The sequence below is a fragment of the Pseudomonas flexibilis genome, assembly GCF_000802425.1.
GTDB lineage: Bacteria > Pseudomonadota > Gammaproteobacteria > Pseudomonadales > Pseudomonadaceae > Serpens > Serpens flexibilis.
In genome coordinates, this window is sequence record NZ_JRUD01000024.1 from 169269 (window position 1) to 211374 (window position 42106).

Annotated in this window: 35 protein-coding genes (1 of these 35 running past the window's edge); 14 read left to right on the forward strand and 21 right to left on the reverse strand. The window is 67.0% G+C overall.

The window, feature by feature from the left end:
- Positions 1-896 carry the 3' portion of a GGDEF domain-containing protein gene (locus SF06_RS14970; RefSeq protein ID WP_052199839.1) on the forward strand. Its footprint begins 715 nt before the window's first position, so the window shows 896 of its 1611 coding nt (coding positions 716-1611); the start codon falls outside the window, past its left edge; its stop codon occupies positions 894-896.
- Between the two features lie 3 nt (positions 897-899).
- On the opposite strand, the gene SF06_RS14975 is transcribed toward SF06_RS14970, so the two are convergent.
- From SF06_RS14975 to SF06_RS15010, 8 genes are all read right to left on the reverse strand, one after another.
- Positions 900-1397 (reverse strand): acyl-CoA thioesterase, encoded by a 498-nt coding sequence (locus tag SF06_RS14975; RefSeq protein WP_037008239.1) that lies wholly within the window; start codon positions 1395-1397, stop codon positions 900-902.
- A gap of 112 nt (positions 1398-1509) precedes the next feature.
- Positions 1510-2877, reverse strand: coding sequence for a glutamine synthetase family protein (locus SF06_RS14980; protein WP_039562362.1), 1368 nt, complete (start codon positions 2875-2877; stop codon positions 1510-1512).
- A 22-nt stretch (positions 2878-2899) separates the two neighbouring features.
- Positions 2900-4306 (reverse strand): aspartate aminotransferase family protein, encoded by a 1407-nt coding sequence (locus SF06_RS14985; RefSeq protein WP_039562365.1) that lies wholly within the window; start codon positions 4304-4306, stop codon positions 2900-2902.
- A 102-nt stretch (positions 4307-4408) separates the two neighbouring features.
- Entirely contained in the window at positions 4409-6208 is a 1800-nt protein-coding gene (locus SF06_RS14990) for a Na/Pi cotransporter family protein (protein ID WP_139326703.1), read from the reverse strand.
- 183 nt (positions 6209-6391) lie between these two features.
- Positions 6392-6715, reverse strand: a complete 324-nt coding sequence (locus SF06_RS14995) for a hypothetical protein (protein WP_027588721.1) — start codon at positions 6713-6715, stop codon at positions 6392-6394.
- 71 nt (positions 6716-6786) lie between these two features.
- On the reverse strand, positions 6787-7365 hold the full coding sequence (locus SF06_RS15000) for a lysophospholipid acyltransferase family protein (RefSeq protein ID WP_027588722.1): 579 nt from the start codon (positions 7363-7365) through the stop codon (positions 6787-6789).
- A gap of 47 nt (positions 7366-7412) precedes the next feature.
- A complete protein-coding gene (gene mutM, locus SF06_RS15005) occupies positions 7413-8225 on the reverse strand; it encodes a bifunctional DNA-formamidopyrimidine glycosylase/DNA-(apurinic or apyrimidinic site) lyase (RefSeq protein ID WP_039562366.1) in 813 nt (270 codons plus the stop codon).
- A gap of 50 nt (positions 8226-8275) precedes the next feature.
- Positions 8276-9154, reverse strand: a complete 879-nt coding sequence (locus SF06_RS15010; RefSeq protein WP_027588724.1) for an HDOD domain-containing protein — start codon at positions 9152-9154, stop codon at positions 8276-8278.
- 167 nt (positions 9155-9321) lie between these two features.
- Between SF06_RS15010 and SF06_RS15015 the strand changes: the two genes are divergently transcribed.
- The 7 genes from SF06_RS15015 (at position 9322) to SF06_RS15045 (ending at position 21284) form a co-directional block, all read left to right on the forward strand.
- On the forward strand, positions 9322-10518 hold the full coding sequence (locus SF06_RS15015) for a class I SAM-dependent rRNA methyltransferase (protein ID WP_039562367.1): 1197 nt from the start codon (positions 9322-9324) through the stop codon (positions 10516-10518).
- Positions 10519-10639: 121 nt separating this feature from the next.
- Positions 10640-11758: an ABC transporter ATP-binding protein gene (locus SF06_RS15020; protein ID WP_027588726.1), complete on the forward strand. Its 1119-nt coding sequence runs from the start codon at positions 10640-10642 to the stop codon at positions 11756-11758.
- 39 nt (positions 11759-11797) lie between these two features.
- Positions 11798-12868 (forward strand): ABC transporter substrate-binding protein, encoded by a 1071-nt coding sequence (locus tag SF06_RS15025; RefSeq protein ID WP_027588727.1) that lies wholly within the window; start codon positions 11798-11800, stop codon positions 12866-12868.
- 43 nt (positions 12869-12911) lie between these two features.
- The gene (locus SF06_RS15030; RefSeq protein ID WP_234702714.1) at positions 12912-14165 is read left to right on the forward strand and encodes an ABC transporter permease; all 1254 of its coding nucleotides are present in this window, start codon (positions 12912-12914) and stop codon (positions 14163-14165) included.
- A 3-nt stretch (positions 14166-14168) separates the two neighbouring features.
- Positions 14169-15023 (forward strand): ABC transporter permease, encoded by an 855-nt coding sequence (locus SF06_RS15035; protein WP_027588729.1) that lies wholly within the window; start codon positions 14169-14171, stop codon positions 15021-15023.
- A gap of 244 nt (positions 15024-15267) precedes the next feature.
- A complete protein-coding gene (gene ilvD / locus SF06_RS15040; RefSeq protein ID WP_039562370.1) occupies positions 15268-17106 on the forward strand; it encodes a dihydroxy-acid dehydratase in 1839 nt (612 codons plus the stop codon).
- 104 nt (positions 17107-17210) lie between these two features.
- Positions 17211-21284: a DEAD/DEAH box helicase gene (locus tag SF06_RS15045; protein WP_039562373.1), complete on the forward strand. Its 4074-nt coding sequence runs from the start codon at positions 17211-17213 to the stop codon at positions 21282-21284.
- A gap of 70 nt (positions 21285-21354) precedes the next feature.
- Here SF06_RS15045 and SF06_RS15050 read toward each other — a convergent pair whose 3' ends face one another.
- From SF06_RS15050 to SF06_RS15070, 5 genes are all read right to left on the reverse strand, one after another.
- Positions 21355-21606 (reverse strand): YfhL family 4Fe-4S dicluster ferredoxin, encoded by a 252-nt coding sequence (locus SF06_RS15050; RefSeq protein WP_008568547.1) that lies wholly within the window; start codon positions 21604-21606, stop codon positions 21355-21357.
- A gap of 98 nt (positions 21607-21704) precedes the next feature.
- A complete protein-coding gene (coaD, locus tag SF06_RS15055) occupies positions 21705-22184 on the reverse strand; it encodes a pantetheine-phosphate adenylyltransferase (protein ID WP_027588732.1) in 480 nt (159 codons plus the stop codon).
- Between the two features lie 164 nt (positions 22185-22348).
- Complete coding sequence (locus tag SF06_RS15060) at positions 22349-23941, reverse strand: GMC family oxidoreductase (protein ID WP_039562380.1); 1593 nt, start codon at positions 23939-23941, stop codon at positions 22349-22351.
- Positions 23942-23978: 37 nt separating this feature from the next.
- The gene (locus tag SF06_RS15065) at positions 23979-24524 is read right to left on the reverse strand and encodes a hypothetical protein (protein WP_039562382.1); all 546 of its coding nucleotides are present in this window, start codon (positions 24522-24524) and stop codon (positions 23979-23981) included.
- Positions 24525-24533: 9 nt separating this feature from the next.
- On the reverse strand, positions 24534-25967 hold the full coding sequence (locus SF06_RS15070) for a coniferyl aldehyde dehydrogenase (RefSeq protein WP_039562383.1): 1434 nt from the start codon (positions 25965-25967) through the stop codon (positions 24534-24536).
- A gap of 209 nt (positions 25968-26176) precedes the next feature.
- Here SF06_RS15070 and SF06_RS15075 point away from each other — a divergent pair, with 209 nt between their 5' ends.
- Entirely contained in the window at positions 26177-26818 is a 642-nt protein-coding gene (locus tag SF06_RS15075) for a TetR/AcrR family transcriptional regulator (RefSeq protein WP_039562384.1), read from the forward strand.
- 7 nt (positions 26819-26825) lie between these two features.
- Here the strand turns inward: SF06_RS15075 and SF06_RS15080 are convergent, their stop codons facing one another.
- The gene (locus tag SF06_RS15080) at positions 26826-27857 is read right to left on the reverse strand and encodes a hydrolase (protein ID WP_051587291.1); all 1032 of its coding nucleotides are present in this window, start codon (positions 27855-27857) and stop codon (positions 26826-26828) included.
- A gap of 163 nt (positions 27858-28020) precedes the next feature.
- On the opposite strand from SF06_RS15080, the gene SF06_RS15085 reads away from it, so the two are divergent.
- On the forward strand, positions 28021-28425 hold the full coding sequence (locus tag SF06_RS15085; RefSeq protein WP_027588737.1) for a hypothetical protein: 405 nt from the start codon (positions 28021-28023) through the stop codon (positions 28423-28425).
- Between the two features lie 29 nt (positions 28426-28454).
- On the opposite strand, the gene SF06_RS15090 is transcribed toward SF06_RS15085, so the two are convergent.
- The 7 genes from SF06_RS15090 to SF06_RS15120 all read right to left on the reverse strand — a co-directional run bounded on the left by SF06_RS15090 (position 28455) and on the right by SF06_RS15120 (position 37935).
- The gene (locus tag SF06_RS15090; RefSeq protein WP_175610501.1) at positions 28455-30590 is read right to left on the reverse strand and encodes a lipase family protein; all 2136 of its coding nucleotides are present in this window, start codon (positions 30588-30590) and stop codon (positions 28455-28457) included.
- A gap of 6 nt (positions 30591-30596) precedes the next feature.
- On the reverse strand, positions 30597-31334 hold the full coding sequence (locus SF06_RS15095; RefSeq protein WP_027588739.1) for a hypothetical protein: 738 nt from the start codon (positions 31332-31334) through the stop codon (positions 30597-30599).
- Entirely contained in the window at positions 31331-32158 is an 828-nt protein-coding gene (locus SF06_RS15100; protein ID WP_039562387.1) for a DUF4123 domain-containing protein, read from the reverse strand. Before SF06_RS15100 ends, SF06_RS15095 begins: the two co-directional genes overlap by 4 nt.
- Positions 32155-34224 carry a type VI secretion system tip protein TssI/VgrG gene (gene tssI / locus SF06_RS15105; RefSeq protein ID WP_039562388.1) on the reverse strand — a complete coding sequence of 690 codons (2070 nt, stop codon included), beginning with the start codon at positions 34222-34224 and terminating at the stop codon, positions 32155-32157. The genes SF06_RS15100 and tssI overlap by 4 nt, the downstream gene beginning before the upstream one ends.
- Before the next feature lie 335 nt (positions 34225-34559).
- Entirely contained in the window at positions 34560-35156 is a 597-nt protein-coding gene (gene rsmD, locus SF06_RS15110) for a 16S rRNA (guanine(966)-N(2))-methyltransferase RsmD (protein WP_027588742.1), read from the reverse strand.
- Positions 35156-36586, reverse strand: a complete 1431-nt coding sequence (locus SF06_RS15115; RefSeq protein ID WP_039562391.1) for a M16 family metallopeptidase — start codon at positions 36584-36586, stop codon at positions 35156-35158. The genes rsmD and SF06_RS15115 overlap by 1 nt, the downstream gene beginning before the upstream one ends.
- A complete protein-coding gene (locus SF06_RS15120; RefSeq protein ID WP_039562392.1) occupies positions 36583-37935 on the reverse strand; it encodes a M16 family metallopeptidase in 1353 nt (450 codons plus the stop codon). Before SF06_RS15120 ends, SF06_RS15115 begins: the two co-directional genes overlap by 4 nt.
- A gap of 133 nt (positions 37936-38068) precedes the next feature.
- On the opposite strand from SF06_RS15120, the gene ftsY reads away from it, so the two are divergent.
- From ftsY to rpoH, 4 genes are all read left to right on the forward strand, one after another.
- On the forward strand, positions 38069-39265 hold the full coding sequence (ftsY, locus tag SF06_RS15125) for a signal recognition particle-docking protein FtsY (protein WP_027588745.1): 1197 nt from the start codon (positions 38069-38071) through the stop codon (positions 39263-39265).
- On the forward strand, positions 39262-39930 hold the full coding sequence (gene ftsE / locus SF06_RS15130) for a cell division ATP-binding protein FtsE (protein ID WP_027588746.1): 669 nt from the start codon (positions 39262-39264) through the stop codon (positions 39928-39930). The genes ftsY and ftsE overlap by 4 nt, the downstream gene beginning before the upstream one ends.
- Entirely contained in the window at positions 39927-40946 is a 1020-nt protein-coding gene (gene ftsX / locus SF06_RS15135; protein WP_039562393.1) for a permease-like cell division protein FtsX, read from the forward strand. Before ftsE ends, ftsX begins: the two co-directional genes overlap by 4 nt.
- Before the next feature lie 115 nt (positions 40947-41061).
- Positions 41062-41916 carry an RNA polymerase sigma factor RpoH gene (gene rpoH / locus SF06_RS15140; RefSeq protein ID WP_027588748.1) on the forward strand — a complete coding sequence of 285 codons (855 nt, stop codon included), beginning with the start codon at positions 41062-41064 and terminating at the stop codon, positions 41914-41916.
- Positions 41917-42106: the final 190 nt, after the last annotated feature.

The following is a 42106-nucleotide window of genomic DNA, read 5'->3' on the forward strand; positions in this document are numbered from 1 at the left end:
AGGCGGGCGAAGATCAGCTGCAGTTGCTGGATTTCCTGACCGGACTCAACGAACGCCTGGCTCAGTTGCAGACCGGCCTGGAAAGCCTTGGCGCCGAGAGGGCGGAGGGCTCCGCGTTGGCCGAGGATCTCGACCAGTCGCTGCGGCGCCAGGTGGACGACATGCAGGCGGCCGTGAGCGGTGCGACGGACCTGGAGGCCCTCAAGCAGAGCATCTCCTGTCGGCTGGAGGCGCTGCTGGATGGGCTTGCCGAGCAGCGTTCGCAGCGCGAGGTGCGCGACCTGGCCCTGACGGCATCGTTGCAGCAACTGTCGACGCGCATCATGGAGCTCGAGCGCGAGGCGGAGGTCTGTCGCGACCAGCTCAACGAGCAGCGGCGCGAGGCGCTGCGTGACCCGCTCACCGGGCTGGCCAACCGCACGGCCTGGAACGCCGAGGTACAGCAGGCGCTGGAGCGCCGGCGCAAACAGGGCGGCGAGCTGGCACTGGCGGTCCTGGACGTGGATCACTTCAAGCAGGTCAATGACCGCTTTGGCCACCTGGCCGGTGACAAGGTGCTCAAGCTGATCGCGGAAATCATCAAGCGGCGCATGCCGACGGGTGGATTCCTTGCACGGTACGGTGGCGAGGAATTCGTGCTGCTGCTGCCCAGCTACGATCTGCCTGCCGGCCGCCTGCTGCTGGAGGACCTGCTGTCGAGCATCCAGACCTGTCCCTTCCACTTCAAGGGTGAGCGGTTGCCAGTCACCCTGTCCGCCGGTCTGGCCTGCTTTGGCCCCGATGAAGAGGCGGCCGACGAGGTTTTCCAGCGTGCCGACCTGGCCCTGTATCGGGCCAAGCAGCTGGGGCGCAACCGCCTGGTGGTGGATGGTCTGGCGGAGTCGCCCGACCCCTGAGGCTCAGAGGTCCGGCTGGCCTTCGCGCAGCGCCTTGTAGCGCTGCTCCAGCTCGGCGCGGATGCGCCTGCGCTGTTCGGCCTGGGCAAACCGGCGGCGTTGTTCGCGGGTCTTGAGTTCCAGCGGCGGCACGGCGGTGGGCTTGCCGCTGCTGTCGAGCGCCACCATGGTGAAGAAGCAGCTATTGGTGTGGCGTACCGAACGCTGGCGAATGTCCTCGGTGATGACCTTGATGCCGATCTCCATGGAGGTGCGGCCGGTGTAGTTCACCGAGGCCATGAAGGTCACCAGTTCACCGACATGCACGGGCTGGCGGAACATCACCTGATCGACCGACAGGGTCACCACGTAACGGCCGGCGTAGCGGCTGGCGCACGCGTAGGCCACTTCGTCCAGGTACTTGAGCAGCACGCCACCGTGCACATTGCCCGAGAAATTGGCCTTGTCGGGGGTCATCAGCACCGACATCGAGAGTTCGGAGACTCCGGCGGGGTAGTCCATCGTGGTACACCAGCTCTATTGCGGAAAACGGGCGGAACAATACCTGAGGTGCGGCATTCTGTCGCCTGTCAATTGCCTATCAGTCTTATAGGGCTGTCATGCCGGCCAGCCGTCACGCCTGCCCGAGGTACCAGCGCCAGTCCTGTTCGCCCACTTCGGCCATGAACTGCCGGTACTCCTCGCGCTTGATGGCCAGGTAGACACGCAGATAATCGGCTCCGAGCGCCTGCCGCGCCCAGGCGGAGGCCTCCAGGCTGTCCAGTGCGCTGAGCCAGTCGCAGGGCAAGGCGGGCTGGTCCTGGGCATAGCCGTTACCGGTCACTGGCTCGCCGGGATCCAGGCGTTCGCGGAGGCCGAGATGCGCGCCGGCCAGCACCGCCGCGGCCGCCAGATAGGGATTGGCGTCGGCGCCGCAGATGCGGTGTTCGACATGCCGGCTGGCGGGCGGGCCGCCGGGGATGCGCAGGCTGACGGTGCGGTTGTTGACGCCCCAGCTGCAGTTCAGCGGCGCGTAGCTGTGGGCCTGGAAGCGTCGGAACGAGTTCGCGTGCGGGCAGAACAGCGCCAGGGACTCCAGTAATGTGGCCTGCATGCCGGCCAGCGCCTGGCGCAGCAGCGGCGTGCCGGCCGGATGCTCGCTGGCAAACAGGTTGCGTCCTGCGGCGTCGGCCAGGCTGACATGCAGGTGCAGACCGTTGCCGGCACGTGCGGCGAACGGCTTGGCCATGAAGCAGGCCTGCTTGCCGTGCCGATGCGCCACGCCCTTGACCAAGCGCTTGTAGCGCACGGCTTCGTCCATCGCCTGCAACGCATCGAAGCGATGCTCCAGGGTCAGCTCCAGCTGGCCCGGTGCGTACTCGGAGATCGCCGTGCGCAGCGGCAGGCCCTGTGCCTCGCAGGCGGCGTACAGGTCATCGAGAAACGCCTGTTGCTGCTCCAGCTCGTAGACCCCATAGACCTGCACGCTCTGCGGGCGCAGGCCGTTGTCCTGGCGGGCCGGCTGCGGCTCGGCCTGCGAATCCTCGCGCCGATCCAGCAGGTAGAACTCCAGCTCGGCCGCCATCACTGGCTGATAGCCGTCAGCCTGCAGCGCCTCGACGACCCGAGCCAGCACGTGGCGCGGGTCGGCGTGGCTGGCCGGGCGGCCCTGGTCGGGATGCATGCTGACCTGCACTTGGCCGGTGGGCTGAGTGCGCCAGGGCTGCAGGCAGAGGCTGCCCGCCAGCGGATAACTCCAGCAGTCGGCATCGCCGACTTCCCAGACCAGCCCGGTCTCCTCGACATCCTCACCGTTGATGGTCAGGCCGAGGATGGTGCTGGGCAGCGGCCGACCGTCGCGGTAGATCGCCAGCAGCTCGTCGCGGTGCAGCAGCTTGCCGCGGGGCACGCCGTTGCTGTCGATGAGGAACAGTTCGATCAGGCGCACCTCGGGATGCGTGGCAAGGAAGGCTTCGGCCTCCGCGGGATCGGCAAAACGCATGGGACCTCCTGTCCGCTCCGGTTCAGCCTCGGGCGCCGGGGAGTGCCAGCAGCTCACCAAGGCCCTCGTCGAGCGCGCCCAGCAGGCGCTGCACCTCGTCGGGTCCGGTTTCCGGGCTGCACAGCAGCATGTTGTGGAAGGGAGTGATCAGCACGCCCCGGTTGATCAGGTAGAGATGCAGCGCCTGCTGCAGCGCGTCGTGGAAGGCGGCTTCGGCCTCGGCCCCATTGCGCGGCGGGTGGGCACGGAACTGGAACTCGCAGCGTGCGCCGAGCTCGCTGGTCGTCCAGTCCAGCCGGTGGGCGGCAAACAGATCGCGCAGTCCCTCGGCCAGCTGCGCGGCACTGCCCAGCATCCGCTGGTAGGCGGTGTCGGTCATCACCTCCTCCAGGTTGACCCGCAGGCAGTGCATGGCCAGCGCATTGGCCGCCAGGGTAGTGCCCATGCCGCTGTGACCGTGGCCATTGATCTCCGGAGCGGCCAGCGGCTCGCGGGCATGCTGCTGGGCCAGCTGCATGGCCTGGGCCATGGCGCGGCTGAAACCGTACACGGCGCAGGACACACCGCCGGCAATCGCCTTGCCGAGGGTGAGGAAGTCCGGCTTCAGGCCCCAGGCACGGGTGCAGCCACCCGGGCCGGCCGACAGGCTGTGGGTTTCATCGAGGATCAGCAGGCTGCCATAACGGCTTGTCAGCTCGCGGGCCTGCTGCAGGAAGCCCGCCTCGGGCAGCACCAGGCCGATGTTGGTCATCGCGGGTTCGCAGAGCAGCGCGGCGATGTCGCCCTGGCTCAAAGCGGCTTCCAGGGCGGCCGGGTCGTTGAACGGCACCACGCGGGTGTGCTGGGTCAGGTTGCGTGCCTGGCCGATCAGCCCGGGGCGATGTACCGTGCGGCCTTCGCGGCCGCGCACCAGGGTTTCGTCGACGCTGCCGTGGTAGCAGCCGTCGAACACCAGAATCACCTTGCGGCCGGTGATGGCTCGCGCCCAGCGCAACACGAAGCGGTTGGCGTCGCTGGCCGACCCGGCTACCTGCCAGCAGGGCAGGCCGAAGCGCCCGGCCAGTAGTTCGCCGGCGCGCACGGCGTCCTCGCCGGGCAGCATGGTGGCCAGTCCCCGGGCACCCTGCTCGGCCAGCGCGCGGGCGATGGGCGCCGGCGAATGGCCGAACATGCTGGCGGTGTCGCCCAGGCAGAAATCCAGGTATTCATGGCCGTCCACGTCGAGCAGGCGAGCTCCGCGCGCCTCGGCCACGAACAGCGGCGCCGGGGTGGACCAGTCGCTCATCCAGTGCATGGGCACGCCGCCATACAGGCTGTGGCGCGCGCGCTCGGCCAGCCGAACGCTGGCGGGATGGCTATCGAGAAAACGCTGCCGCTCGCGGGCGGCAAAGCGTTCAACGGCGGAGTCGGCAATCCCACTGGCAGTCATTTTGAACGCCTCGTGCGTTTTTTTGCACATGCTGGGAGCGCCACCGGGAGCTGTCAAGCGCTCGCTTCCGGCCGGGCGTCGCGGCGACGCCCGGCCCGGCGATCAGGATAGCTGGATCAGGGGTTCCTGCTGCTGGCCGAACAGGGCGCGCAACTGGCGGGACAGCTCGTGACCCTCGCTGATCAGCAGGACGTTGCGCAGGCTCTGGATGATGCGGCTGGTGTAGCCGAGGTCGTTCATCAGCGAACTGGTCTGCAGGCCGTCCAGCTCCCCGGAACGGATGCCGGCGAACAGCCGCTGACGGAAGCGGGCGTCGAAGTTCGCCGCGGTGTCGTCGAGCAGACGCAGCCGGGCGTTCCACTGTGCCTCCGGCAGGTTGGAGCGGTTCAGCTCATTCACCTCGCGCAGCGCGTTGAGCAGATGCCGGCGCAGTTCCACATAGGCGCGGCGCATGGCCGAGTCCTCGCGACCCAGGTGACGACCGAGGTTCTTCTGCAGGTGCTTGGCATCCTTGACCGCATCCACCAGCTGCAGGGCGGCGACCTGGCCGGAGATCCAGAAGGCCTGGTGAGGTTCGTCCAGGGGCAGGTCGAGGCGGCCCATGAAGCTCAGCAGGTCGGCATGCACGCCCTTGATGTGCCGTTGGTAGAGGCCGTCGGCATCCAGTCCGTGCAGGTCCGGGCGCGCGGCGACCAGTGCTTCGTCTATCTGCGGTCCATAGAGCTGATCGACCGGCAGGTACAGGGCGTGACAGATCACCTCCAGACTCAGGCGTTCGAGGTGCTGCAGCTCCTGAGCCACGGCACTGGCGGCGGCATCCGCGGAGTTCAGCGCGCCCTCCACCAGGTAGCGGGCACGGGTGCGCTCCGGTTCCGCCTGGGCGGACGCCATCTCGGTGATCAACACGCGCGGTTCGGGTAACTCGGGCAGCAGGCGCGCCAGCAGCTCGGCGAACGCCTTTTGCCACGGCCAGAACAGCAGCACGCCCAGCACGTTGAACAGCGTGTGGAACAGCGCCAGCTGGATCAGGCTGTTATTGCCGAGGCCGAGCAGGCCGGTGCCCCAGAGCACCAGCCAGGTCAGCGGCACGAACAGCGTCAGGCTGACCAGGGCGCTGCTGACGTTGAAGATGACGTGGGCCAGGGCCAGGCGCTGACCGCTGCGGTTGCCGCCCAGCATGCCCATGGCGCCGGTGGTCACCGCGCTGCCGACGTTGGAGCCGATGGCGATCGCCAGGCTCTGTTCCAGGCCGACCTGGCCGCCGGCCAGGGCCGCCAGGGTCAGCATCAGGGTGGCGTGGCTGGACTGCAGCACCACGGTGATGGCAATGCCGATGCCGGTGAACAGCAGCGTGCCGAGCAAGCCGCCGCCGCTGTAGGCGGTCAGGTCCATGGCATCGCCGAAGCTGGCGAAGCCGCCCTTGATCTGGTCGATGGCCAGGAAGATGAAGGCGATGCCCAGCAGGATGCGGCCACCGCCCTTGCCGGCCGGGCCGGTGAAGCTGGCCAGCACGCCGAACACCAGCAGCGGCAGGGCCAGCGGCGACAGACTGAGGTTCTGGCCGGCCATGGCCAGCAACCAGATGCCGCTGGTGGCGCCCAGGTTGGCCCCGAAGATCACCGCGATGCCGCCGGCCAGCTGGATCAGGCCGGTACTCAGGAAAGCGATGGTCAGCAGCGACACCAGGGTGCTGGACTGCAGCAGGAAGGTGGCGCCGGTACCGAACAACAGGGCTCGGAAGGGCGTCGAGGTGCTGCGCCCGAGCAGCTGTTCCAGCTTGCCGCCGGCCAGCTCCTGCAGCCCTTCCTCCAGGCACTGCATGCCGAACAGAAACAGGGCCAGGCCAGCGCACAGCTGCAGCCAGCCCGAACTGGACCAGAACGACCAGCCAAGGGCCGCCATGCCCGCCAGGATGAGAAGGGATTTCGAATACTGCTTCACGTCGCCAATCCGCCGAAAAAGGAACGCCCACGAAACGGGCGACGCACAGCCTAGCCGGGAAGTGTCGGGGCGGGAAGCGCCCGGCCAGAGCGGGCGCGTAGGCTTTGGGCTAAGTGCGCTGGGCGGCGGAACGTGCGTGGCGGATCAGTCGCGCTTGTAGCCGCTCTCGGTGCAGCCCAGGCAGCGCACGAAGGCGGCCTTGGCCGGCTCGACCACCAGCGCCTGGCCTGCGTCGCCGACATTGCCGCCGAGCAGGGTGAACGGCAGGCTGACGATGAACACCCCGGTGCCGATGACGGTGCCGGCGATCAGCAGCGGCCGGGCGATCAGCAGGTCGCCGATCATCGCGTAGGCCGGTGGGGCATCGGCGTTGTAGAGGGGGTCGCCGCTGGGGTTGGCCTGGGCCGGCAGGCTCAGCAGCCCGGTGGTCAGCGCCAGGGCGGCGGCCAGGGAGCGAAACGGGGTCATGGGGCGGTCCTTCGGCGGGTGATGGGTGCCGCGACTATAGCTCGCTCACCCGTGCGCCAGCGTGACGCCCTTCAATCGCCGTGGAACGCGTACTCGGGTTTTTTCGGCACGTAGGGTTTGAAGAACGCCAGCAGGCTGCGCAGGTCGGCCTTTTCGTCACCGGTAGGCCAGAACGGCGCGCCGATGACGATGCGCTTGTTCACGTAGTCCAGTGCGCCGGGCACCACCGGCACCCCGGCGCCGCGGGCGATATGGTAGAAGCCCGTCTTCCAGCGCTCCACCCGCTTGCGGGTGCCTTCCGGAGACAGGATCAGGATGAACTGGGCGTGCTCGCGAAAGCTCTGCACGGCCTGCTCAACCACGTTGGCCGCCTGGTCGCGGCGGATGGGAATGCCGCCCCAGCGCCGCAGGATGCCGCGGAACGGCCAGCGGAAGATGCTGTGCTTGCCGAACCAGCGCGCGTTGACGCGCAGCACGAACTTGGCGGCGATGAACACCACGAAGTCCCAATTGGAGGTGTGGTGGGCGCCGATCATCACGAACTTGTCGAGCGCCGGTAGTTGGCCTTCGACCCGCCAGCCCATCAGTTTCAGCACGCAGCGGCCCAGTGTTTCGGCGAACGGATTGGGCGGCAGGAAATTACCGGACATCCAACGACCTCGGTTCTTCTTGTCAGGTGGCCATCATAATGCGCGGCTCAGCGCTGGCAACGCCCGCAGTACACGCTGGAACGCTGGCCGAGACGCACCTCGCGCAACGTGCCGCCGCAGACCTTGCAGAACTCTCCGGCACGTCCGTAGACGAACAGCTCCTGCTGGAAGTAGCCGGGTTTGCCGTCGCCGCCGACGAAGTCGCGTAGCGTAGTGCCGCCGCACTCGATGGCGATGGCCAGGATGCGCTTGATCTCGGCGGCCAGGCGCTCGTAGCGGGGCCGGGAAATCGTGCCGGCCGGCTTGCGCGGGTCGATGCCGGCGGCGAACAGCGCCTCGCTGGCGTAGATGTTGCCGACGCCGACCACCACCGCGTTGTCCATGATGAACGGCTTCACCGCAATGGTCTTGCCGCGTGACAGCTCGAACAGCCGGGCGCCGTCGAAGGCCTCGGTCAGCGGTTCCGGGCCGAGCTTCTGCAGCAGCACATGCTGCAGCGGTTCAGGACTCCACAGCAGGGCGCCGAAGCGGCGCGGGTCGGTGTAGCGCAGCGCCAGTCCGGACTCCAGCTCGATGTCCACATGCTCGTGGCGACCGGCGGGCAGGCCCTGCTCCACCAGGCGCAAGCTGCCGGACATGCCCAGGTGGACGATCAGCGTGCCGGCCTCGGCCTCGATCAGCAGGTACTTGGCGCGCCGGCCGACCCGCAGGATGCGCTGGCCGGACAGGCGCACGTCGAGATCCTCGGGAATCGGCCAGCGCAGTCGGCGCTCGCGCACCAGCACGCGGCTGACACGCTGACCGAGCAGGTGCGCCTCGATGCCGCGGCGGGTGGTTTCGACTTCGGGTAGTTCGGGCATGGCGATACGACTGTGAAATGCGGGCCGGCAGTGTACCGAGGGTGTACGGCTCAGTAGTAACTGCCGCCGATGCCCGCCTCTTTCACAGCCTCGCGCAGGTTGTCGAAGTCGTACTCGCTCAGGCCGACATAGTCGAGCACCAGCGCACTCAGGCTTTCCCACTCGTGATCCACCTCCTGGCGGCCCAGGATGCGGTAGCAGCCACAGATGTGCTCGGCCATCTTGAGGATCGCCAGCAGGTTCTTCAGCTGGGTGTGCCGGGTGGAGTCGTCGGTAAAGATCGAACGGGCGTTGTGATGGTTGGCAATCGCCTCGCAGACTCGCTCCGGCAGCCGCCAGGAACGGGCGATGAAATAGCCGACCACCGAATGGTTGGTGTTGAGCAGGCGGTTCTCGGTGTCTACCACGCGGTTGTCCCCTGACGCGCGGAAATACGCCTCCTCCTGGACCTCGAAGTAATTGGGGAAGCGCTGAAGCATCAGCGGAATGCCGCAGTTGTGGAACAGCCCGAGGGCATAGGCCTCGTCCGACGACTGGAAGCCGATGCGCTTGGCCAGCATCAGGCAGGTCTGCGCGATATCCTGGGCGCTGTCCCAGAAGCCGTTGAGGGCAACGATCTCGTCGTCGTCCAGGGCGCCCTTGATGGCCTGGGCGTTGATCAGGTTGATCACCGTGTTGGTGCCCAGCAGGTTGATGGCGCGCTGGATCGAGCTGATGCGGTTGGACAGGCCGTAGAATGGCGAATTGACCAGCTTCAGCAGGGCGCCGGACAGGCCCGGGTCCTGGCTGATCAGGCGCGCGATGTTGTTGACGTCCGGGTAGGGCTGCATCTGCTCCATCTGCAGATCGACCATGATCTGCGGCTGGGGCGGAACACTGATGCCCTGCAGGATGCCCCGAAGCTGTTCGGTGGAGATTTCAGGCGACATGGCGGCTAGTCCGAAGAGAGATGCGCGGCATTTTATCCTGCCTCGGCGGGGCTGGCGCTCTGATGTTATGTCACTGAATGTCCGGGCATACGGGCCTACGGCACACCGGCGCGCGGCCCGGCATGCAGGGCCTGTATAATGCCCGCCCCCCACTCGGAGCCGCGCCCATGTCCCTGCCCAGCCTACGCCTCAAAGCCAATGCCGAACGCCGTCTGCGCGCCGGCCACCTGTGGGTCTACAGCAACGAGGTGGACGTGTCGGCCACGCCGCTGAACGGCTTCCAGCCCGGCGACCAGGCGATCCTGGAAATGGCCAACGGCAAGCCGCTGGGCATCGTCGGCGTCAGCCCGAACAACCTGATCTGCGCGCGCCTGCTGTCGCGCGACACCGGCCACACGCTGGACAAGTCCCTGCTGGTGCACCGCATCCAGGTGGCCCTGAGCCTGCGCGAGCGGCTGTTCGAGCAGCCCTGCTACCGCCTGGTGTACGGCGACTCCGACTTCCTGCCCGGCCTGGTGGTGGATCGCTTCGGCGACCACCTGGTGGTGCAGCTGGCCAGTGCCACCATGGAACGCAACAAGGACGCGGTGATCGAGGCGCTGGTGCAGGTGCTCAAGCCACGCGGCATCCTGTTCAAGAACGACTCCGCCGCCCGTGACGCCGAAGGCCTGGAGCGCTACGTGGACACCGCCTTCGGCGTGGTGCCCGAGTGGGTCGACCTGGAAGAGAACGGCGTGAAGTTCCAGGCGCCGGTACTGGCCGGGCAGAAGACCGGCTGGTTCTACGATCACCGCCTGAACCGTGCCCGCCTGGCCGGCTACGTGAAGGGCAAGCGCGTGCTCGACCTGTTCAGCTACATCGGCGGCTGGGGCGTGCAGGCCGCCGCCTTCGGCGCCAGCGAGGTGTTCTGCGTGGACGCCTCGGCCTTCGCCCTGGACGGCGTGGAACGCAACGCCGCGCTGAACGGCGTGGCCGAAAAGGTCACCTGCGTGGAAGGCGACGTGTTCGCCGCCCTCAAGGAGCTCAAGGCCGCCGAGGAGCGCTTCGACGTGGTGGTCGCCGACCCGCCGGCGTTCATCAAGCGCAAGAAGGACCTGAAGAACGGCGAGGCTGCCTACCGCCGCCTCAACGAGATGGCCATGCGCATGCTCAACAAGGACGGCATCCTGGTCAGCGCCAGCTGCTCCATGCACCTGCCCGAGGACGATCTGCAGAACATCCTGCTGCAGAGCGCCCGCCACCTGGACCGCAACATCCAACTGCTCGAGCGCGGTGCCCAGGGCCCGGACCATCCGGTGCATCCGGCCATCCCGGAAACCCGCTACATCAAGAGCCTGACCTGCCGGATCCTGCCCAACGCCTGATCCACCCTGTCGCTGCGCCTCGGAGCGAGCCCGAGGCGCGCCGGCGTCGCTGGTCTAGTCTTAGCCGGAAACGGACCGCTGCCGGCACGGCTTGCCGGCAGCCTGAGGGCGATGACGGATCATGGCGAGCCACGGCGCGGATACGGCGTTCCTGACCTTCTCCAACGTGAAGAAGACTTACGACCAGCAGACGCTGGTGGTGAAGGACTTCAGCCTGGAGGTGGCGCGCGGCGAATTCATCACCCTGCTCGGCCCTTCCGGCTCCGGCAAGACCACCTGCCTGATGATGCTTGCCGGCTTCGAGGACGTGACCAGCGGCGAGATCCTCATCAACGGCCGCAACATCACCAGCATCCCGCCCTACCGTCGCAATATCGGCATGGTCTTCCAGCAGTACGCGCTGTTCCCGCACATGACCCTCCGCGAGAACCTCGCCTACCCGCTCAAGTTGCGCAAACGGCCGGCCGCCGAGATCCGCGCGCGGGTCGACGAATACCTGGCGCTGGTCGAGCTGCAGGGATTCGCCGGGCGCTATCCGGCGCAGCTCTCCGGGGGACAGCGGCAGCGCGTGGCGCTGGCGCGTGCGCTGATCTTCGCCCCGGACATCGTCCTGATGGACGAACCGCTGGGCGCCCTGGACAAGAAGCTGCGCGAGCAGATGCAGTTCGAGATCAAGCGTCTACACGCGCAGCTGGAGTTCACGGTGATCTACGTGACCCACGACCAGACCGAGGCGCTGACCATGAGCGACCGCATCGCCGTGTTCAACGAGGGCGTGGTACAGCAGTGCGCGCCCCCCAACGTCCTCTACGAGCGGCCGGCCAACCTGTTCGTCGCCGACTTCATCGGCGAGAGCAACAAGCTTGGCGGGGTCATCGAGGCGGTCGAAGCCGACAGCGTCAGCGTGCGCCTGGACGACGGCACGCGGGTGCGCACCCTGAAGGCCAATCGCACCACGCCGGGAGCCGCCACCACCGTTTCGGTACGCCCCGAGAAGCTCACCTTCACTGACCGCCTGGGCGCCGTCGGCAACCGCATCCAGGCCCGCTTCGTCGATCGCCATTACGTAGGCGAATTCATCCGCTACCACTTCACCACCGCCGGCGGCACGCCGCTGGTGGTCAAGAGCCTGAACGACGGCTCGGCACCGCACCTGCGCGCACGGGAAGAGGTCACCCTGGCCTGGCTGCCGGAAGACAGCCAGGCGCTGGACCGACCGGCAGTCGCCACGACGCCCTGACTACCCCCCACACGGCCTCCCGGCCAAGGAGTCACCGCAATGGCTAGACCACCGAAACACCTGCCCCATCTGCTCCTGGCCGTGGCGCTCGCCGCCGGCAGCGGCGCCGCACTCGCCCAGGAATCGCTCACCGTGGTGTCCTGGGGCGGCGCCTACGGCGCGGCGCAGAAGAAGCACGTCATCGACCCGTACCAGAAGGAGACCGGCGTGCGCGTGCTGTTCGAGGACTACACGGGCGGCGTGGCCGAGATCAAGGCGCAGGTCGAGTCCGGCAACATCCAGTGGGATGTGGTCGACTTCGAGGTCATCGACCTGGAGCGCGCCTGCTCCGAGGGCCTGCTGGAGGACATTCCGCGCGACATCCTGCCGCCCGGCGTCGATGGCACGCCGGCCGCCCAGGATTTCATCCCCGAGGCTTTGGCCAGCGAATGCGCGGTCGGCAACATTGTCTGGTCGGTGGTGTTCGCCTACAACGAGCGCACCATCGGCGGCGCCAAGCCGGCCAGCCTGGAGGATTTCTTCGACACCGCGAAGATTCCCGGCAAGCGCGCGCTGCGCAAGCGCCCGCAGGTCAACCTGGAGTGGGCGCTGATGGCCGACGGCGTGGCGCCCGAGGATGTTTACGAGGTGCTGGCGACCGCCGAGGGCCAGCAGCGCGCCTTCGACAAGCTGAACAGCATCCGCAACGATCTGGTGTGGTTCGACTCCTGGTCGCAGGCGCCGCAACTGCTCAACGACGGCGGCGCGGTGCTGGTGCAGTCGGCCAACGGGCGCTTCTACGACGCCATCCGCCAGGAGAACAAGCCGTTCGTGATCGTCTGGGACGGCCATGTCTACGACCTGGACGCCTGGGCCATCGTCAAAGGCTCGCCGAAGAAGGAACTGGCGCTGAAGTTCATCGCCTATGCCACCGGCTCCAAGCCGCTGGCCGGCATGCCCGACGTGGCGTACGGCCCGACCCGCAAATCCTCCATGCCACTGGCCGACCAGAGCGCCACCCCGCACCTGCCGACCGCGCACCTGGACCAGGGCATCCAGGCCGGCTCCGAGTTCTGGGCCGACTACGGCGAATCGCTGGGCGAGAAGTTCAACGAGTGGTTGTTGCGCTGAACCGTGCCGGCCTCGCCGCCTGCGGCGGGGCCAGGGAGACGCCATGCCCAGTCGTAGCGCGCTACTGCATGCCCTGACCGCCGGCGAAGCCCGCCAGGCCGCCGTCGTGCGCCGCCGCAAGCGGCTGCTGGCGCTGGCCTTCGTGCTGCCGCTGCTGCTGTTCATCCTGCTCAGCTTCGTGGTGCCCATCGGCAGCATGCTGTGGCGCAGCCTGTACCACCCGGCGGTGGCGGAGATGATTCCGCACACCCTGGTCGAACTGCGCCAGTGGGATGGCCAGGGCCTGCCCGGCGAGCCGGCGTTGCAACGGTTCGTCGAGGAGTTGTACGCGCTGAACCGCGAGCGCCAGTCCGGGCGCCTGGCCGAGGAGTTCAACCGCGCCTATGCCGGCATGTCCAGCGTGGTGAAGAGCACCGCGCGGCGCCTCGGCCGGCTGGATGAGCCGGCGCTGGCCACGGAGGGCGTGGCCACGCTGCTGGACAGCCACGCCAACTGGCGCAAGCCGGAACTGTGGCGGGCCATCGAGCGGGCCGGCCGCGTCTACACCTATGACTACTACCTGACCGCGCTGGACCTGGAAGTGGACGCCGAACAGGGCCTGCGGGTCCGTCAGGACACGCAGATCTACCTGCAGCTGTACGCCAAGACCCTCAAGCTGGCGCTGGTCATCACCCTGCTCTGCGCGCTGCTCGGCTACCCGCTGGCCTACTACCTGGCGAGCCTGCCCGAGCACCGCGCCAACCTGCTGCTGGTCCTGGTGCTGCTGCCGTTCTGGACCTCGCTGCTGGTGCGCACCACCGCCTGGATCGCGTTGCTGCAGACCAATGGGGTGATCAACACGCTGCTGACCGGCAGCGGGCTGCTCGACCAGCCTCTGGAAATGCTCTACACCTCGTTCGCCACCGTGGTGGCCATGACCCACATCCTGCTGCCGTTCATGATCCTGCCGCTGTACAGCGTGATGCGCGGCATCGACCCCAGCTACCTGCGCGCCGCCCTGTCGCTGGGCGCCCGGCCGTTGCCGGCGTTCGCACGCATCTACTTCCCGATGACCCTGCCGGGGCTGAGCGCCGGCACGCTGCTGGTGTTCATCATCTCGGTGGGCTACTACATCACCCCGGCACTGGTCGGTGGCACCGACGGGCAGATGATCAGCAACATCATCGCCTTCCACATGCAGCGCTCGAACAACTGGGAGCTGGCCGCCGCGCTGGGCTCGCTGCTGCTGGCGCTGATCCTGCTGCTCTACTGGCTGTACGACCGCCTGGTCGGCGCCGGCAACATACGACTGGGGTAGCGCATGGCGAGCACACCCGCGTACTACGGTTTCTGGCATCACCTGGGGCGTCTGCTGCTGAGACTCGGCGCCTGGCTGGTGCTGCTGTTCCTGATCCTGCCGATCCTGGTGATCGTGCCGCTGTCGTTCAACGTCGAGCCGTTCTTCAGCTTCACCGAAGGCATGCTCACCCTGCAGCCGGAGGCCTACTCGCTGCGCTGGTACGAGCAGGTGTTCAGCGATCCGCGCTGGCGCCTGGCGATCAGGAACAGCTTCATCATCGGCCTCTTCGCCACGGCGTTGGCCACCGTGCTGGGCACCTGTGCGGCGCTCGGCTTGGCGCGCGCCGACATGCCGATGCGCCGGCTGATCACTGCCCTGCTGCTCTCGCCGATGATAGTGCCGCTGATCATCACCGCCGCCGGCATGTTCTTCTTCTATTCCAGCCTGGGCCTGGCCGGCACCCACCTGGGGGTGATCCTTGCGCATGCCGCGCTGGGCACGCCGTTCGTGGTGATCACCGTGACCGCCGCGCTGACCGGCTTCGACTACAGCCTGGCGCGCGCCGCGCTGGGCCTGGGCGCCACGCCGTGGCGCATGTTCTTCGACATCATCGTGCCGCTGATCCGGCCCGGAGTGATCAGCGGCGCGCTGTTCGCCTTCATCACCTCGTTCGATGAGGTGGTGGTCATCCTGTTCCTCGCCGGGCCGCAGCAGCGCACCATTCCGCGGCAGATGTTCTCGGGGCTGCGCGAGCAGATCAATCCGAGCATTCTGGCCATCGCCACCCTGCTGATCCTGTTCTCCATCGCCCTGCTGGTGACCATAGAGCTGCTGCGCCGGCGCGCCGCGCGCCTGCGCCTGGCCCCCGCCGACTGACCGGGCGGCGCTCAGTGGCTTCCGCCCGCGCGGTGCATGGGCTTAGAATCCCGGGCATCCTGTCCATCCAGGCGGACCCGTGAGCCCGCGTGGCCCGGTCGGCGGCGATCCCGCTCGACCACCAGGCCCCCCGTCCTCGGCAACTCGTCACCGTTGATTGCCCTTCGGCGCCTGTCGCGCTCACCCTACGCAGAACAATGCGGCCAGCCGTGCCGCGCCGATTAGCCTTCAGCAGGACCCCGTCATGCCCGATTACCGCTCGAAAACCTCCACCCACGGCCGCAACATGGCCGGCGCCCGCGCCCTGTGGCGCGCCACCGGGATGAAGGACGAAGACTTCAAGAAGCCGATCATCGCCATCGCCAACTCCTTCACCCAGTTCGTGCCCGGCCACGTGCACCTGAAGGACCTGGGCCAGCTGGTCGCCCGCGAGATCGAGAAGGCCGGCGGCGTGGCCAAGGAATTCAACACCATTGCCGTGGACGACGGCATCGCCATGGGCCACGACGGCATGCTGTATTCGCTGCCCAGCCGCGAAATCATCGCCGACTCCGTGGAATACATGGTCAACGCCCACTGCGCCGACGCGCTGGTGTGCATCTCCAACTGCGACAAGATCACCCCCGGCATGCTGATGGCCGCCCTGCGCCTGAACATTCCGGTGGTGTTTGTCTCCGGCGGCCCGATGGAAGCCGGCAAGACCAAGCTGTCCGCCCACGGCCTGGACCTGGTGGACGCCATGGTGGTCGCCGCCGACAGCTCCTGCTCCGACGAGAAGGTCGCCGAGTACGAGCGCAGCGCCTGCCCCACCTGCGGCAGTTGCTCGGGCATGTTCACCGCCAACTCCATGAACTGCCTGGCCGAAGCCCTGGGCCTGGCCCTGCCGGGCAACGGCTCCACCCTGGCCACCCACGCCGACCGCGAGCAGCTGTTCCTGCGCGCCGGCCGCCTGATCGTCGAGCTGTGCCAGCGCTACTACGGCGAGGGCGACGAATCGGCCCTGCCGCGCTCGATCGCCAACTTCAAGGCCTTCGAGAACGCCATGACCCTGGACATCGCCATGGGCGGTTCCACCAACACCATCCTGCACCTGCTGGCCGCCGCCCAGGAGGCGGATGTAGCGTTCGACCTGCGCGACATCGACCGTCTGTCCCGCCGTGTGCCGCAGCTGTGCAAGGTGGCGCCGAACATCCAGAAGTACCACATGGAAGACGTGCACCGCGCCGGCGGCATCTTCTCCATCCTCGGCGAGCTGGCCCGTGGCGGCCTGCTGCACACCCACGTGCCGACCGTGCACAGCAAGACCATGGCCGAGGGCATCGCCCAGTGGGACATCACCCAGACCAGTGACCCGGCCGTGCACGAGTTCTTCAAGGCCGGTCCGGCCGGCATCCCGACCCAGACCGCGTTCAGCCAGAACACCCGCTGGCCGAGCCTCGACCTGGACCGCGCCGAAGGCTGCATCCGCTCCGTGGCGCACGCCTATTCCACCGAAGGTGGCCTGGCCGTGCTGTACGGCAACATCGCCCTGGACGGCTGCGTGGTGAAAACCGCCGGCGTGGACGAATCCATCCACGTGTTCGAAGGCACCGCCAAGGTGTTCGAAAGCCAGGATGCCGCCGTGAAGGGCATCCTCGGCGACGAAGTGAAGGCCGGCGACGTGGTGATCATCCGCTACGAAGGCCCGAAGGGCGGCCCGGGCATGCAGGAAATGCTCTACCCGACCAGCTACCTGAAATCCAAGGGCCTGGGCAAGGACTGCGCCCTGCTCACCGACGGCCGCTTCTCCGGCGGCACCTCGGGCCTGTCCATCGGCCACGCCTCGCCGGAAGCCGCGTCCGGCGGCGCCATCGGCCTGATTAAGGACGGCGACAAGATCCTCATCGACATCCCGCAGCGCAGCATCAACCTGCTGGTGTCCGATGACGAGCTGGCTGCCCGCCGCGCCGAGCAGGACAAGAAGGGCTGGAAGCCCGCCCAGCCGCGTGCCCGCAAGGTATCCACCGCCCTCAAGGCCTATGCCCTGCTGGCCACCAGCGCCGACAAGGGCGCGGTGCGCAACAAGGCCATGCTGGAAGGCTGATCGCCCCGCGTGAATCAACGAGCCCGGCCCATGATGCCGGGCTCGTCGTTTAGACCTACCCCAACCCTTGTCCCTGCCATGGTTTCCAGAGGATGCAACCGCGCATGAAGGCCTCGCCCGTTGATTTCAGTGCTCTGCCGTATGCCCTGCAGACTATGCTGTTCGTCCTGGCGCCTTCTGTGCCGGGTCAGACCAAGACAGCCCTGATCAGGCAGTTGCGCGCCCTGGATATTCGCGTCACGGGCACGCGCCTGGTGGACAGCGGCAACTTCGAGGAACTGGCCCATGAGTTGCAGGCCACCGGCTGGATAACCCGCGAGCAGCACAACAGGCAGTCGTTGCTCTGCCTGGCGCCCCAGCAGCGGCATCTGGTGTTCCTGCACCTGCTTGAGTCGCCGGATCGTTTCAGGGTCCTCGCCTCGCACCTGGATCAGTTGGGCGAACTCGACCCCTGGGTAAGGCCCGGCCGAGGCCGGCTCTTGCAGGAGACCTGGCTGGCCATCGCCGCCGATGATGGCGAGTACCTGGAACAGGCCCTTGATCGACTTAATGAGTTCGTGCCGCTTCCGTCCCTTCTGCCGCAGCACCCGCTGGAGCACATGCTTCACGACGAGGCGGGGCGCATCCTGTTCGAGCGCCTGTCGCTGCCGGTTCGCCAATTGCTGTTGGCGGATCACCTGCTGACGACTTCCCTGCTTTCGGCGCCGGCCGGACCGAGCTATCCACTGGCGCGGCAGGCCCTGCAACAGCACACCTCGCCGATGCTTGCCCTGCAGGTGCTGCTCCAGGCTTTGTGGCGCGGTGACCGCCAGGCCATCACCGATCTGGCGCAAGACAGCCAGGGATTGATGCCGCGCGTCGTCAGCCTGTTCGCCGACGGGCAACTGAGCGAGATGCTCGGCGTTCTCCGCGCCTGGATCGCCGAGACGCGCAAACAAAGCAAGAAGCGCAAGATTGAGCTGCCCTCGACCCTCAATGCGTTCTACTGCCTGGCACTGATCGGCGAAAACGATCCGGCCCAGTATCCGGCGCTCAGGCAGGCGCTGCAGGTGGGTGAAAAACACGGCTACGGGATGGCCTATGGCCCGCTGCTGGGCGTTCTCGATCGGCTGCAAGGCATGCGCCAGGTGCGGCGGGTGGTTCTCCCCCGCCTGTCCCCGGGCCTGGATGGCCTGATGCTGGGGTTGGCGCTGTACTGGCTGGATGAGCCGGACGCCGGGCAGGAGGCCTGGAAAACCACCCTGCAACAGCACGCCCGGCAGTTGGAACAGAACGGCTACCACTGGCTGGCGGGCGAATTCGATGCCTTGATCAGCAGGCAATTCGGGGGCGCGGCTCCGCAAGGTACCGGTGACGCCACGCCCCTGGTGGATCTGTTCCAGCGCCAGGAGCGCTGGCAACTGGCGCTCAACGCCCTGAGCAAAATTCGCGCTTCGAACGCCGCGCCCGTCCAAGCGGCCAGCAAGAGTTCGCGCCTGGCCTGGCTGATCGGCATGGATCGTTACATGGGCCCGCACCTGGAGCCTCGCGAGCAGAAGCTCGGCGCCAAGGGGCAGTGGAGCAAGGGGCGTCCAATCGCCCTCAAGCGCTTGCTCGAAGACGGCGACAGCCTGGACTTTCTCTGCGACCAGGATCGCCAGGCCAGTCGGCTGATCCAGGTGGAGAGTTACTACGGCGGCAAGGAATACGTCCTGCCCGCCGCCGCCGCTCTGCAACGCCTGGTCGGCCACCCGGCGCTGTTCTGGAGCGATGCCCCGGATGTGCGCGTCGATGTCAGCCTCGGCGAGCCCGGCTTGCGCCTGCAGGCGGAAGATGACCGGATCACCCTCACGCTGCAGCCCCGGGGCATTGGCAACGGCGAGCTGTGGCTGGAAAAGGAAACCCCCACCCGGCTGAAGATCTACCCCGTCACCAAGGAGCTGCGACAGATCGCGGAAATTCTCGGTGAGGGCCTGAGCGTGCCGCGGACGGCCAAGGCGCAACTGGTCGAGGCCGTCGCCGGCATCGCCCCTTTGCTGCCGATTCATTCGGACCTTCCCGAGCTGGCCGGGCATGTCGAACAGATCCCCGCCGACGAACGCCTCTACGCGCACCTGCTGCCTCTGGCCGAAGGCCTGCGCCTGCAACTGCTGCTGCGCCCGCTGCCCGAGGGCGGCTGGCTGCGCCCCGGCCAGGGCAGCCAGCGGCTGCTTGGCGAGCGTGACGGCAAAGCCGTGCAGGTGAGCCGTGACCTGCGGGCCGAACAGCGCCGCCTCAAACAGGTGCTCGACGCCTGCCCGAGCCTGGCCGAAGCCGACCACGACGGCCAGGAGTGGCAACTGCAACACCCCCAGCATGCGCTGCAGCTACTGAGCGAATTGCAGACCATCGACGAGCAACTGTTGCAGTGCGTCTGGCCCGAAGGCGAGCGCATGCGCATCAAGGGCAACCGCGATATCCGGCAGCTCAGGCTGGGCCTCAAACAGCAGGGCGACTGGTTTCAGCTACAGGGCGGCATCACCCTGGACGACGGCACGGTGCTACAACTGCGCCAGTTGCTGGAACTGCTGCAAGCCAGCCCCGGACGCTTCATCAAGCTCGGCGACAACGACTGGCTGGCCATTGGCAACAGCCTGCGCAGGCGCCTCGACGAACTCGCCCACCTGGCCGAGCGCATCAACGACGATGGCTTGCGCCTGAGCCCGCTGAGCACACCGCTGCTTGCCGAGCTGGCCGATGAGGCCGGCGAGTTCAAGGCCGGCGCGCAGTGGCGGGCACAATTGCAGCGCCTGCGCTCGCTGCGTGACTACCAGCCGGAGCCGCCCGGGACCCTGCAGGCCGAGCTGCGCGACTACCAGCAGGACGGTTTCACCTGGCTGGCGCGCCTGGCGCACTGGGGGGTGGGTGCCTGCCTGGCCGACGACATGGGCCTGGGCAAGACCGTGCAGACCCTGGCGCTGCTGCTGTTACGCGCCAGCGAAGGCCCGCAACTGGTCGTGGCGCCGACCTCGGTGGCGCTCAACTGGCTTAACGAGGCGCGTCGTTTCGCGCCGACCCTGAACCTGCGCAACTATCACCAGCAGCGCAGCCTCGAGGGTCTTGGCCCCCGCGACCTGCTGATCGCCAGCTATGGGCTGTTGCAGCAGGACGCCGAGGCCTTCGCCGCCGTGCCGTGGACCACCTTGGTGCTCGACGAAGCCCAGGCCATCAAGAATGCCCAGACCAAGCGTTCCCAGGCGGCCATGGCCCTGCGGGCGGGTTTTCGCATCGCCGTCACCGGCACGCCGCTGGAGAATCACCTGGGTGAGCTGTGGAACCTGTTCCGCTTCCTCAACCCTGGCCTTCTCGGCAGCCAGGAGAGTTTCACCCGGCGCTTCGCCAATCCCATCGAGGGCGGCGACGCCGGTGCGCGCCGCGCGCTGAAACAGTTGATCCAGCCCTTCATCCTGCGTCGCCTGAAGAGCCAGGTCCTGGACGAATTACCAGCACGCACCGAGATCACCTATCGCGTGCCGTTGTCCGACGCCGAGACCCACCAGTACGAGGCGCTGCGTCAGCAGGCGCTGGAAAACCTCGACATCGCCGGGGGAGACGGCCAGCGCCCGCTGCGGGTGCTGGCGGAAATCACCCGGCTGCGGCGTTTCTGCTGTCATCCCTCGCTGGTGCTGCCCGGCTCGCCCCTGGCCGGCGCAAAGCTGCTGGCGTTCCAGCGGATACTCGGGGAACTGCTGGAGAACCGCCACAAGGCGCTGGTGTTCAGCCAGTTTGTCGATCACCTGGCCATCGTCCGGCGCTGGCTCGAACAGCAGGGTATCGCCTACCAGTATCTTGACGGCTCCACACCGGGAAAGGCCCGCCAGGCGGCTGTCGACGCCTTCCAGTCGGGCAGCGGCGAAGTGTTCCTGATCAGCCTCAAGGCCGGCGGCAGCGGACTCAACCTGACCGCCGCCGACTATGTCATCCACCTCGATCCCTGGTGGAACCCGGCGGTGGAGGATCAGGCCAGCGACCGGGCCCACCGCATTGGCCAGCAACGGCCGGTAACCGTGTACCGGCTGGTGGCCGAGAACACCATTGAGGAGCGCATCGTCAGTCTGCACGCCCGCAAGCGTGATCTCGCCGACAGCCTGCTCGAAGGCGGCGAGCAGAGCGGCAAGCTGGACGCCGATGCGTTGTTGGCGCTGCTGCGGGGCGATTGAGTACGGCGCGTCGGCGCCGGGCCAACAAAAAAGCCCGCTATCAGGCGGGCTTTGGTGTCCCGGGCCGGGCTCAGGCCTTGCCGGTGATGATCAGGTACTTCTGCATCAGCTCGTCCTTGCTCTCGACGTTGTTTTCGTCGAGCGGGATGCAGTCCACCGGGCACACCTGCTGACACTGGGGTTCGTCGTAGTGGCCGACGCATTCGGTGCACAGGTTGGGGTCGATGACGTAGATCTCCTCGCCCTGGGAGATGGCGCCGTTGGGGCATTCGGGTTCGCAGACGTCGCAGTTGATGCAGTCGTCGGTGATTTTCAGGGACATGCTACAGCTCCCGTCACGGCGCCCAGCCGTGACTACGTGACCAGTTTGCGGCGAATTGTGCCGGATTGGCGCGCGGTGCGCAGCACCGGCGCCGGGTATCAGCCCTTGAAGCGCTGGGCCAGCGCCTCGGCCACCGCCGGGTGGACGAAATTGCTGATGTCGCCGCCAAGGCAGGCGATCTCGCGCACCAGGGTCGAGGAAATATAGGAGTACTTCTCCGACGGGGTGAGGAACATGCTCTCCACGTCGGGCACCAGCTGGCGATTCATGTTGGCCAGCTGGAATTCGTACTCGAAGTCGGACACCGCGCGCAGGCCGCGCAGCAGCACGTTGGCCTGCTGTTCGCGGACGAAGTGCGCCAGCAGGGTGGAGAAGCCCACCACCTGCACGTTCGGCAGGTGCTTGGTGACTTCCTTGGCCAGCTCTACCCGTTGCTCCAGGGAGAACAGCGGGTTCTTCTTCGGGCTGGCGGCGACCGCGACGATCACCTGTTCGAACAGCCGCGAGGCGCGCTCGATGAGATCGCCATGGCCTCGAGTAATGGGGTCGAAAGTGCCCGGGTAAAGCACACGGTTCATCGCGACGTCCTGCTGGGTTGAGAAGCGCGGATGGTAACGCAGGGGATTTGTCCCGCAAAGCGCCGGATGCGCCGCGTTGCCGTGAGTCTGTGTGCGAGAAAAGCGGGGTTTTCGGTGCGCCGCGCGGCCCCACAGGGGAAGTCGAGCCGAGCGGCGTTCCGTAATCAGGCGCCCAGCCGTTCCACCAGCGCGGCGCTGAGCTTGGCGGTCAGGGCGTAGATGGACAGCTGCGGGTTGGCGCCGATGCTGGTGGGGAACAGCGAGCCGTCGTGAATCGACAGGTTTTCCAGCTGATGGTGGCGACCGAGGCTGTCCACCACCGCCTGGCGGGGGTCCTCGCCCATGGCGCAGCCGCCCATGACGTGGGCGCAGCCCAGGCGGGTGCGGTATTTCTCCAGGCGCAGTCCATCGATCAGCGTGCGCGCCTCGCCGAGGCTGCTGACGTAACCGGCGTCGGCATGTAGCGGCAACACCGCCTTGGCGCCGGCGGCGAACTGGATCTCCGCCATGTGATGGAAGGCGCGGCGCAGACCATCCCACGTGTAATCGGTGATGCGGTAGTCGAGTACCGGCGTGTCGTCGCCGCGCAGCTCGACGGTGCCTTCGGCGCTGTTCGGGTGGAAGCCGTCGCGCATCAGCGCCAGCATCATGTTGGTGTGTGGCAGCTGCTCCATGCGCAGAGCGTTGTCCACGCCGAAGCGGCCGAGCAGTGTGCTGGCCAGCGCCGGGTGCAGCGGCGGCACTTCCAGCTTGTAGGACATGCGGCCGCTGACGCCGTCCTGCCACTGGAAGTGATCCGAATACACCGATTGCGGCGCGCCGTAGAAGGGGTTGATGACCTGCTCGAACTGCGCCGCCGAGAAGTTCACCAGATGCAGGAAGGTGCGCTTGCCGGTGCGCTGGTACGGATCCGGCGCGGCGGAGCGCATGAGCAGCCCGGGGGTGTTGATGCCGCCGCCGGCCAGCAGGTAATGACGCGCCTTGATCAGGACGCGCCGGCCGCGGGGTTCGACGCAGCGTGCGTCCATGCCTTGGCATTCCAGGCCGACCACCCGGTCGCCGCCGATCAGCAGACGCTGGGCGCGCGCCATGTAGAGCAGCTCGCCGCCCTGTTCCAGCGTCGCCGGCAGGGTGGTGACCAGCATCGACTGCTTGGCGTTCACCGGGCAGCCCATGCCGCAGTAGCCGAGATTCCAGCAGCCCTTAACGTTGCGCGGGATCACCGCCCAGTGGTAGCCGAGCTTCTCGCAACCGGCGCGCAGCACATCGTTGTTGGCGTTCGGCGGCATGGCCCAGGGTTGCACGCCCAGGCGTTGCTCCATGCGCTCGAACCAGGGGGCCATTTCCGCCGCGCTCAGGCCACGTACGCCATGTTCGCGGGCCCAGTGCTCCAGGGTCGGCTCGGGGGTGCGGAAGCTGGAGGTCCAGTTGATCAGCGTGGTGCCGCCCACCGCGCGGCCCTGCAGGATGGTCACGGCGCCGTCCTTGCTCATGCGGCCGATGCCTTCCTGGTAGAGCGCCGGATAGGCCTCGCTTTCCTGCATGCGGAAGTCGGTGCTGGTCTTCAGCGGGCCTTCCTCGACGATCAGCACCTTCAAACCGGCGGCGCTGAGGATTTCCGCGCTGGTGCCGCCGCCGGCCCCGCTGCCGACGATCACGACATCGGTTTCCAGGGTCAGGTCGTTTTCCAGACGCGAGCCGTCGTGGGTTTTCCAGCCGCGGGCAATCCCGTCGGCGAACAGATCGGGTACAGGCATGGCAGAGGCGCCCTCGTGTTCTTGTTATGGCCGGGATTCAGACGGTCGGCGGGCCGGGGTAGCCGCAACGCGCCCAGGATTCCGGGCGCGCGTACCAGGCCATCATCACCAACTGCAGCAGCGAGGCATGACCCATGCGCAGCAACGCCAGCGAACTGTTTTCCCAGCGGGCGAGAAAGTTGCGGACCGCCTCGGGGCTGGCCGTTTCCCAGCCGCCCCAGATGCCGGTCAGCGGCCCCCGGGTGACCGGCAGTGCCAGCACGTCAAGCATCTGTCGGGTGAGCTTGAGCATTTCCGGCGACAGGTGGGCGAGCTGATGATCCAGCCCCTGAACGGTGGCGGCCGAGGCGTCCGCCAGGCGGGGCAGCTCCACGGCGCCTTCCAGCATCACCGGCACCAGGGCGGCGAGGACCGGCAGGTCGGCGGGGCGCAGCGCCTGGTAGCCCTCGGCAGGTGCGCTGGCGAAACGATCCACCAGCGCGACGGTGACGCCGGCGGTGGCCAGCACGGCGCCGCCGAGCAGGCCGATCTTGAGCAGGCTGCGGCGGCCGATGACAGGTGCGGTCAGGGTGGTCATCGTCAATCCTCCGGCTCAGCGGATGAATAGCCGGTAGACCAGCTTCTGCAGCAGCTTGCCGTACGGCGGGTAGATCAGCTGGGCGGCGTTGAAGCGTTGCTTGCTGAACACCGTGCGCGCGGTGCTGAAGGTCAGGAAGCCCTCGCGGCCATGGTAGTGGCCCATGCCGGAGGCGCCGACGCCGCCGAATGGCGCGTCGTCCTGGGCCACGTGCAACAGGGTGTCGTTGAGGCACACGCCACCCGAGCGGGTGTTCTCCAGTACGCGCTGCTGCTCGGCCTTGTCGTAGCCGAAGTAGTAGAGCGCCAGCGGGCGCGGTCGGTCGTTGATGTAGTCCAGCGCCTGGTCGAGGCTGCGGTAGGGCAGCACCGGCAGCAGCGGGCCGAAGATCTCCTCCTGCATCACCTGCATGTCATCGCGGGTGTCAAGCAGCAGGCAGTGCGGCAGGCGGCGGGCCTGGTGCTCGGCGAACAGCGGCACGCGACGGGCCCCCTGGGCTTCGGCGTCGCTCAGGTAGCCCTCCAGGCGGCGCAGCTGGCGCTCATTGATGATCGAGGTGTAGTCGGGGTTGTCCGCCAGGCGCGGGAAAAACCGCTGCACTGCTTCGCGGTAGCAGGTAACGAACTCCTCCACCCGCGATTCGGGCACCAGCACATAGTCGGGCGCGATGCAGGTCTGCCCGGCGTTCAGGGTCTTGCCCCAGGCGATGCGCTCGGCGGCGTGCTTCATCGGCACGTCAGTGGAGACGATTGCTGGCGACTTGCCGCCCAGCTCCAGGGTCACCGGGGTGAGGTTCTCCGCGGCGGCGCGCATCACGTGCTTGCCGACGCTGGTGGCGCCGGTGAACAGCAGGTGGTCGAACGGCAGCCTGGAGAAGGCGACGCCGACATCTACCTCGCCGGTGACCACCGCCACCAGGTCCTCGGGGAAGATGCGCGCCAGCAGCTCCTTGAGCACTTGGGAGAAGACCGGAGTGGACTCGCTCATCTTGATCATCACCCGGTTGCCGGCGGCCAGCGCGCCGGTGAGCGGGCCGATGGCCAGGAACAGCGGGTAGTTCCACGGCACGATGACGCCGACCACGCCCAGCGGCTGGTAGAGCACCCGGGTGGCGGCCGGCTGGAACGGCAGCCCGACACTGCGTTTGGACGGCTTCATCCAGCCCTTGAGGTGCTTGCTGGCGTAATGGATGCCCAGCACGCTGGGCATGATCTCCGCCATGCGGGTTTCATCGGCGCTGCGGTTGCCGAAGTCCTGGCTGATGGCGGCGATGATTGCTTCCTGCTCGTCCACGAGCAGCCGGCGCAGGGCGTTGAGCCAGGCGCGGCGCTGTTCGGCGCTGGGGTTGGGATCGGCGAGGAAGGCGCTGCGCTGGCGAGCCAGCAGACCCTCCAGCGAGGCTTGGGTCGAGGCAGCGGCGTCCGCGGCAAAGGCCAGATCGGCAGGCATGGCACGTCTCCTTGTTATGTGGCGGCCGGCAGGCGCGCCTGTGTATGCCTGGTTTAGAGTAAATGCTCTAGACTGTCAATTCAGCATGCCAAGCCCTGTGATGGATCACAGCCCAACGAAAAGCTGGCCGTCGGCGTTCGGCTGCCGTTCGCAACCCGACGAGTGCGGACGGTGTAACGTAGCCCGACCGCTTTGCTACCGAGTCCGCCATGTCACCAGCCCTCAGTACCCGCGAGCGCATCGTCCAGGCCAGCCTGGAGCTGTTCAACAGCCAGGGCGAGCGCAGCGTTACCACCAATCACATCGCCGCCCACCTCGGCATTTCGCCGGGCAATCTGTATTACCACTACCGCAACAAGCAGGCGATCATCGCCGAGCTGTTCGCCGTCTATGAGCAGGAGGTGCGGACCTTCCTGCATGTGCCCGCCGGGCGCGGGCTGACCCTGGACGACAAGGCTGGCTACCTGCAGGCGCTGCTGGATGCCATGTGGCGCTACCGCTTCCTGCACCGCGACCTGGAACACCTGCTGGACAGTGACGCGCAGCTGGCCGAGCGCTACCGGACGTTCGCCGCGCAGAGCCTGGAACACGCCCGGCACGTCTATCAGGGCTTCGTCGATGCCGGCATCCTGTGCATGACCGCGCGCCAAGTGGACGCGCTTGCCCTCAACGCCTGGATTCTGTCGACGTCCTGGGTGCGTTACCTGTGCACCACGGCGTCGGCGGCCAGCCTGGATGAAGCCGAGCTGCGGCGCGGGCTCTATCAGCTGCTTGCCCTGGAAGAAGGCTACCTGAGCGACGGGTTCCGCGAGGCGGTACAGGCGTACATGGAGCGGCTGCTGGACGCCTGAGCAGGGTTCAGGCAGGTCGCTCGCTGGCGCTGGGCAGGCGTTCGGGTGCCTGCGCGCGCCCATGCACTTCGCCCAGCCAGGCGGGAATGCGCCGCTCCAGGTAGTAGTCGGGCTGGCGGGGCGTGCCTTCGATGAAACCGACATGCCCGCCCTGGCGGCTGAGCTCAAAGCGTGTGGTGAGGGACAGCTCACCGGCCTCCGGCAGGCTGTGGCGAAACACGAAAGGATCGTCCTCCGCCTGGATCAGCAGCGTGGGCACGCGAATACCGCCCAGGTAGTAACGGCTGGAGGCACGGCGGTAGTAGTCGGCGGCGTCGGCGAAGCCATGCAGCGGCGCGGTCACCCGGCCGTCGAAGTCCCAGAAGGTGCGCAGCTGCGTGAGGGGTCCGAGTGCCTCCAGACACCGCAGATGTTCCTGCAGGCCCTGTTCGCGGAAGTGTTGCTGCTTGGTCTGCACATAGGCACGCATGGCCTGCATGAAGTGGCGCTGGTACACGCGTGAGAAGCCCAGGGCGATGCGGTCCGCGCACTGGTCGAGGCGGTATGGCACCGACACCGCCACCGCGCCTTGCAGTGGGCAGTCGCTGCCGCTTTCGCCCAGGTACTTGAGCAACACGTTGCCGCCCAACGAATAGCCGGCCGCGTAAAGCGGAGCCAGCGGCCGTTGCGCGCGCAGGTGGGCGACAACCTCGGCCAGGTCGTCACTGGCGCCGGAGTGATAGGCGCGCGGCAGGCTGTTCGGCTCGCCGGAACAGCCCCGCCAGTTCAGTGCGACGCTCGCCCAGCCTTGCTCCGCCAGGCGCTGCTGCAAGCCGAGCACATACAGCGAGGACGACGACCCGGTCAGTCCGTGCAGCACCAGCACCAACGGTGCCCGGGCATCGTGGGGGCCGTGCCAGTCCAGATCGAGGAAGTCGCCATCCGCCAGCCACAGCCGCTCGCGCTGGCGCGCCAGTTGCGGTGGTGTACGAAAGAACGGCGACCAGAGGGTCTGCAGATGCGGGCCAGGTAGCCACCAGGCGGGACGGAACGGGTGCATGTCGGAATCTTGAATCGTTCGTGCTCGGAAGTTCAGCGTAGAAGCGCAGCGGAGTGAGGGGAAGCGCGGTTGTCGGCGCGGCGGTCTATGTCTTTGGAGAGATGGGGACGGTCGGGGCCGGATGCTAGAGTCTCGCTGCCCGCTTCCAAAGAGAATTTCCTGCATGAATATCGTCGAATTTGCCGATCTGCTGCGCGCCGCCGAGCAGCAGGCACAGCCGCAACGTCTGCTGATGGTGTTCGTCAGTGCGGAGCTGCCCGCCGATGCCACGGCCGAGGAGCGTCGCCGTTTCGAGGCCGGCGCGGGGGGTAACCTGCGCCCGGTGCTCTGTGTGGACAAGTTGCCCGCCGAGCTGACCGACTTCCCCGCCTTGCGCGACGAGGCCGCTCGCACCGGCATCGGCTGGGACCTGGTGTTGGTCGCCGGCCTTTCCGGGCGCGGTGGCGTCGCGCCCTCCAGCGACGCGGCCGAGCAGCCGCTCAAGCAGATGGTGGCCGCCATTGAGAGCGGCAGCATTGGCCAATTCCTGGGGTTTGATCGGGATGGGCAGGTGGTGGCGTTCTACTGAGCCCCTGGGGCGGCATAGGCGTTCCGGAGTCACCCGTAGACACGCTCTTGTGGCACCGGCAAGCGGGCCAAGCGCTCGGCATGGCGGTTCTCCTTCGCCGTCCGCCACTGCGAAACCAGCTCCGGTAGATCGGGCCGCTGAGCGAATTCGCCGAACACGGCCTGCGGAGTAATCAGGCGTTGGCCTTGCGTCTGCAGGCGCAGCAGGGTGCGCGTTAGCTGTTGCCGCTGGCTGTGGGCCAGCTGGCTGGCCAGCAGGACGCCTTGATTGTAAAGGCGACGCAGCTCCTCCTCGCTTTTGTTGTAGAAGCGGCGGTCATGTCGCAAGCGGACTGCGCGGCGGAACTGCAGGTAGCTCCCAGGCCTCCAGTCCGCCAGTGCGCGCTCGAGCGCCTTAACTTGCTCGGCCAGGTCGTCGGCTTCCTCTCGGCTGAACAGTTCGCCGTCCCGCTCCAGGCTGGCAGTCCAGCGCAGCAGGGTTGTCAGAGCCGCCCGACTGTAGCCGGTATCGCTGGAGTGTTCCGCCAGGGAGGGCTGTCCGCGTTGCGGCATGTCGCCCTGCAAGTCGAGAAGGCCAGCGTATTGGGCGCAGGTCAGGCTTTCCAGGGCTTCGCAACCCGGTTGCCAGAGTATCGAGGCCTCGCTCTTGGCGTCCTTCTTGCGGGGCATGAAATGCCGTTGCTCGCCATGGTGCTCGTAAGGGTCACCCTTCAGGTTGAGGAGTCCAGCCAACAGCAGCGTGACCCCGCCCAGGGGGGAGAGATGCAGGGTTGCGGTGCCCGCCATCAGCAACTTCCACTCGGCATCCAGCCATGGAGTGGGTACGCCCGGAATCAGGTCGTTGTGGTTGACCAGGCGGTGGTGAATCAGCTCCTGCGCGCCCTGTACGAAGGTCCGGTCGCCGGCACGGGGAGCACCGAAGGTGTAGAGCTGAACTTGAGGTTGTTTCGGTTCCCGCCGTAACCACTCTGCGAGTAACAAGGCGATGGCGCCGCCCAAGCTGTGGCCGCAGACCATGATGCTGTGGTCGGGGTGATAAAACGCATCCAGATAGCGCTGCACAAAGGCCCGAGCAGCTTTGAAGCCGCCATGAAACCCTCGATGTGCCTGCCCCACGCCCCCGCTGAATGGTTCCTGGCGGCCATCCAGGTCCGTCAGAATGTCCTTGAGGCCCTGAGTGCCACGTATGGAGATCAAGATCACCCGGTCGCTGTGGGTAATGAACCCCTGGGTTCCGCTGTCCTCGTGGTAGAGGAAATGCACATCCTCCGGGTTATTCCAGCCTCGCAGTGCCTCGTCCCGGTAACGGCTGGGGTCGTAAGGCATGACCTCCAGGCGCTTGGAATAAGGAACTTCCTCATACAGCAGGTGATACGGCCCTGCGGTATTGAACTGAGTCGGCCGCTTTCCGCATGACAGGCCTTCGCGCAGCACGTGACCAATACTGCCGGGCTCCTTGTAAGGAGGTGGAGCGGATTGGTACGGCGTGCCGAACGGTGCTTCCTTGCTGAACGGGGCATAGACGAAGGTGCTCATCACCGCCAGGTGATAGGCGTTCAATGCACAGAAAGCCTTGTCCCGGGAGAGCAGTGGGCGGTAGGCGCGTAAGGCCTTTACTTCCAGTACGTGATGTCGATTGGGCTCCAGATCAACGCCTAACTGCTGCTGGTCTGTGGCGTTTATCAGTTTCGGTGGCCTGGGGGCCCATCCGGAGTCCGGGTCCGGCAGATGCGCCGCCGCTTCGACGAAATCGCTGACTTCCACTCGAAAGAACTTGGCGCCTTCGGCGACCGCGAGCTCCTTGGCCAGATAGGTCTGGCCGTTATGGCGCGGGCCGAAGGGAGACTGCTCGGCGGCGACTTGCAAGGCTGTCAGGGGAATTTTGAACTCTGGTCTGATGATTAGCTCTTCGTACCATGTCCCGGATGCTCCATTACAAGGAGTCGAGAGGTCCAGTCTCAGAACACCGCAGAACAAATTGTCCGCCCGTGCGAAGCCGTCGTTATCGAGCGTGCCCGTGTAGATCTGTCCTTCTTTGCCGTGCAACTGATAGGAAAGGCCGGCATACGGTGACCCTTGGGCATGTTCGTTCACTACGCGGAAACTGACCCAGTGGCTGCGTAACGGGCAATCCAAGGCCTCAACCTGATTGGCTGGTGTAGGCATCCGTGCTTACTCCGTGCAGTTGGGATAAACGGTGCATTCGCGCCCGTCCATTTCAAACGTTTTGAAAGCGGGAGGACTCTGGCAGCGCTGCCATCCTGGCTTTGGCAGACAGGGCTTCCAGCCTTTGGGAAACCTGATCCAAGTATCGTCCCGGGCAGGCTTCTCCTCCGGATCCACCGAAAAATCCAGGCGCAGCGTCTTGCCCGGCAGGTCCTCTCGCCGCAGATACGCGCCAGCCCCCTTGCAGTTCAGCAATTTGGATATGTCGTAGCGCAGCGCGCTGATCTGAAACAACCAGCCGCACACCGCCTGCTTGTTGAGGTGGCCGTCGGGCTGGAAGGTCGCCGCGCCTTCCGGCAGCTCATCCACCACGCGTAGCTCGCCGTTGTCGTAGGTCTGCTGCCAGCGTTCATCGCCGTAGCGCCCCTTGATGTACAGGCCGACCCGCGCGAGCCTGGCCTGGCATATCCCCACCCGATAGCCCACCGGAATGGCGAAGCGGTAGCCGTGCGGTTCGGAGTGGAACGCCGTCTCGAAGCTCTTGGTCAGCTGGCTGCGCGACACCAGCCCCGGGCAATTGGACTCGGCGACGTAGTAGTGCGCCTGGGCGCGCAGGGCGAAATCGGCGGGCAGTTCGCCTTCGAAGGTGAAGCGCTCGGCAAACAGGCTGCCGAGAGTTCCGCAGCCGCCCAGGGGCGCAGCCAGCAGGGCCAGCCAAAGGGGGCGTAACAGGTATCGGTTCATGCCATGGCCTCGGAAAAGGTGCGGCGGCAACGCGCCAGATGAGCCTCGGGAAGCTCGCCTTCGCGCGGTGACCAGGCGGCGTGCCCGGCCCACGCGGGCTGCAATTGATGGGCCAGCAGAAACTTCACCGCTTCGTTGGTGTGCCAGCCCCAGATGTCGGCCTGGGCCAGCTGTTCGTCCAGCCAGGAGACAAGGTCCCGCTTTTCGAGCAGGCGGCAGACCGCAGCGCAGTGGCTTTGCCACAGCCATTGTTCGAGGTTGTGGCGGCGGATGGCCTGGGCGACCGCGCCGGGCTCTGGCAGCTGCAGCCAGGGCGCGTCACCCGGCACCGGGTAGTGGCCGGGCGCGGGGTTGTCGAAGCGCTGCCAACGCTGGCCGTCCCAGGCCAGGCCACTGGCAAAGGGGCCCAGCAGCAGGGGGCGCTGTTCGGGCTCGAGGGCTTGCAGGTGGCGGGCGATCACGCGGTTGTCCTGGAAGCGGTACAGCACACGCCGGCCCTGCTCCCGCACCACCGACCGTTGCGTCCAGTGCCTGGCCAGCCGCTGGAGGTCGAGCGGCTTGGCGCTGAGCAGCCATCCCCAATTCCGCTCCGGCTGCGTCAGCCAGGCTCGCAGCCAATCCGCCTCGGCATCCTCCACGCCGACCAGACGGGGGCCGATTGCCGCCAGGTGGGACACTTCGCTGCCCTCATAGAGGTTAAGGCTCGTTCCAGACGCCGGGCGGCTGGCCCTCAGCTCGGCCTCGGCAAGCGGGTCGAGGATGAGGTACAGGTCGCGGCCCAGACGTTGTTGTTCACTGAGCCAGTGGGCGGGCGAGGTGGTCATGGCTGGCACTGTCCCTCGCCGCAGGATTCACACACCGGGCAGCGGCTGGCGCCCAGCTCCCGCGTGATCCGCGCGGCCGCCATCTGGCTCTGGGAGGGTTGCGGAGGTGCCGAAGGCGCCGGTGGGCGCTCGGCCGAGCAGGATGGGGTGGCTACGGCTGTGGCTGTTTGCCCCATCTGCGGGGGTGTGGGCAGCCGCGGTTGGGCGGTACGGGCCTGTCCTGCGCTGCCTCCTGCGTTCAGCTTGACCTGCGGCCCGACCAGGCTCACGCCCCCGGCATCCAGCCTGATGAAGCTGCCGCCGGCCTGCACGGTCAGTTCGCTGCCCGCCTCGATCACCAGCCTTTCCCCGGCGTTCAGGTGGATCTCCCGGCCCGCCTCGATGAACTGCCCCTGCCCCAGCTTCACGTGCTGGCTGCCCTGCGTGCTCAGGTGGTCGTCGGCCTTGAGTTCCACCAGGCGGTTGCCGTGGATGATGCGCTGCTCCTCGCCCCGGCGTTCGCTGTGACTGTTGGCCTGCACCGTTTCCCGATGTCGGTTGCCGATGCGCATGCCGAGGTTGTGGCGCACATGCTGCTCCCAGTCACGCTGGGCGTGCAGGTAGAGCTGTTCGGCACCCGCACGGTCATCGATGCTCAGCTCGTTGCCCGCTTGGCCGTCCGGCGTGCTGCGGGTCCGCAAGACACTGCGGGTCTTGTGCTCGGGCAGCGGATAGGGCGGCGTGTGCTCGGCGTCATACAGGCAGCCGGTGATCAGCGGCTGGTCGAGCTCGCCGTCCAGAAAGCCGACCAGCACCTGCATGCCAACCCGGGGCAGGAGCCAGGCGCCGTAGTGGTTGCCGGCCCAGCCGCTGGCCACGCGCAGCCAGGCGCGTGTGTTCAAGTCCTGCGGCTGGCGCTCCCAGTGGAATTGCACCTGCACGCGGCCTTCGGCATCGCAATGGATTTCCTCGTTCTCCGGGCCAAGCACTCTTGCGCTTTGCGTAGCCGGCACGCGCGGTCGCAAATGCCGAGGCGCCAGGCGAACCGGCACGTCCCAGGGTATGGCGGTGAAACGGTTGTGGTAGCCAGGCTGGCCAGCGGTTCCCTGCGGGTCGGCTTCGGCATATTCCTCCAGTACCTGCGGCTGGTAGCCGTGGTGCTGCAGCCCGGTCAACAGCCAGAGCTGGTTGCAGTCTTCGCGCGGGTGGTTGCGTACGTCCATGAAGTGACCGCAGGCCAACAGTGGCTGGTCGCTGCTGCCCTCGGCCTGCCGGCAGTCCAGGCGCGTGGCTTCCAGCAAACGGCGGGCGCGCAGGCGGCCCTGACTGCGGTCATCGAAACGGCCCGGATAGGCGTACAGCTCCAGGCCGGCTGCTTGCCGGTCTTCAACCGAGGCTTGGGCCTCCAGCAGCAGGCGCGGCTGGTTGAAGTCGTGGTCGCGCAGGGTGACGCTGGCGCTGCGGGTTTCCAGGCGCACGCCAAAGCGCCTGAGCGAGGGAGCGCCGGCTTCGGGCTGGTAGCACTGGGTGGCTTCAAGCCGCGGAAAGACGGTCTGGTCGTCGCCGAACACCAGTGCGTGGCCGGTTGATTGGTGCTGGAAGTGAAAATGCAGGCCTTCCTCTTCACACAGGCGCTGCAGGAAGTTCAGGTCGCTCTCGGCGTACTGCACGCAGTGCTCGCGCGGTGGATACTCGCTGCCCAGGGCGAAGCGGCAGGCGTCGCCCTGGATGCCATGCTCGGCCAGCAGCGCGGCGAGAATCTGCGGCACGCTGCGTTGCTGGAAGATCCGGCAGTTGTGGCGCTGCTCCAGCCACGCCAGCGCCGGGCGCAGCTCGATGCGGTAATGGCTCAGGCGCTTGCCGGTTTCTTCTTGCGTGGCGCGCCAGACCAGGCCGTGCAGGCCACGACCGTTGCCGAGGTCGAGCCAGGCGGGCTGGCGCAGCAGCGTGTCCAGCGGCAGGTCGGAGTGCTCGGCCACCAGGCGCAGCACTATGCGGTACGGCTCGCCGATGGCTTCCTGGGCCTCGAAGGCGAGGACTCGCCAATCCCGGTCGGCCAGTTGCACAGAAAGGCGGGTGCTCGACATGACTATCCCTCGTCGCAGAAACGCCCCGTTCCATGGGCGCGATCAGGCGGGCGGAGTCACGCGCTCCGTTCGCCGGATGCCGAGCGGATCGCTCGGGAACCAGGCTGGAATTGAGTCAAGGAGCGTGCCAGCTTCCCGTATCCCCCGCGGTTCAAGGGCTTGGCCGACTTCATCGGCCGGCGTGGGCGGGCTTTTGCGCGTGGCCGCACTCAATTGTGCGCAACGCATTGCTCAGGCCCAGCGGATTGTTGCGCAGCAGCGCGCCGGCCATGGCCGCCACGCTCCGGTGCGATGGACCGGCCGGGCGCTATGCAAACGCTTGCACGCTGCCGGCGTTACGCCTGGCGCTGCCAGAGGCTGTAGTACACCTGCCCGGCATGCTTCTCGCGGTGCAGTCGCCAGTTGGCCGGCAGGCCGAGGGCCGAGGGGACGGCTTCGCTTTCGGTGTAGATCCAGGCGCCGGGGGCCAGCCAGTCGCGTTCCTCCAGCAGCTCGCAGGCTGGCACCAACAGGTTCTGGTGGAACGGCGGATCGAGAAACACCAGGTCATACGCCTGCGCCGGCTGCTCGGCCAGGTAACGCAGTGCATCGGCCTGCTGCACCTGGCCATCGGCACACTGCAGGGTCTGCAAATGGCTGCGCAGGGAGGCTACCGAGGCGGGGTTGAGGTCGAGCGCCAGAGCCTGTCCGGCGCCGCGCGACAGGGCTTCAAGGAAGAGCGCGCCGCTGCCGGCGAACGGGTCGAGCACCCGGGCGCCCGGCACATACGCGGCTAGCCAGTTGAACAGGGTTTCGCGCACCCGGTCCGGAGTCGGGCGCAGGCCGGGGCCGTCGGGGAAGCTGAAACGGCGGCTGCGCCAGTCGCCGGCGATGATGCGCAACTGGCCCGTGCCGCCGTGCGCCTTGGGCGCGGGGGTGTTCGGTCGGCGCATCAGTGCGGTACTCCGGCGGGCTGCGGCTGGGTCGACCCGGTGGGCGGCGGCAGTTCGCTCTGCGCCACCGTCGGGCCGACGGTGACCACCACGAAGGCGTCCGGATCCAGGTGGCGGTTCATGGCCGCCTTGACCTGTTCTGCGCTCAACCCCTGCACCTCTTCCACGAAACGTTCCAGGTGGTCCAGCGGCAGATCGTAGAAGCCGATAGCGCCCAACTGGCCGACGATGGCTGCGTTGCTGGCGGTGCTCAGCGGAAAGCTGCCGGCCAGCTCGCGCTTGGCCTGCTGCAACTCGGCTTCGCTCGGGCCCTCGGCGAGGAACTGGCGCACCAGCTCCTTGATCAGTGCCAGGGAGCCTTCGCTGTAGTCGGCGCGGGTCTGCATACTGATCATGAACGGCCCGCGTGTCTGCATGGGGCTGAAGCCGGAATAGATGCCGTAGGTCAGGCCGCGCTTCTCGCGCACCTCCTCCATCAGCCGCGACCCGAAGCCGCCCCCGCCAAGCACCTGATTGCCCAGATACAGCGCCGCGTAGTCCGGGTTGCCACGGGCGATACCCAACTGGGCGATCTGCAGGTGGGTCTGGTTGGAGGGGAACTCGACATGCCGATGGCCGGGTGCGGGCGCCACGGGCTCGGCGGTCCGGGGGCGTGCCGGACCTTTGGGCAACGCCTGCGACACCTGGGCGGCGATGGCCTCGGCCTCGCTGCGCGACAGGTCGCCGACCAGTGCGATCACCGCATTGCTGGCCGTGTAGGCGCGGCGGTGGAAGTCACGCAGCTGGGCCTGGCGGATGCCGTTCAGCGACCGGGCGGTGCCTTCGCTGGGATGCGCGTAGGGATGCGCGCCGTAGAGTTCCTCGAACAGCGCCTGGCTGGCCAGCTTGCCCGGATTCTTCTTGTTGAACTCGATGCTCGACAACAGCTGGTTGCGGATACGTGACAGGGCATCGTTGGGGAAGGTAGGGCGGCCGACCACGTCGGCAAACAGGGTCAGCGCCGGCTCGCGGCGCGCGGGGTCGCTGAGGCTGCGCAGGCTGGCCACCGCCATGTCGCGGTAGGCGCCGTTGCCGAACTCGGCGCCGAGGGACTCGAAGCCGGCGGCGATGGCGTCGGCATCCTGGCCTCGGATGCCCTCGTTGAGCATGGCGTTGGTCAGCAGGGCCAGGCCGTGTACGCCGCGGTCCTGACTGCTGCCGGCGGCGAAGGTCAGGCGCAGGTCGAACATCGGCAGCTCGCGCGCTTCGACGAACAGCACCTTGGCGCCTTCGGCGGTGCGCCATTGCTGAATGTCCAGATCACGTCGGGCGGGGGCTTCATCCTTCAGCGCGGCCAGCGACGCCAAGCGCGGCTCGGTGCCGCTGGCGCAGCCGCCGAGCAGTGCCAGGGCAAGCAGCCCGCACAGGCTGCGACTCACAAGCGATTTCATCGGGGGGCCTCCTCGGGCAACACATGGGCGACGCTGAGGCGCGTGCGGGTGAAATAGGTGCGCGCGGCGCGCTGGATGTCCTCGGCGGTCACTGCCTCGAGTTCCTCCAGTTCGCGCTCCATCAGCCGCCACGACAGGCCGACCGTTTCCAGGGTGCCGATGGTGGTGGCCTGGGCGGTGATCGAGTCGCGCTCGTAGACCAGCCCGGCGATCAGCTGGGCGCGCACCCGCTGCAGTTCCTCGGCCGAGGGCGCCTCGCGCTTGAGCAGGTCGAGCTGCTCCCACAGGGCTGCCTCTACCTGTTCCAGGGTGCGCTTCTGCTGCACGTTGGGGCTGGCGGACAGCACGAACAGGCTGTCGCCACGGGCGTGGGCGTTGTACCAGGCGGAGGCGCCGCTCACCAGCTCGGCGCCGCGCTCCAGGCGGCTGGCCAGGCGGGCGCTGTAGCCACCGTCGAGCAGCGCGGCGATCAGGCGCAGGGCGTGCACGTCGCGGGGATTCTCGGCGGTGGCCAGGGCGGGCACGTTGAAGCCCATCAGCAGGCTGGGCAGCTGGGTCTTGAGGTGCAGGGTCAGGCGCCGCTCGCCCGGCTCGGTCAGTTCCAACGGACGCTTGGCCGGAACGAGGTCGCGGGCCGGAATCGGGCCGAAGTAGCGGCGGGCCAGCTGCTCCACCTCGTGGCGGGTGACGTCGCCGACCACCACCAGCGTGGCGTTGTTGGGCGCGTACCAGCGCTGGTACCAGGCGCGCAGGTCGTCGACGGTCATGCGCTGGAGATCGGCCATCCAGCCGATGGTGGGAATCCGGTAGCCGCTGGCCGGATAGGCCATGGCCTTGAAGCGTTCGTAGGCCAGCGAGCTGGGCCGGTCATCGGTGCGCAGGCGGCGTTCCTCCTGGATGACCTTGATCTCGCGGGCGAACTCGTCGGCGGGCAGTTGCAGGCTGGCCAGGCGGTCGGCCTCCAGCTCGAAGGCCACCGCCAGGCGATCCTTGGCCAGCACCTGGTAATAGGCGGTGTAGTCGTCGCTGGTGAAGGCGTTTTCCTCGGCGCCCAGTTCACGCAGGATGCGCGAGGATTCGCCCGGGCCGAGCTTCTCGCTGCCCTTGAACATCATGTGCTCCAGGGCATGAGACAGGCCGGTCAGCCCGGCCTGCTCGTAGCTTGAGCCAACCTTGTACCAGAGCTGGGAGACCACTACCGGCGCACGATGATCTTCGCGGACGATGACCTTAAGGCCGTTGTCGAGGGTGAATTCATGGGTGGGTTGGGGCGCTGCCCCAACAGCCATCAGGGGCCAATACAGGCAGCCGAGCAACAGCGCGGCGCGGCGCAGGATCACATGCTTCATGAGGAGACCTTGAAAGGGACCTGTGCGGCGGCCCGGGAGGTTTAACGCCGCCGGGCGATGAGGTGCTAGGATACCCAATCCCGTTTCCCGGCGGCCATGCCCGAGCGTGGCGCACCTTTGAGATAGTCCGGCAATGTTTGGTTCCAACGACGACAAGAAGCCCCAGCCCGACGCTGGCGAGAAGAAAGGCCTGTTCGGCTGGTGGCGCAAGAAACCGCAGGACGCAGCGAAACCGGAAGCTGACACGCCTGCCCCCGAGCAAACCCCGATCCCCGAGGCCGAGCCGGTTGCCGTCCCCGTGGAGCCGGTGGCTGAGATCATGCAACCCGAACCCAGTGCTGCCGTGGAGCCTGAGCCGGAAGCGCCCGCGGCTGAGCCGGTCAAGCCCGCCGGGGACAAGGTGGGCTTCTTCGCACGGCTGAAGCAGGGCCTGTCCAAGACCAGTTCCAGTCTGGGCGAAGGCATGGCCAGCCTGTTCCTGGGCAAGAAGGCCATCGACGATGACCTGCTCGACGAACTGGAAACCCGCCTGCTGACCGCCGACGTCGGTGTCGAAGCCACCACCGCCATCGTGCAAAACCTCACCAAGCGCGTCGCCCGCAAGGAGTTGGCCGACAGCGAGGCCCTGTACAAGGCGCTGCAGGCCGAGCTGGGCGCCCTGCTCGCTCCGGTCGAGCAGCCGCTGGTCATCGATACCGCCAAGCATCCCTACGTGATCCTCGTGGTTGGCGTGAATGGCGTCGGCAAGACCACCACCATTGGCAAGCTCGCGCGCAAGCTCCAGCAGGACGGCAAGAAGGTCATGCTCGCTGCCGGCGACACCTTCCGCGCTGCCGCGGTCGAGCAGCTGCAGGTGTGGGGTGAGCGCAACCGCATCCCGGTGGTCGCCCAGCACACCGGCGCGGACTCCGCATCGGTGATCTACGATGCGGTGCAGGCCGCCAAGGCCCGCGGCGTCGACGTGCTGATTGCCGATACCGCCGGCCGTCTGCACACCAAGGACAACCTCATGGAAGAGCTGAAGAAGGTGCGCCGCGTGATCGGCAAGCTGGACGAGACGGCGCCCCATGAGGTGTTGCTGGTGCTGGACGCTGGTACCGGTCAGAACGCCATCAACCAGACCCGCCAGTTCGACCAGGCGGTGACCCTGACCGGCCTGGCGCTGACCAAGCTGGACGGCACCGCCAAGGGCGGGGTCATCTTCGCCCTGGCCAAGCAGTTCGGCCTGCCGATCCGCTATATCGGGGTCGGCGAAGGCATCGACGACCTGCGCGACTTCCGCGCCGATGACTTCGTGCGCGCCCTGTTCGCCGAAAAGGAAACTGGATGATTCGCTTCGATCAGGTAGGCAAGCGCTACGCCAACGGCCACATCGGCCTGCACGAGCTGTCCTTCCAGGTCGAAGCGGGGGAATTCCTGTTCATCACCGGGCATTCCGGCGCGGGCAAGAGCACGCTGCTGCGCCTGCTGCTGGCCATGGAGCGGCCGTCCACGGGCAAGGTGCTGCTGGCCGGGCAGGACCTGTCCACCATCACCACCGCCGAGATCCCCTTCCTGCGCCGGCAGATCGGCGTGGTGTTCCAGAACCACAAGCTGCTGTTCGATCGCAGCGTGTTCGACAACGTGGCCCTGCCCCTGCGCATTCTCGGGTTGTCCCGCCAGGAGATCGCCGAGCGCGTGGATGCGGCGCTGGCCCGGGTAAGCCTGCGCGACCGGGCCAAGGATTTCCCCAACGATCTGTCCACCGGCCAGCAGCAGCGCGTCGGCATTGCCCGCGCGGTGGTGCATGAACCGGCGCTGCTGCTGGCTGACGAGCCCACCGGCAACCTGGACCCGCGCCTGGCAGCCGAAATCATGGGCGTGTTCGAAGACATCAACGCACTGGGCACCACTGTGCTGGTGGCCAGCCACGACTTGGCGCTGATCGCGCGCATGCGTCACCGCATGCTGACCCTGCAGCGTGGCCGCCTGATCGGCGATGGAGCCGCCGAATGACTGTCCACCGCCAACCCAACTTGCGACCCGCCGGACGTGGCGCCACTCGCCGTACGGACGCCGGCGCCGATAAACCCGTACGCCGTGGCCCGAGCCTGTCCAGCCAGTTGCACGGCTGGCTGGACAGCCATCGCGGCAGTCTGCGTGACAGCCTTGGGCGTCTGTGGCAGCAGCCGTTCGGCTCGTTCTTCACCTGCCTGGTGATGGCCATCGCCCTCTGCCTGCCCATGGGGCTGGCGTTGCTGCTGGATAATGTCGAACGGCTCAGCGGCACCTGGCAGCACGCCGCGCGCATATCAGTGTTCCTGGAGATGAGCGTCAGCGACGCCGAAGGCCAGACGCTGCGCGACGACATCGCTGGTATGCCGCAGGTGGAGCAGGCCGACTGGATCAGCCGCGAGCAGGCACTGAAGGATTTTCAGGCGGTTTCCGGTCTCGCGGAGGCGCTACGCGAGCTGCCGGACAACCCCTTGCCGGGCAGCGTCCTGGTCACGCCGTCCACCGTGGACAAGACCGAGCTGGAAACCTTGCGCCAGCGTCTGGCGGAGCTACCGGGGGTGGAGCTCGCGCAGCTCGATCTGCTGTGGGTCGAGCGCCTGGGTGCCATCCTGGCGCTGGGCGACCGTTTCCTGTTCGGCGTGACCGTGCTGCTGGTGCTGACCCTGCTACTGGTAATCGGCAACACCATACGGCTGCACATCGAGAATCGCCGTACCGAGATCGAGGTCATCAAGCTGGTGGGGGGAACCGATGGCTACGTGCGGCGTCCGTTCCTCTACCTTGGCGCCCTCTACGGGCTGGGGGCGGGCCTGCTGGCCTGGGCGGTGCTGGCCTTCGGGCTGGCCTGGCTCAACGCGGCGGTGGTACGCCTGGCCGGGCTTTACGACAGCGACTTCAGCCTGGTCGGTGTGCCGCTGGCCGATGGCGTATCGCTGGTGCTTGGTGCGGTGCTGCTGGGCTATATCGGCGCCTGGTTGGCGGTGGCCCGGCACCTGCGGGATCTGGCGCCCCGCTAGCCTGGAGGGCCGGACCAGACGGGTCGGCCGCCCTGGCTTCGGGAACTTTTGGGGTCAATTCACTGTCTCAGCGCTCGGTGCTACACTGCCCCGGCATCGTCTTTGGAGGACCTGCATGTCAACTTCTCTGCAACCTGTCTATGCCCTGGCTCCTGGCGCGAACCTCGAGGCCTACGTGCATGCTGTCAACAGCATTCCGTTGCTGTCGCAGGAGCAGGAGCGTGAATTGGCGGAGCGTCTGTTCTACCAGCAGGATCTGGAAGCGGCCCGGCAGATGGTGCTGGCTCACCTGCGCTTCGTGGTACACATCGCCAAGAGCTACTCCGGCTATGGCCTGGCCCAAGCCGACCTGATCCAGGAAGGCAACGTCGGCCTGATGAAAGCGGTCAAGCGCTTCAACCCTGAGATGGGCGTGCGCCTGGTCTCGTTCGCCGTGCACTGGATCAAGGCCGAGATTCACGAGTTCATCCTGCGCAACTGGCGCATCGTCAAGGTCGCCACCACCAAGGCGCAGCGCAAGCTGTTCTTCAACCTGCGCAGCCAGAAGAAGCGTCTGGCCTGGCTCAGCAATGATGAAGTCGAGCGGGTGGCCGACAGCCTGGGCGTCGCCCCGCGCGAAGTGCGCGAGATGGAAAGCCGCCTGACCGGCCACGACATGGCCTTCGACCCGGCCAACGACGCCGACGACGACAGCGCCTACCAGTCGCCGGCACACTTTCTCGAAGACCACCGCTACGATCCGGCCCGCCAGCTGGAGGATGCTGACTGGAGCGACAGTTCCACCGCCAGCCTGCACGAGGCGCTGGAGGGGCTCGATGAACGCAGCCGCGACATTCTCTACCAGCGCTGGCTGGCCGAGGAGAAGGCCACGCTGCATGAACTCGCCGCCAAGTACAACGTTTCCGCCGAGCGCATCCGCCAGCTGGAAAAGAACGCCATGAACAAGCTCAAGGGTTCGTTGGCGGCATAAGGTTGGCTGTTATGGAAAAACCGCGCTTCGGCGCGGTTTTTTATTGGCTGGTCCGCAGGGGCGGCGGCCGGAACGGCGCTGACCGCCCTTGTATCTCTGTACCGTATACACATCTGACGATGCCGACGACCCCCTACGTGTACATCTCCGTGTAGTACTTTATTACGGCAACCACAACAACAAGAAATAA

Coding starts and splice junctions, on each gene's coding strand:
- SF06_RS14975 (WP_037008239.1), bottom strand. CDS start 1,397: ATGGACTACCCCGCCGGAGTCTCCGAACTCTCGATGTCGGTGCTGATG.
- SF06_RS14980 (WP_039562362.1), bottom strand. CDS start 2,877: ATGCGTTTTGCCGATCCCGCGGAGGCCGAAGCCTTCCTTGCCACGCAT.
- SF06_RS14985 (WP_039562365.1), bottom strand. CDS start 4,306: ATGACTGCCAGTGGGATTGCCGACTCCGCCGTTGAACGCTTTGCCGCC.
- SF06_RS14990 (WP_139326703.1), bottom strand. CDS start 6,208: ATGGCGGCCCTTGGCTGGTCGTTCTGGTCCAGTTCGGGCTGGCTGCAG.
- SF06_RS14995 (WP_027588721.1), bottom strand. CDS start 6,715: ATGACCCCGTTTCGCTCCCTGGCCGCCGCCCTGGCGCTGACCACCGGG.
- SF06_RS15000 (WP_027588722.1), bottom strand. CDS start 7,365: ATGTCCGGTAATTTCCTGCCGCCCAATCCGTTCGCCGAAACACTGGGC.
- mutM (WP_039562366.1), bottom strand. CDS start 8,225: ATGCCCGAACTACCCGAAGTCGAAACCACCCGCCGCGGCATCGAGGCG.
- SF06_RS15010 (WP_027588724.1), bottom strand. CDS start 9,154: ATGTCGCCTGAAATCTCCACCGAACAGCTTCGGGGCATCCTGCAGGGC.
- SF06_RS15015 (WP_039562367.1), top strand. CDS start 9,322: ATGTCCCTGCCCAGCCTACGCCTCAAAGCCAATGCCGAACGCCGTCTG.
- SF06_RS15020 (WP_027588726.1), top strand. CDS start 10,640: ATGGCGAGCCACGGCGCGGATACGGCGTTCCTGACCTTCTCCAACGTG.
- SF06_RS15025 (WP_027588727.1), top strand. CDS start 11,798: ATGGCTAGACCACCGAAACACCTGCCCCATCTGCTCCTGGCCGTGGCG.
- SF06_RS15030 (WP_234702714.1), top strand. CDS start 12,912: ATGCCCAGTCGTAGCGCGCTACTGCATGCCCTGACCGCCGGCGAAGCC.
- SF06_RS15035 (WP_027588729.1), top strand. CDS start 14,169: ATGGCGAGCACACCCGCGTACTACGGTTTCTGGCATCACCTGGGGCGT.
- ilvD (WP_039562370.1), top strand. CDS start 15,268: ATGCCCGATTACCGCTCGAAAACCTCCACCCACGGCCGCAACATGGCC.
- SF06_RS15045 (WP_039562373.1), top strand. CDS start 17,211: ATGAAGGCCTCGCCCGTTGATTTCAGTGCTCTGCCGTATGCCCTGCAG.
- SF06_RS15050 (WP_008568547.1), bottom strand. CDS start 21,606: ATGTCCCTGAAAATCACCGACGACTGCATCAACTGCGACGTCTGCGAA.
- coaD (WP_027588732.1), bottom strand. CDS start 22,184: ATGAACCGTGTGCTTTACCCGGGCACTTTCGACCCCATTACTCGAGGC.
- SF06_RS15060 (WP_039562380.1), bottom strand. CDS start 23,941: ATGCCTGTACCCGATCTGTTCGCCGACGGGATTGCCCGCGGCTGGAAA.
- SF06_RS15070 (WP_039562383.1), bottom strand. CDS start 25,967: ATGCCTGCCGATCTGGCCTTTGCCGCGGACGCCGCTGCCTCGACCCAA.
- SF06_RS15075 (WP_039562384.1), top strand. CDS start 26,177: ATGTCACCAGCCCTCAGTACCCGCGAGCGCATCGTCCAGGCCAGCCTG.
- SF06_RS15080 (WP_051587291.1), bottom strand. CDS start 27,857: ATGCACCCGTTCCGTCCCGCCTGGTGGCTACCTGGCCCGCATCTGCAG.
- SF06_RS15085 (WP_027588737.1), top strand. CDS start 28,021: ATGAATATCGTCGAATTTGCCGATCTGCTGCGCGCCGCCGAGCAGCAG.
- SF06_RS15090 (WP_175610501.1), bottom strand. CDS start 30,590: ATGCCTACACCAGCCAATCAGGTTGAGGCCTTGGATTGCCCGTTACGC.
- SF06_RS15095 (WP_027588739.1), bottom strand. CDS start 31,334: ATGAACCGATACCTGTTACGCCCCCTTTGGCTGGCCCTGCTGGCTGCG.
- SF06_RS15100 (WP_039562387.1), bottom strand. CDS start 32,158: ATGACCACCTCGCCCGCCCACTGGCTCAGTGAACAACAACGTCTGGGC.
- tssI (WP_039562388.1), bottom strand. CDS start 34,224: ATGTCGAGCACCCGCCTTTCTGTGCAACTGGCCGACCGGGATTGGCGA.
- rsmD (WP_027588742.1), bottom strand. CDS start 35,156: ATGCGCCGACCGAACACCCCCGCGCCCAAGGCGCACGGCGGCACGGGC.
- SF06_RS15115 (WP_039562391.1), bottom strand. CDS start 36,586: ATGAAATCGCTTGTGAGTCGCAGCCTGTGCGGGCTGCTTGCCCTGGCA.
- SF06_RS15120 (WP_039562392.1), bottom strand. CDS start 37,935: ATGAAGCATGTGATCCTGCGCCGCGCCGCGCTGTTGCTCGGCTGCCTG.
- ftsY (WP_027588745.1), top strand. CDS start 38,069: ATGTTTGGTTCCAACGACGACAAGAAGCCCCAGCCCGACGCTGGCGAG.
- ftsE (WP_027588746.1), top strand. CDS start 39,262: ATGATTCGCTTCGATCAGGTAGGCAAGCGCTACGCCAACGGCCACATC.
- ftsX (WP_039562393.1), top strand. CDS start 39,927: ATGACTGTCCACCGCCAACCCAACTTGCGACCCGCCGGACGTGGCGCC.
- rpoH (WP_027588748.1), top strand. CDS start 41,062: ATGTCAACTTCTCTGCAACCTGTCTATGCCCTGGCTCCTGGCGCGAAC.